The 57,671-nt window shown below is 46.4% G+C and carries 40 protein-coding genes (2 of these 40 cut by a window edge); 14 read left to right on the forward strand and 26 right to left on the reverse strand.

Annotation, left to right across the window (positions count from 1 at the left end; all coding sequences use genetic code 11):
- Positions 1-930, reverse strand: partial view of a cyclic nucleotide-binding domain-containing protein gene (locus IC230_RS03470; RefSeq protein WP_191037560.1) — the start only. Its footprint begins 2,253 nt before the window's first position; the window shows 930 of its 3,183 coding nt (coding positions 1-930); its start codon is at positions 928-930; the stop codon falls past the left edge of the window.
- A 436-nt stretch (positions 931-1,366) separates the two neighbouring features.
- On the opposite strand from IC230_RS03470, the gene IC230_RS03475 reads away from it, so the two are divergent.
- Both IC230_RS03475 and odhB read left to right on the forward strand, forming a co-directional pair.
- On the forward strand, positions 1,367-4,159 hold the full coding sequence (locus tag IC230_RS03475; protein WP_191037561.1) for a 2-oxoglutarate dehydrogenase E1 component: 2,793 nt from the start codon (positions 1,367-1,369) through the stop codon (positions 4,157-4,159).
- A gap of 86 nt (positions 4,160-4,245) precedes the next feature.
- Complete coding sequence (gene odhB / locus IC230_RS03480) at positions 4,246-5,889, forward strand: 2-oxoglutarate dehydrogenase complex dihydrolipoyllysine-residue succinyltransferase (protein ID WP_191037562.1); 1,644 nt, start codon at positions 4,246-4,248, stop codon at positions 5,887-5,889.
- Between the two features lie 90 nt (positions 5,890-5,979).
- Here odhB and IC230_RS03485 read toward each other — a convergent pair whose 3' ends face one another.
- The 6 genes from IC230_RS03485 to IC230_RS03510 all read right to left on the reverse strand — a co-directional run bounded on the left by IC230_RS03485 (position 5,980) and on the right by IC230_RS03510 (position 13,289).
- The gene (locus IC230_RS03485) at positions 5,980-7,236 is read right to left on the reverse strand and encodes an MFS transporter (protein WP_191037856.1); all 1,257 of its coding nucleotides are present in this window, start codon (positions 7,234-7,236) and stop codon (positions 5,980-5,982) included.
- 113 nt (positions 7,237-7,349) lie between these two features.
- The gene (locus IC230_RS03490; protein WP_191037563.1) at positions 7,350-8,654 is read right to left on the reverse strand and encodes a Gfo/Idh/MocA family protein; all 1,305 of its coding nucleotides are present in this window, start codon (positions 8,652-8,654) and stop codon (positions 7,350-7,352) included.
- A 135-nt stretch (positions 8,655-8,789) separates the two neighbouring features.
- Positions 8,790-9,575 (reverse strand): 3-ketoacyl-ACP reductase, encoded by a 786-nt coding sequence (locus IC230_RS03495; RefSeq protein ID WP_191037564.1) that lies wholly within the window; start codon positions 9,573-9,575, stop codon positions 8,790-8,792.
- Complete coding sequence (locus IC230_RS03500; protein WP_191037565.1) at positions 9,572-11,017, reverse strand: oxidoreductase; 1,446 nt, start codon at positions 11,015-11,017, stop codon at positions 9,572-9,574. The genes IC230_RS03495 and IC230_RS03500 overlap by 4 nt, the downstream gene beginning before the upstream one ends.
- Positions 11,014-12,396 carry a glycoside hydrolase family 88 protein gene (locus tag IC230_RS03505; RefSeq protein WP_191037566.1) on the reverse strand — a complete coding sequence of 461 codons (1,383 nt, stop codon included), beginning with the start codon at positions 12,394-12,396 and terminating at the stop codon, positions 11,014-11,016. The genes IC230_RS03500 and IC230_RS03505 overlap by 4 nt, the downstream gene beginning before the upstream one ends.
- Positions 12,397-12,557: 161 nt before the next feature.
- Complete coding sequence (locus IC230_RS03510; protein ID WP_191037567.1) at positions 12,558-13,289, reverse strand: FkbM family methyltransferase; 732 nt, start codon at positions 13,287-13,289, stop codon at positions 12,558-12,560.
- 311 nt (positions 13,290-13,600) lie between these two features.
- Here IC230_RS03510 and IC230_RS03515 point away from each other — a divergent pair, with 311 nt between their 5' ends.
- Complete coding sequence (locus IC230_RS03515) at positions 13,601-15,079, forward strand: M48 family metalloprotease (RefSeq protein ID WP_191037568.1); 1,479 nt, start codon at positions 13,601-13,603, stop codon at positions 15,077-15,079.
- Positions 15,080-15,182: 103 nt separating this feature from the next.
- Here IC230_RS03515 and IC230_RS03520 read toward each other — a convergent pair whose 3' ends face one another.
- The 4 genes from IC230_RS03520 to IC230_RS03535 form a co-directional block, all read right to left on the reverse strand.
- Entirely contained in the window at positions 15,183-16,232 is a 1,050-nt protein-coding gene (locus IC230_RS03520) for a ribonucleotide-diphosphate reductase subunit beta (protein ID WP_191037569.1), read from the reverse strand.
- A gap of 332 nt (positions 16,233-16,564) precedes the next feature.
- Entirely contained in the window at positions 16,565-17,338 is a 774-nt protein-coding gene (locus tag IC230_RS03525; RefSeq protein WP_191037570.1) for an HNH endonuclease, read from the reverse strand.
- Positions 17,322-17,480: a hypothetical protein gene (locus tag IC230_RS03530; RefSeq protein ID WP_191037857.1), complete on the reverse strand. Its 159-nt coding sequence runs from the start codon at positions 17,478-17,480 to the stop codon at positions 17,322-17,324. The genes IC230_RS03525 and IC230_RS03530 overlap by 17 nt, the downstream gene beginning before the upstream one ends.
- A gap of 149 nt (positions 17,481-17,629) precedes the next feature.
- Positions 17,630-18,250, reverse strand: coding sequence for a PDDEXK family nuclease (locus tag IC230_RS03535; protein WP_191037571.1), 621 nt, complete (start codon positions 18,248-18,250; stop codon positions 17,630-17,632).
- Positions 18,251-18,378: 128 nt separating this feature from the next.
- On the opposite strand from IC230_RS03535, the gene uvrA reads away from it, so the two are divergent.
- The 4 genes from uvrA (at position 18,379) to IC230_RS03555 (ending at position 24,631) form a co-directional block, all read left to right on the forward strand.
- A complete protein-coding gene (gene uvrA, locus IC230_RS03540; RefSeq protein WP_191037572.1) occupies positions 18,379-21,285 on the forward strand; it encodes an excinuclease ABC subunit UvrA in 2,907 nt (968 codons plus the stop codon).
- 58 nt (positions 21,286-21,343) lie between these two features.
- Complete coding sequence (locus IC230_RS03545; protein ID WP_191037573.1) at positions 21,344-21,748, forward strand: hypothetical protein; 405 nt, start codon at positions 21,344-21,346, stop codon at positions 21,746-21,748.
- 130 nt (positions 21,749-21,878) lie between these two features.
- Positions 21,879-23,126 (forward strand): metal-dependent hydrolase family protein, encoded by a 1,248-nt coding sequence (locus tag IC230_RS03550; protein ID WP_191037574.1) that lies wholly within the window; start codon positions 21,879-21,881, stop codon positions 23,124-23,126.
- A gap of 221 nt (positions 23,127-23,347) precedes the next feature.
- The gene (locus IC230_RS03555; protein ID WP_191037575.1) at positions 23,348-24,631 is read left to right on the forward strand and encodes a citrate synthase; all 1,284 of its coding nucleotides are present in this window, start codon (positions 23,348-23,350) and stop codon (positions 24,629-24,631) included.
- 88 nt (positions 24,632-24,719) lie between these two features.
- Here IC230_RS03555 and recA read toward each other — a convergent pair whose 3' ends face one another.
- Together recA and IC230_RS03565 are read right to left on the reverse strand one after the other, a co-directional pair.
- Positions 24,720-25,814 (reverse strand): recombinase RecA, encoded by a 1,095-nt coding sequence (gene recA / locus IC230_RS03560; RefSeq protein WP_191037576.1) that lies wholly within the window; start codon positions 25,812-25,814, stop codon positions 24,720-24,722.
- Positions 25,815-25,990: 176 nt separating this feature from the next.
- Positions 25,991-26,497 carry a hypothetical protein gene (locus tag IC230_RS03565; protein ID WP_191037577.1) on the reverse strand — a complete coding sequence of 169 codons (507 nt, stop codon included), beginning with the start codon at positions 26,495-26,497 and terminating at the stop codon, positions 25,991-25,993.
- Positions 26,498-26,768: 271 nt separating this feature from the next.
- On the opposite strand from IC230_RS03565, the gene eno reads away from it, so the two are divergent.
- The 4 genes from eno (at position 26,769) to gpmI (ending at position 30,640) form a co-directional block, all read left to right on the forward strand.
- The gene (eno, locus tag IC230_RS03570; RefSeq protein WP_191037578.1) at positions 26,769-28,049 is read left to right on the forward strand and encodes a phosphopyruvate hydratase; all 1,281 of its coding nucleotides are present in this window, start codon (positions 26,769-26,771) and stop codon (positions 28,047-28,049) included.
- Between the two features lie 75 nt (positions 28,050-28,124).
- Entirely contained in the window at positions 28,125-28,436 is a 312-nt protein-coding gene (locus IC230_RS03575) for a septum formation initiator family protein (protein WP_191037579.1), read from the forward strand.
- A 56-nt stretch (positions 28,437-28,492) separates the two neighbouring features.
- Positions 28,493-29,008 carry a low molecular weight protein-tyrosine-phosphatase gene (locus tag IC230_RS03580; protein WP_191037580.1) on the forward strand — a complete coding sequence of 172 codons (516 nt, stop codon included), beginning with the start codon at positions 28,493-28,495 and terminating at the stop codon, positions 29,006-29,008.
- A gap of 57 nt (positions 29,009-29,065) precedes the next feature.
- Positions 29,066-30,640 (forward strand): 2,3-bisphosphoglycerate-independent phosphoglycerate mutase, encoded by a 1,575-nt coding sequence (gene gpmI / locus IC230_RS03585; protein WP_191037581.1) that lies wholly within the window; start codon positions 29,066-29,068, stop codon positions 30,638-30,640.
- 6 nt (positions 30,641-30,646) lie between these two features.
- Here the strand turns inward: gpmI and IC230_RS03590 are convergent, their stop codons facing one another.
- The 3 genes from IC230_RS03590 to IC230_RS03600 form a co-directional block, all read right to left on the reverse strand.
- Positions 30,647-31,705 (reverse strand): glycosyltransferase family 4 protein, encoded by a 1,059-nt coding sequence (locus IC230_RS03590; protein WP_191037582.1) that lies wholly within the window; start codon positions 31,703-31,705, stop codon positions 30,647-30,649.
- 59 nt (positions 31,706-31,764) lie between these two features.
- Positions 31,765-32,223 carry a regulatory protein RecX gene (locus IC230_RS03595; protein ID WP_191037583.1) on the reverse strand — a complete coding sequence of 153 codons (459 nt, stop codon included), beginning with the start codon at positions 32,221-32,223 and terminating at the stop codon, positions 31,765-31,767.
- Between the two features lie 124 nt (positions 32,224-32,347).
- Entirely contained in the window at positions 32,348-33,349 is a 1,002-nt protein-coding gene (locus IC230_RS03600) for a nucleoside hydrolase (protein WP_191037584.1), read from the reverse strand.
- Positions 33,350-33,540: 191 nt separating this feature from the next.
- Here IC230_RS03600 and IC230_RS03605 point away from each other — a divergent pair, with 191 nt between their 5' ends.
- Together IC230_RS03605 and IC230_RS03610 are read left to right on the forward strand one after the other, a co-directional pair.
- Positions 33,541-34,713 carry a glutathionylspermidine synthase family protein gene (locus IC230_RS03605; RefSeq protein ID WP_191037585.1) on the forward strand — a complete coding sequence of 391 codons (1,173 nt, stop codon included), beginning with the start codon at positions 33,541-33,543 and terminating at the stop codon, positions 34,711-34,713.
- A gap of 271 nt (positions 34,714-34,984) precedes the next feature.
- Positions 34,985-35,332, forward strand: coding sequence for a DoxX family protein (locus tag IC230_RS03610; protein WP_191037586.1), 348 nt, complete (start codon positions 34,985-34,987; stop codon positions 35,330-35,332).
- Positions 35,333-35,422: 90 nt separating this feature from the next.
- Here the strand turns inward: IC230_RS03610 and IC230_RS03615 are convergent, their stop codons facing one another.
- The 3 genes from IC230_RS03615 to IC230_RS03625 form a co-directional block, all read right to left on the reverse strand.
- Entirely contained in the window at positions 35,423-39,319 is a 3,897-nt protein-coding gene (locus tag IC230_RS03615) for an AsmA family protein (protein WP_191037587.1), read from the reverse strand.
- A 236-nt stretch (positions 39,320-39,555) separates the two neighbouring features.
- Positions 39,556-41,004 carry a hypothetical protein gene (locus IC230_RS03620; RefSeq protein ID WP_191037588.1) on the reverse strand — a complete coding sequence of 483 codons (1,449 nt, stop codon included), beginning with the start codon at positions 41,002-41,004 and terminating at the stop codon, positions 39,556-39,558.
- Positions 41,005-41,075: 71 nt separating this feature from the next.
- The gene (locus IC230_RS03625) at positions 41,076-41,519 is read right to left on the reverse strand and encodes a small multi-drug export protein (protein WP_191037589.1); all 444 of its coding nucleotides are present in this window, start codon (positions 41,517-41,519) and stop codon (positions 41,076-41,078) included.
- A gap of 546 nt (positions 41,520-42,065) precedes the next feature.
- Here IC230_RS03625 and IC230_RS03630 point away from each other — a divergent pair.
- Entirely contained in the window at positions 42,066-42,743 is a 678-nt protein-coding gene (locus IC230_RS03630; RefSeq protein WP_223860238.1) for a TetR/AcrR family transcriptional regulator, read from the forward strand.
- 79 nt (positions 42,744-42,822) lie between these two features.
- On the opposite strand, the gene IC230_RS03635 is transcribed toward IC230_RS03630, so the two are convergent.
- The 7 genes from IC230_RS03635 to IC230_RS03665 form a co-directional block, all read right to left on the reverse strand.
- Complete coding sequence (locus IC230_RS03635; RefSeq protein WP_191037591.1) at positions 42,823-44,868, reverse strand: glycoside hydrolase family 65 protein; 2,046 nt, start codon at positions 44,866-44,868, stop codon at positions 42,823-42,825.
- 207 nt (positions 44,869-45,075) lie between these two features.
- On the reverse strand, positions 45,076-45,792 hold the full coding sequence (locus IC230_RS03640; RefSeq protein WP_191037592.1) for a hypothetical protein: 717 nt from the start codon (positions 45,790-45,792) through the stop codon (positions 45,076-45,078).
- Positions 45,793-45,878: 86 nt separating this feature from the next.
- Entirely contained in the window at positions 45,879-46,553 is a 675-nt protein-coding gene (locus IC230_RS03645) for a hypothetical protein (RefSeq protein WP_191037593.1), read from the reverse strand.
- 96 nt (positions 46,554-46,649) lie between these two features.
- Positions 46,650-48,005: a vanadium-dependent haloperoxidase gene (locus IC230_RS03650; protein ID WP_191037594.1), complete on the reverse strand. Its 1,356-nt coding sequence runs from the start codon at positions 48,003-48,005 to the stop codon at positions 46,650-46,652.
- Between the two features lie 101 nt (positions 48,006-48,106).
- Positions 48,107-51,496, reverse strand: a complete 3,390-nt coding sequence (locus IC230_RS03655) for a VCBS repeat-containing protein (protein ID WP_191037595.1) — start codon at positions 51,494-51,496, stop codon at positions 48,107-48,109.
- Positions 51,493-54,876: a VCBS repeat-containing protein gene (locus IC230_RS03660; RefSeq protein ID WP_191037596.1), complete on the reverse strand. Its 3,384-nt coding sequence runs from the start codon at positions 54,874-54,876 to the stop codon at positions 51,493-51,495. Before IC230_RS03660 ends, IC230_RS03655 begins: the two co-directional genes overlap by 4 nt.
- Before the next feature lie 59 nt (positions 54,877-54,935).
- Positions 54,936-57,671, reverse strand: the 3' portion of a protein-coding gene (locus IC230_RS03665; protein ID WP_223860247.1) for a VCBS repeat-containing protein. Its footprint extends 495 nt past the window's final position; only the last 2,736 of its 3,231 coding nucleotides appear in the window; the start codon falls outside the window, past its right edge; the stop codon is at positions 54,936-54,938.

The raw sequence follows: 57,671 nt of genomic DNA on the forward strand, positions 1-57,671 counted from the left end.
TCGCTGAACCCCAAACCGGTCGAGCACCTGACGCGACAGGAGCAATTTGACCAGCATAGCAATGCCATAGGTCAACGCCAGTACGTAGCTGACATACCGGATAACATCGGTCTGATCGTGAAATCGGTGTTTGACATTAATAAAGAAATTAAATTCGATTTCGGTCGCTACGGCCGCTATTAACGCCAAACTCAGACACATATAAAAGATCAACTCGCTACCGCCAAAGCGAGTCCCAATGAGCCGCGATGGCTCCCGGCGCGCAGGTCGATCGGAGCGATGTGGAGCGTGTACATCATGCGAGTCAATAGTCAATCGTAATACGTATAGAGCCGCCAGAAACGCACCAAAAGCAACTAATAGCAAGCGTACTACGTCGGCATGGGCATGAACTAACGCTGCCAGAATGGCGCCTATGGCTTTGGCGGGCATATCTCCCGAGCTAATCACACCGAACAGCCGTTTGCTTTGCCGCGTATCGAATACGACTGCCGAAACGCCCCAGAATTCCAGATTAGTAAGCAAATAAATAAGCCGATAACCAGTCATGATAGCCACGGCAGCCGCCACTGAATGGCCAACAACAACCAGCACGCCAATGACAACCGTCATCGCTACAGCCGACAGCAACACGCGCACAGCGAGGCTGCGCAATGCCAGGTGATGTTCGAAATAGGCGTAAATACGTCCTATTGCGATCATCGCTAGGGCTGAAATGATGTAGGCAATGGGTAAGCTCGTTTCAGGATTATTTTCAAGAAGAATCGCATTGGAAGCTACATAGATGAGGATAGTCCCAATGCCCAGCAAAAAATTATGGATAAAAAACAGACGTACCGTTTTGCCCTCCTCCGGACGGATGCCCAACGCCCGATGCCATCGTTGCGGTTGGGAAGGCGATTGATACGTAGGTTCTGCATCAACGGTCATAAGCAAGTTTCGCGACACGATTTATCGTCAAATATAAGCACCGACAACGCAGAAGACGATAGAGTGAAGAGGAATATACGTCTGAATTCATTTGGTCTACAAGCTGAACTATGCGCTAACAGCCATAATAGAGGCTATTTATGTATGTACCTGAACACTAAAATCCAACACTCAGACAGGGAAACTATTTAAGTGATGTCATTACCTAAATAGTTATTTCTTTTGAAAAATTTGTACTGATACGTTACAGAGTATTTGGTAGTAGTGAGTCAACGTAGTGTGTACAAATTTTATCAACTAAACTCAGGCTTATGCTGTTGTAAAGTTAAGCGCGTCGTTACCAGCCGAAAAAGAAGAGAAAAAACAGAAACATTTGCAGTAAACTATCTGGGCTAAACGCTACCTTTGCGGGTCAAAACAACGACGCGCCCCCGTCATGGACCAGTATTCATATATCGCTAATTCCGACGCGGCTTACGTAGATCAACTTTATCAGTCTTACAAGCAAGACCCACAATCAGTTGACGAAAGCTGGCAGCAATTTTTTAAAGGATTTGAATTTTCACTAACCTATGGCGAAAATGCCAACCGCAACGGCGGACCGGGCAATCCCAATGGCAAAGCGCCAAATGGGGTGGCATCCAACGGAAACGGTCACGCTACAGCGACTAAACCGGTAGATGTAACCCATGCCGAAAAAGAGGTTTCGGTCGCTAGTTTGATTAAAGCGTACCGTTCTCGCGGTCACTTGCTGGCCAAAACCAACCCACTTAGAGCTCGTAAGGATCGTCAACCCCGCGTTGATTTACCTGATTATGCACTTTCAGATGCCGACTTAGATACCGTCTTTGAATCGGGTAAATTGCTGGGCATCGGACCGGCTACGTTACGGGTGATTATGGATTCACTGCGGAAGATTTACTCGGGCGACATTGGCTTCGAGTATATGTATATCCGCGAGCTGGATGTAAAAAACTGGCTACGTAACAAGATTGAAAAAGAAGCGCTGGTTTTTGAGCCGACGCTTGATGAGAAAAAACGTATCCTCGAGAAGCTCAACGAGGCTACCGTTTTCGAAAACTTCTTAGCCACTAAGTACTTAGGTCAGAAACGGTTTTCTCTCGAAGGGGGCGAAGTAACGATTCCTGCGCTTGATACGATTATCAGTCAGGCAGCTGACATGGGCGTTGAAGAAGTGATGATCGGTATGGCGCACCGGGGGCGTTTGAACGTACTGGCCAACATTCTCGGTAAATCCTATGAGTCAATCTTCGATGGATTTGAAGGGAACGTACCCAATCAGGTTCACGGTGATGGTGACGTTAAATACCACCTTGGCTATTCAAGCTTGACCGAAACTAAATCAGGCAAGCAGATCAGTGTAAAACTGGCGCCAAACCCATCGCACCTGGAAGCTGTAAATCCAGTAGTCGAAGGTTTCGTGCGAGCGCAGGCCGATGAGGAATATAATGGTGACTTCAAGAAAATAATGCCGATCCTGATCCACGGCGATGCCGCTGTGGCTGGTCAGGGAATCGTATACGAAGTTACACAGATGGCGAAACTGGCGGGGTATACAACCGGCGGTACTGTTCATTTCGTGATTAATAATCAGATTGGTTTCACGACCGATTTCGATGATGCGCGTTCGTCGATCTACTGTTCGGACGTAGCCAAAATTATTGACGCGCCCATTTTCCACGTCAATGGTGACGACCCCGAAGCGGTTATTTTCTGCGCCAAACTGGCTGTGGAATTCCGAGAGAAATTCAATCGGGACGTGTTCATCGATATGGTTTGTTACCGGCGTTACGGTCACAACGAGGCTGACGAACCGAAGTTTACGCAGCCTACGATGTACAACATCATCGATAAGCACGCTAATCCGCGCGAACTCTATAAAGATCTGCTCATTGAGCGGGGCGATGTCGATGCGGAGCTGGCACAGCGTATGGATACGGAGTTCAAGAAACAACTTCAGGATAGGCTCGATCGCGTGAAGCAGAAGGCTGAAATTCCCTACAAACCATTACGTCTGGATCTTGACTGGGCCGAGTTACGTTTCAGCGAACCCAAAGACCTTGAGAAATCACCGGAGACGGGTGTTTCTGCTGAGGTTCTGGATACCATTGGGAAAGCATTGGTTAAGATTCCGGAAGGATTTAAGCCACTGAAGCAAATTGATAAGTTGCTGAAAGATCGGCAAACCATGCTTACAGATACTAAGATGGTAAACTGGGGTACAGCTGAACTACTGTCTTATGGCTCGCTTTTGTTGGATGGAAAACCGGTTCGCCTGAGTGGTCAGGATGTACAACGCGGTACGTTTTCGCACCGTCATGCTGTGCTGCATGATGCAGAAACGAACCAGACGTATTCTTCGCTTGACTTTATCAAAGAAGGTCAACAAAAGTTTCAGGTGTATAACTCACTTCTGTCGGAATATGGCGTGCTTGGCTTTGAATATGGCTATGCCATGGCAAATCCGCATGCGCTGGTAATCTGGGAAGCACAATTTGGTGATTTCTCGAACGGTGCTCAATTGATCATCGACCAGTTTATTGCTGCTGCCGAATCGAAATGGGGTATTCAGAATGGCGTTACGTTGTTATTGCCACATGGCTACGAAGGTCAGGGGCCAGAGCACTCAAATGCCCGTCCTGAACGGTATCTGCAATTGTATGCTGAGTACAATATGACGGTAGCGAACATAACAACACCCGCCAACCTGTTTCATGTCATGCGTCGACAATTGGCATGGCCTTTCCGTAAGCCGCTGGTCATCATGTCGCCAAAATCACTGCTTCGTCATCCGAAGTGTGTTTCGCCACTGGAAGATCTGACCAAAGGCTCTTTCCAGGAAATTATCGACGATAGTTATGCCCAGGCGAAAAAGGTGAAACGCGTGTTGCTTTGCACCGGCAAAGTATATTACGACTTGCTCGAAAAACAGCAGGCTGATCAGCGTGATGATGTTGCCATCGTTCGGCTCGAGCAATTAGCTCCATTATCCAAAACGCAATTGGATAGCGTTCTGTCTAAGTACAAAAAAGCTGAGATATTCTGGGTACAGGAAGAGCCCGAGAACATGGGATATTGGACCTATCTGCTACGTATCGGACTGAACTATCCGATCATCTCACGCAAAGCTGCGGCTTCACCCGCAACTGGTTACCCAAAAATTCATACTCAGGAACAAGCCGATATCGTTCGGAGAGCGTTTGAATAAAAAAACAGTCGATCGTTGTCGGTCGATAGCATCCGTGTTTTACGCATGACTATCGACCGACGACGATCGACTAACCACTAACTTATATGGCCGTTGACATGAAAATCCCTCCCGTGGGGGAATCGATCACTGAAGTAACCGTTGGCACCTGGTATAAGCGAGAGGGTGATCACGTAAAAATGGACGAGGTTCTTTGCGGACTCGATTCCGACAAGGCTACATTCGAATTGACGGCCGAAGCTGATGGCATCCTGCATATTCTGGCACAGGAGGGTGATGTATTGCCCATCGGCGCCAGTATTTGCACAATTGACGACGGCGGTAGCGCCCCGGCACCTGCTGCGCCAGCCGAACCCGCCAAAGCGGAAGCGCCTAAAGCAGAAGCACCACAGCCAGCTCCTGCCGCTGAATCAGCTCCCGCTCCGCAACCGGCTCCTGCCGCGACATCGGATGCCGCAAAAGTCGTGGAAATGAAAGTACCAACCGTAGGTGAATCCGTAACCGAAGTAACGATTGCCTCTTGGAGTAAAAAAGACGGCGATCAGGTTGCACTTGACGAGGTACTGTGCGAACTCGAATCCGATAAAGCTACGTTTGAATTACCCGCTGAAGCTGCCGGAACACTACGTATCGTCGCTCAGGCTGGCGAGACGTTGCCTATCGGCGCCTTAATCGCTAAGATTGAAGTCGGTGCGGATGCTCCAGCTGCTTCTCAGCCTGCCAGCGCCCCTACCCCCCAACCAGCAGCAGAGGCCCCGGCAACCGAAGCGCCTGCATCGAACGGTCAGAATGGATATGCCGCGCATTATCCATCACCAGCAGCGGCTAAAATTCTGGACGAAAAAGGCGTTAACACTCAACAAGTTCAGGGAACCGGTGTTGGTGGACGTATCACGAAGGAAGATGCGGTAAAAGCATCACCTGCTCCGGCACAACAAGCGGCTCCTTCGGCACCAGCCAGTACGCCTGCTCCGCAACCGGCAGCCCCTAAACCCGCTGCCCCAGCACCTGCACCTGTCGCAACAGGCGAACGAAACCAGCGTCGGGAAAAAATGTCGTCGCTACGTCGGACTATTGCTCGTCGGTTAGTGGCGGTGAAAAATGAAACGGCTATGCTAACTACCTTCAACGAGGTAGATATGAAGCCGATCATGGATTTGCGGAATAAATACAAAGACAAGTTCAAAGAGAAACAAGGCGTGGGACTCGGCTTTATGTCGTTCTTCACCAAAGCGATTTGTATTGCCCTGAAAGATTTTCCGGCGGTAAATGCTCAAATCGACGGGGATCAAATCATTTACAATGACTTCTGCGATATTTCGATTGCCGTTTCGACAGATCGCGGTTTAGTTGTTCCGATCATTCGGAATGCCGAACAATTGAGTTTTGCCGGTATTGAGAAAGAAATCGTTCGACTAGCTGGCCTCGCTCGTGACAATAAGCTGACCATTGATCAGATGACGGGTGGTACGTTTACGATTACCAATGGCGGTATCTTCGGTTCGATGCTCTCGACACCAATCATTAATGCACCGCAGTCAGCTATTCTGGGCATGCATAATATTATTGAGCGACCAGTGGTCCTTAACGGCGAAATCGTAGCCCGGCCAATGATGTACCTGGCGCTGTCGTATGACCACCGGATTATTGACGGTAAAGAATCGGTAAGCTTCCTGGTCCGTGTAAAACAGATCCTGGAAGATCCAGCCCGGATTCTATTTGATATGTAGTCCGTCTTCGAACGTATTGGCAATAAATAACAGAACATCCCGAAAGCTTTACGTTTTCGGGATGTTCTGGTTTAAAGCACTATATATCCTTTATTCTTCAACGTAATCCAGGTCTTTTGTAAACGTTTCATCCAGAAAAGATAGCGCAACCAGAGCAACCACTAAAGTTAGAATACCTACCGTCAGGGCGCTGTAAATTGTACCTAATGAGGGTTTTAGCTGAATGAACAAAGCGCTTAGCGGAATCGTAGCACCCCGTACAAAATTCGGTATCGTTGTAGCAACGGTGGCCCGGAGGTTTGTGCCAAATAACTCAGCCGCAATCGTTACAAACAAGGTCCAGTAACCATTGGCAAAACCAAGAAAAACACATACGACGTAAAAGAGCGTTAAATCGCTTACGGGAGCAAGTAGGTAAACGAGCATACATGTCAGCGAGAAAAGCATAAACAGGCGAATAACGCGCTTGCGGCTTCGAAGTGACTGACTCAAAAAACCGCTGACTATATCCCCGAAAACTTGTCCCGAAAAACTCAGCATTACCGCTTTGCCCGCTACTACAGGGGCGCTAAGACCCAGTGCTTTGCCGAATTCTGGTGAGAACGTAATGAGAATACCCACCACAAACCAGATAGGCAACCCGACCAGTATGCATTGAATGTATTTGGCTAATCGTGTTTTACTGGAAACAAGCATGGCTATGTTGCCACGCGTCAACGCCCGCTGTTTTGTTTTGGTAAAAATTCGTGACTCCAGAACGTTCACGCGCAGAACGAGCAACAGAAGTCCCATGCCTCCGCCAATAAAATAGGAAATGCGCCAGTCGAACAAATCAGCGATGAAGTAAGCCAGAATAGCCCCGAGAACGCCCATTGTTGCCACGAGCGTCGTACCATAACCGCGAATTTCTTTCGGCAGAATCTCCGTCACTAACGTAATACCCGCGCCTAATTCGCCCGCCAAACCGACTCCAGCGATGAAACGTAGCCATGCGTACTGATCCAGGGACGTAACGAAACCATTGGCGATATTTGCCAGCGAATACAGTAAGATCGAGCCAAACAGAACCGAAAGTCTACCTTTTTTATCGCCCAGTATACCCCAGAAAATTCCGCCAATCAACATGCCGGCCATTTGGGAATTCAGCAACAAAATTCCTTCGCTCAGTAACCGGTCCCCCTCAACGCCCAGGGCTTTTAGGCTAGGCACACGCACGACGCTGAACAGGAACAGGTCGTACATATCCACCAGATAGCCTAAAGCAGCAACGAGTACCGGAAGTTGCAGGAGCAGACTGATGACAGAACGATTTGTTGTCGCGGGTTCGGAAGTCAGAATTGGCTTCATCATATATATTAGAATTGAGGCAAGGCAAACCTATAAGATCTCAAAGACCGCTCCGCTTCGGTGCAAGGTGGCCTGTGCCGTTCGACGGCGGTCCGGCTTATAGATTTTTACTTTTATACCTTTTCTGGAACCACAAACGGAGCACGGTACTTGCGCGTGAGCATCTGGTTCGCTTCTTTATCTCCCACGAACACTTCATTTTTCGGGTCGAAATGCAACGTACGACCTAATCGATACGCGATATTGCCAAGATGAGCAATCCCCGACGACAGATGGGCAGTTTCAACAGGACCATTCTGCTTCGATTTATCCCTGGAACGGACGGCTTCAATGAAATTGGCGTAGTGATCTCCCCCCGCTTTACGAGCTGGCCCCGGCGTTCGCTCCTTCCCTAAAAAAGTTTTATAATCGTCGTAGCCATTGATAACCATGTAGCCTTTATCCCCGTAGAAAAGGTTACCAATTTCAACGCCATCTTCTTTGTTGGTCATCCAGGGACGTACCTCGAACTGAATAACCTTTCCTTCTTTTGGGTATTTATAGACCGACGTGAGCGTTTCGGGGGTTTCCTTACAATCTTTCCAGAGAAACTTTCCACCAGCTGACGTGATCTCTTCCGGAAAACCAACGTCCAGGCCCCACATACAGAGGTCCGTTTCGTGAATACCCTGGTTGCCAATGTCGCCATTGCCGTAGTCCCAGAACCAGTGCCAGTTGTAGTGAACGTAGTTTTTGCTAAACTCCTTTTCCTGAGCAGGCCCTTGCCACATGTTCCAGTTTAGCTCAGATGGAACCGGCGATTTACCTTTATCCCCGATATCAGGTCGCCACTTGTAGACTAGGCCCCGTGCCATATATACGTTGCCAATCAGGCCATCGCGCAGATGTTTGATTGCTTCCTGAATAGCCGCTGAGCTACGTAACTGCACCCCATGCTGCACAATGCGGTTGTATCGGGTAGCCGCTTCGACCAGTTTACGGCCTTCGTGTAGGTTATGTGCACCAGGTTTTTCGACGTACACATCTTTACCTGCCTGACAGGCCCATATAGCGGCCAGTGCATGCCAGTGGTTGGGTGTAGCGATACTAACGGCGTCAATATTTTTGTCGTCATAGACCTGGCGCAGGTCGGCCATCGTCTGGACTTTCCGGTTGTATATCTTCTCAAAATCAGCCGCTCCAGCCTGCAATACGTTGCTATCCACATCGCACAACGTAACGACCTCTACATCTTTCTGCTTGGAAAAACCCTGAATGTGGTCTTTGCCACGACCGTTGATGCCAATAACAGCCACCCGAACGCGATCGTTAGCCCCAAAGGCATGAGCCGGAATGATCGTTGGCATGCTGATCGCAGCCAGCGAACCAACTGCAGCAGATTTAATAAACTTTCTTCGAGACTCGGCTGGACTTTCCATGAGTGGCTAATGGCTTTAGGTTTTAGGAATGAGTACTACACTACGTGAATCTATGCAGAGTCAAGTACCGCTTGCTCTGTAAAGGGGATGAGTGGGCAAAAACTAATCGAAAATTATAGACTGATTATCAAAATCTTATAAACGTGGCAGAGTCATACCCCCATCCACCATAATAACCTGCCCGGTTGAGTAAGGAAAGTTACCGCGCGCGAGGGCAGCAACCGCTTTACCAACGTCGTCGGGGTAACCCCAGCGTTTTTGTACGCACAAACCATCCGCGATCAGCTTATCATATTTGGCAGTTACGCCCGCTGTCATGTCGGTCTGAATAATACCCGGCCGAACTTCATAAACCGGAATATCGAACTCACCCAGTCGAGCGGCAAACAGTTGCGTCATCATACTCAGTCCGGCCTTCGCTACGCAGTATTCGCCCCGATTTACCGAGGCCACCGTAGCGGAAACCGACGAAACACTGATAATACATCCGGTGAACGTAACGTCGCTACGTTTCTGCTCGATCATCCAATTGGCAACCGCCTGCGTCAGAAAATACGGCCCCTGCAAGTTGGTTGACAGTACGTATTGAAAACTCTCTTCGGTAGCCTCCAGAATATCACGGCGTTCTTTCGGCGCTACACCCGCGTTGTTCACCAATACGTTCAATCGGCCAAAATGCGTCTGTATTTTTGTCAGAATGGCCCTTCGATCTTCGCGTGAGGCAATGTCACCCGGGCAGTAAATTACCTCGGCACCCAGTGAACGCAGGTCGTCCAGCGCTTCTGTAACCAACGCTTCAGAACGAACGCCATTAATTGCCAGGTCGAATCCTTCCTTAGCCAATTGCTCAGCAACGCCGTAACCAATCCCCCGACTACCGCCCGTAATAAGTGCTACGGGGCGGCCATCCGCGTTTTTCATAGGCTTTCTTTAATTGCTTTCAGTTGCTCGGCTTCTGGACTTTTTTTATAGAGTATGTCCAATGGATAGCAGCCCGAAATCAGGCCATTACGTGGCGCGGTCGTGCAGTCAGAAAATGTGCGACATATGAGATTTCGAACTAAAGCACGACCAGCTGTCATATCAGCGGGCATCGTCGGATACGATAAAACCATACGACCAAAGCCTATACTGTCGGCCATGTTGTTGCGCAATACGTACTGCGCTACGTTGGGAAGCCACTCCTGCAAATACGAATAGCCTGACCCAATAAGTACTAATTCTGGAAACGCCTGCTTCAACTCATGCGTTACGTCGATTTGGCGCTTCACCCCTATCAACGGATCTTCGGGCGGCAAATAACCGTCAGAGGGAGGAAACAAGGCTGGTCGCATGAGGTGTGGATTGTAATAAGGACTTCCGCCCGTTATGCACACCAATTGAATGCCGAGTGATTCGGCCAGCGATAACAACGCTTTCGTCTCGGTAAGATCAACGCTTAATCCGTTATCTTTCCCACCAAAGGCAAACGGGTAGTGGTCGGCAGCTTCGGGAATACCTGTACCGGCAGGTCCTTTCTTGAAAGGTAGCATATCGAACGAACTCAGGCGAATACCAATTTCAAGACCCGGTGCTGCCTGACGAATACCGGCCACGATGTTCCGCAGATAGCGCGTTCGATTTTCGAAAGAACCTCCGTAGCGCCCCTCCCGATCCACGGCACTGAGAAATTCATGCCCCAGATAACCGTGGCAGTGTTTTACATCCACAAACTCAAAACCCGCTTTTTGAGCCAGTACAGCCGCTTCAACGTATTGTTCAATGATTCGATCAATAGCCTCATCCGTAAGCGTAGGATAATCGGCGGGCATACCGAACTTACTGTTCAGAAACGGATGATTATAGAGAATTTTCGATTCAAATTTTTTATGACTGTTTGGTTTGCAGAAACGCCCCGAATGCGTCAGTTGAAGACCAATCAATAAATCATCGGTTTTTCCGAATGCTTTGGTATGCTCATCAAGAAGTAATTGTCGCAACTCAACAAAGTCCGGAAACGTATCATTATTCATCACTAACTGATTCGGGTTGGCCTTTCCTGAATGACAAACGGCTACAGCTTCGCAGCCAAATAATAGTTTAGCCCCACTAATCGCAAATTTCTTCCAGCGATTCCTAGTAAAATCCGTCGGACGCCCATCGGTAGTGCCGTCCCAGCCTTCCATTGGCAAAATGCAAAGGCTGTTGCCAATCGTCCTGCCTGATTTGAGGGGAATAGAACGATTAAAAGGATTTTCTTCAGCCGATAGTAATGCGTCGTCAAACGGCAGATCGATGTCGTTCGTTGCAAGATAATTCCGCAGGTCAGCAGCCGTTTTTAACTGCGCCATACGGGGAAATTGAGGTTTGTATTTCTCACTCATTGAGGCAGGCAATTAAAGAAAGTGTAATACGGCTCATTGCGAATGATACGTTGCAGATACAGCGCGACTTCGCGGATATGATAATCACCCCACATACTCGACTCTCCATTGGCAATCCGGCTTCCGGGTGGTACGTAATCCCAGCCGTTGGGCTGATGATAAATTGAGTGGAGAAGCAGTCCCTGATGCGCTGGGTTTGTGCTCAGGTAAGGTTCATCGAACAACGTATCGAGTACGGTTAAACCTGCCTGATAGTATCGTTTCCCTGCGTCAGAATTACCTTGATCAGTCAAGTACTTACCCAGACGTAGTAAGCCTTGGGCACCAATAGCAGCCGCTGAACTATCAACGGGTTCGAAATCATTGTAGGGCTCGGCAGGACGATTCAGATAATCACCTAAACGGTGTAGGTTTGGCGCACCGGTATCCCAGTAAGGAATGCCATCCGTAGGTGTGTGTTCGATATAAAAATCACAGGTGGCCGTGGCAGCTTTCAGCATGTAAGCTTCAATGGCGCTACGTCCACTAAAAGGTTCGAGTTCGGCATCATCGCGGGTGGCGAGCCATTCCAATTCTTCAGCGAACCCGCACATTGCCCAGGCTAGTCCGCGCGTCCAGGTTGTAAACCCTGAATAGCCCTGCTGCGAATTAGGACAACGGAAATTGCCATCTTTTACGTTAAAGACGCTTTCATGCGCAGTACGTCCCCATATGTCATACGTATCACGACCTTCGCCGTAGAAAACTGAGTAATCGGCGGTGGCTTTGATGTGTTGTAACGCTCGTTCCAGCAGATTGATTTTTGCGTCGCCCTCACCCTGAAAAACATGACCCAACGCATGGCTCAGTACTAAAGCCCGACATGAACGTATCGTATCGACAAATAGCGAATGGGGTCCGTTAAACGAACTGATAAACCCCCCGTTTTTGACGGGCGTCCATCGGCTTGCCTGTACGGCTCCAGAGATTTTCAGGGCCAGCTCATAGAAATTGGTTTCCCATTCATTTTCTGGTATTCGGCCTTCCCGCATTAGCCGGAGCAAGTTACCATACGTACTGACGTTATTGAAACCGTGATCATGCACACCAATATGACTGATATGAGGAGCCATTACGCGCAACGTTTTTTGGCGACCCATTTCCAGAAAATCGGTTTCGTTTGTCGCGTCAAATTGCACAATAGCGGAGCCAAACTGAAAGCCCTGCGTCCATTCCGTCCAGCCACGTGTCGTGTATTTACCAGCAACGGTAAAAACGGGCGATCCTTTTGTTCCGTCGTATTCGTTTTCAATGAGTCGAATTTTCTGGCCGGAGAGTTCCCAGAATCGGTTAAGTTTTGTAGAGAGGTCGTTGGGATGTAAAGAGTTGTTAATCTGCATAAACCAGGAAAAGTTGCGGGTTTGGCGCTACGTTTCCTAAAGAGCAGTTACTACACTCTACTACCTATGAAATCTTTATAAACGTTGGCTGATTAATAAAAACAGCGTCCTGTTAATACAAAACGCTGTTTTTATTAATTAACGGGCAAAGCTGATGGGATCTATTGTTGTGTGGCTTCCAGTGCGTAGCAAAACGAATTAATGGGCGAGTAATTGGTGGTATAACCCAAGGATTGCACGTATTGATTGAAGGCTTTTATATTCTTATCCTCTTTATCAAGATCATGTACTTCAATCATCATCTTCCTGATTCGTTTGATCAATTCGGGAGACGTATGGTACATAATATCATATTCGCTTCCTTCGCAATCCATCTTCAACAGATCAATAGCCTGTAAGCCATTTTCCTGAATAATATCTGTGAGCGTTACACAGGGTACTGTTATTTTCTTACTATTATTTTCATGAAAGTTCGAGAAGGCAGAGGCTACTACCTGATTATTTTCTTCAGCTTCAGCAAATAGCTCTAATTGGGCTAAAGGTTGGCCTGTTACGGCCATCGAAAACAGGTGTACGCTTTGTTCTAATCTTGGATTCTGCCGGAGCGTTTGCTGAAGCGTTTTCACATTAGCGGGCACCGGTTCGTAGGCGTAAATAGTCGCCTTATCGATTTTCGATAAGAGCTGAATATCAAAAAAACCGACGTTGGCCCCAATATCGATCACGACAGGTGCAGTCGGCAAGTCATCGACCAGTTCATCAATTTCATACACGTCTTCCATAAATAACTCCTTGAAGAGCGAGTACACACCTTGAGATACCTGAAAGCGTATAGGCAGGGGTTTCGTCGTGAAAATGAGATCGCGTTTATGACGATCGCCCTTACGGAACATATATTCTCCGGGGTTAGAAATATGCTTCCACAGCCTGAAATACCGGTTTATACCCGCGACAGCCATAAGTTAATAATTACAATAGGCGACAAAAAAGGACGGTTAGCTGATCGTGTTAAGTAATAATCAGCGATTAAAGCTAAGTAAATCTGACCATAATCGAGTGCTTGTCTAAATTGGCGTACGTACAACGTTAAAACTGCATTAAACAAAACAGACCTCAGTAGTAGTTTATATTAATCGTATTGGTTACCCCTCGAATTGGTCTAGAATCATTACGTCTTTACACACTAAACCCTAATCTACCTACCATGCACACATCCACTTTTTGGTATCGATCCGCTACGTTAATTACCCTAATCGTCGTTTCGTCCTGCGCCCGCAATCCAGTTACAGGTAAGCGCGAGATAAGCCTGATGTCAACCGAACAGGAAATTGCTATTGGGAAAGAATCACACCCCTCAGTCGTAGCTACAATGGGTTTATATGAGGACAAAAACCTTCAGGCGTTTATGAACGAAAAAGGGAAAGCAATGGCTAAAATTTCGCATCGTCCTGACCTTCCCTATCAGTTTTACATCGTCGATTCGCCGATTGTTAATGCCTTTGCTGTGCCGGGTGGTTACGTTTATTTCACGCGTGGTATTCTGGCTCATTTTAATAATGAAGCCGAATTTGCCGGTGTACTGGGTCACGAAATCGGCCACATTACGGCCAAACACGCAGCTCGCTCCCAGAAAAGCCAGTTGCTCAGCACAATTGCTCTCATTGGTGGGGCGGTTCTTGCGCCACAAGTCGTTGGGCAAAATATCGAAGCACTTCAGCAGGGATTGGGCCTTTTATCGCTTAAGTACAGCCGCGACCACGAATCGGAGTCTGATAAATTGGGCGTCGAATATTCCAGTAAGATTGGTTACGATGCGCACCAGATGGCCGACTTTTTTGGAACACTCAAACGCCTTTCCGATAACTCAGGCCAAGCCGTACCCCAGTTTATGTCGACCCACCCTGACCCCGGCAATCGCTTCACGCGTGTACATGAGCTGGCAAAAGACTATCAGGCTAAGAACCCTGCTACGTATCAGGTGGATCGCGATCAGTACCTGCGACTGATTGACGGTATTATGTATGGCGAGGACCCTAAACAGGGCTTCGTCGAAAACGGGCAGTTCTATCACCCTGAGTTGCGTTTTCAATTTCCTGTGCCGACTAGCTGGCAGTCGCAAAACTCACCGAGCCAGTTTCAGATGGCTGCCAAGGATGGAAAATCAGCCATGATTCTGATGCTGGCGAAAGGAAACTCGCTGGACGAAGCTGCCCAGAATCTAGTGAAAGAATTAAGCCTGAACGTACTGGAGAACAGCAAAACCACGATCAATGGCAACCCCGCCTACGTATTGATTTCACGCCAACAGCAACAACAGCAGCAAGGTCAACCACAACAGCAACAGGACCCCAAAACGGCGCTTCAGATTGGAACCTGGCTGATTCAGTATAACAACGCCGTTTATGCCCTGCACGGACTGGCCGCTGCTTCCGATTTCAACAACGCGTTCAGTACGTTTAAGCAGGTGGCTGGCAATTTCCGTTCGCTCACCGATCCTGATAAACTCAATCGCAAGCCAGAACGTGTATTGGTAAAAGCGGCCCCCCGTGATGGCTCGTTTCGGGAAGTGGTAACCGCGCTGGGAATGCCCGCCAATCGCGTCGAAGAAGCAGGCGTATTGAACGGTCTCAAGGCCGATGATCGGGTAACAAGAGGTGCTTCAGTTAAAATTATTAGTCGGTAGCATTCTAACCTGTGGCTACCTGACTAAGTAAAGAAGTCCCGCAACAGCTGTTGCGGGACTTCTTTGCTTGCCATACTGGACAGTTGTAATGACAAAAATACAATTAAAAATCAGCGTCGAACGTAATGCCTTTGGGTTCTTCGACTACTACAGCAGGCGTTGGGTTTTCCGCATCCTGTGGGTTTTGCGAAGCCGCTTTGGCTGCTTTGAACTTGGACATTACCTCGCCCCGCTGGTATTCGCCCACGCGCTTCTCGAAGAAGTTCGTTTTGCCCTGCAACGAGATCATATCCATGAAATCGAAAGGATTCGTTACGTTATAGATTTTCCGTAATCCAAGCGTAACGAGCAGGTGGTCGGCTACGAATGCGATGTATTGCTTCATCAGCTCAGCGTTCATCCCAATTAGTGACACGGGTAGCGCATCGGCCACGAATTCCTGCTCAATCTCAACGGCGTTACGGATGATGTCGTAAATTTCCGACTCTGGCAACTTATTGACGATATGGTCGGTATAAAGCATACAGGCGAAATCGCGGTGCAGACCTTCGTCTCGCGAGATCAGCTCGTTCGAGAAGGTCAGTCCTGGCATCATCCCCCGCTTTTTCAGCCAGTAAATCGAGCAGAACGATCCCGAAAAGAAAATGCCCTCAACGACCGCAAACGCAATAAGCCGCTCAGCGAACGTACCGTTATCAATCCAGCGTAACGCCCATTCGGCTTTTTTCTGCACGCACGGAATCGTGTCGATGGCGTTCAGCAGCCGGTCTTTTTCATTTGGATCTTTGATATACGTATCGATCAGCAGCGAATACGTTTCGGAGTGAATATTCTCCATCATGACCTGAAAGCCATAGAAACACTTGGCTTCGGCGTACTGCACCTCCGACAGAAAATTGACGGCCAGGTTCTCGTTTACAATCCCATCGGATGCGGCAAAGAACGCCAGTACGTGCGAGATGAAGTGCCGTTCGCCATCGTTGAGGCTGTTCCAGTCCTTCATATCCTGACCGAGGTCAATTTCTTCAGCCGTCCAGAACGACGCTTCGTGGGTTTTATAATACTCCCAAATATCCCAGTGTTTGATGGGAAACAGCACAAATCGGCTTTTGTCTTCTTCTAAAATCGGTTCAATTACATCATTCTGTACCATACTGACGAGGTGCTTTTATGTGGAAATGCCTGATTCTTGTGACAGATAAGACGGACAAAAATTATGTAAACTCAGGTTAACAAAGTTACGATTTCAGGCCTCTCATACAAGGTGATTGGGTTGGATACCCGGCATTAGACAAATTGAAAAATAGCGTAAACTCAACGTAGTGAGTTGATTAGATAAAATAGGATACTTGAGATTCCTGGAATAGTCCTTTAATAAGGGGGGTACGCCAATAATTTTGCCTGAAACGCCAGATAATAGGATAAACGTTTCTGCTATGAAATAGTACTGGTGAAACAGAGAGGAGTAGATGCTTATTTGCGCTCTTAGAATCGAAACTGTTGCAAGCGATACTCCAGAAATTCTTTCTTGGGTTGGTATACCTTAGGGGCTAGAATGGGTTGATGTTCATAGCGACCGAAGAATTGCTGATAAAACTCTTTCGATGATTCAGCTTTCAGTCGTTTTGAAAGGAGTACTTTGTAATTCACGTCGATACAAATCAGTCCTTTTTCATAGGCTCTGTCATATAGATTTGATAAGCATAAACCATTTTCGGGATTGAGTCGCTCGTGTTCGTTCTCTGCCCACGGTATAATATGACTGGCAACCAGTAGCTCAGGCAGATCAATCCCCGAAATGGCACAGCGATTCTCATACGTTTTCAAAATCATTTGCCGAAAAACGCTTTGGTTCACTCGTGTTTTTACAGCTCTTATTTTTACCTCACCTTTTAAATCCTTGAGATCAAATATAATTTCGGGATAAACCTCTTCAATTGTTTTGTGCTGATATTCAGCCAGAATGTGTTCACTCTCAAAAACAAGTTCCTCCTGATTATTGATGAATTCGTTCCAGATCGGTTCAACCTGTTTACGGCCACCATCCATCCCTTTTACCCCACGTTGCTGATGATATGGATCAACGCTGGTAAAATTGGCAAGCCGCATTGCCACTGAATCAGGTGTACGGCGACCTAAAATAGCCGCCAGTTTTTTCACCTCTTCATTGCCCTTATGCATTTTACCAAAAGGCAGTTTCAAGTAAAGATTAAATGCTAAAATCAACTCTTCGCGAGTCCAGTTAGGAGAGGTGGCCATTCAAGAAAATAACGGTTTTGTATTTGGGTAGCACTACGTCGGGTTTACCGGGAAGGTTCTTGTCATGTAGGCGGTACCGGAAACCGTGTGCGTGCAGGAATTTGCGGACAATTAGTTCGGCCCTGGTGTCTTTGCTACGTATCGTGACATGTTATAGCTGCACGGTCCGGCGTACCGGTTGGGCAGGAGTGTGTAGGTCGGCCATGAAAAAACGTTGCGTTAGTATGTCTCTATAACGACTTCACCTGTTGATCGTACATGAATACCACCAGGCTTTGACTACCCAAAACATCAGGGAATACTAATTCCTTTTTTAGTCAGATACGCTCCGATATTAAATGTATTGCCGTCCATAATTTCCACATCCTTATCCCAATTCACCGTTTCGATACGTTCCGGAGTAGCAATCAGGACAACCTGCGGATCGGTCAGTACCCATATGATTTTCTGAACGCCGAAATCAAAGAGCTTGCGGGTCTTTTTATAAATATATCCGTTTTCGGTTAGTTCATACGTATCAGCTTCAATGTCAACCTCGATGGCGATTCTGGGCGGGACGTCTGCATATTTTTTAGAGATTTTGGCGGGCGTCAGTACAGCCTGATCGAAAATGGCAATATCGTTCGCCAGATTGTTCCGGTGATCGAGGTGGACACCTGATTCGCCCGTAAGCACAAAATAAATATCGTCATCAATAAATTTTCCAATCTGAATAACCAGGTAAGCAACAATAACAGACTGCAAGGTGCTGGCCCCCATAATTTCTTCGATTGTTTTTTTACCTGATACTACGTCCCGGTAGCCTTTTCTGTAAATAGGCTTACCGTCCATGATTTCGTAGACCAGGGAATCTGGGATTTTGCGTCGGGGCTTAGGAAGCGGTCGGCGAGGAGCGTCGTAAGCTGTAGCCATAAAAATTGCAGTACAATACAGCCAAAGATAAGAAATTTGCCAGAACCCACTATTGCAAAAACCAGTCGTCCCCCCGGAAACTCTACCCCATCCGTTTACGTTGTTCTTAAGAATAAGCTCATCCCAACGTGACGGAAGAAAAAGCAACCGAACGTCGGCCCGGACTCACCGATATTGACCTGACAGGGTACGATCAGATTGAAGTCCTGGGCGCTCGTGAACATAACCTGAAAAATATTGACGTAACGATCCCCCGCAATAAGCTGGTGGTTGTGACGGGTATTAGCGGAAGCGGCAAGTCGTCGCTGGCGTTCGATACGATTTATGCCGAAGGCCAACGGCGCTACATGGAGAGCTTTTCGGCTTATGCCCGCTCGTTCATCGGCGATATGGAACGGCCCGATGTCGATAAAATCAACGGCCTGAGTCCGGTGATTTCCATTGAGCAAAAGACGACATCCAAAAACCCTCGCTCAACAGTCGGCACAACGACGGAGATTTACGATTTTCTGCGGTTGCTCTATGCACGTGCCGGAGAAGCGTTTTCCTACGTAACGGGCCGAAAGATGGAACGTCAGTCGCAGGACCAGATTATTGATACGATTCTGGAACAATACGCCGGACAGAAACTAACGCTGCTCGCACCGATTATCAAAGGTCGGAAAGGGCATTACCGCGAACTGTTTGTGCAGATTGCTAAAACGGGCTACACCAAAGTTCGGGTCGATGGCGTGGTACAGGACATCGCGCCAAAAATGCAACTGGACCGGTATAAAATTCACGACATCGAAATCGTCATTGACCGGCTCGTTCCGAAAGTAGAAGATCGTTACCGGCTGAGCCAGTCGATACAAACGGCGCTGAAGCAAGGAAAAGGCGCGATGCAAATGCTCGATGGAGCTGGTACGTTGGTGTATTTCTCGCAGAATCTGATGGACCCGGAGTCGGGGATCAGCTACGACGAACCCTCGCCAAACTCATTCTCGTTTAACTCGCCGTATGGTGCCTGCCCCGTTTGCAATGGTTTAGGGGTGATTGAAGAAATTACACAGGAGTCAGTTATTCCAGATAAATCGCTCAGTATTAGCCGGGGTGCTATTGCTCCGCTGGGTGAATACCGCGAGTTGTGGATTTTCAAGGAGATCGAAGCGATTCTAAAAAAGTACAAACTCAACCTGACAACGCCCGTTGCTAAATTTCCGGAAGATCTGTTGCATGCGCTTATGTACGGAACGGAAGACGAGGCAACGGTTCCGTCGAAGAAGGATACGGGCCGGGCCGACGCTCGGGAAGATTATTATAGTTTTAAGTTTGAAGGGATTGTCAACTTTTTGAAACGGCAGCAGGAAAACAGCACCGACAAAATTCAGGAGTGGTTGAAGGATTTTATGGTTGTAAAAACCTGCCCCGAATGCGACGGTGCCCGATTGAAAAAAGAATCGCTGTATTTCAAGATCGATCAGAAAAACATTTCCGAGCTGGCCCGCATGGACATTTCGGAACTGACTACCTGGTTTGATGGCGTGGAAAGTCGTCTAAGCAACCGGCAGAACGTCATTGCAAAAGAAATTCTGAAAGAAATCCGCAAACGGATCGGTTTCCTGCTCGACATCGGTCTGGATTACCTTACGCTTGACCGGGCGTTACGTACCTTATCCGGTGGGGAAGCGCAACGGATTCGACTGGCTACGCAGATTGGCACCCAATTAGTTGGCGTACTCTACATCATGGACGAGCCGAGTATTGGCTTGCACCAGCGTGATAACGTAAAACTGATTGATTCGCTGAAAAACCTGCGCGATCTGGGCAATACGGTTCTGGTGGTTGAGCACGATAAAGACATGATGCTCGAATCCGACTTTATTCTCGACATCGGTCCCGGTGCGGGTCGGCATGGCGGTCAGGTCGTTAATCAGGGAACACCCGATGAATTCCTGAACAATCAATACGTTGGAGCAGCAGGTAGCAGCACCACCGCTGATTACCTCAGTGGGCGACGAAATATCGACGTACCAACCGAACGACGAAAGGGGAATGGTAAATTTCTGATTATCAAAAATGCGACAGGCCACAATCTCAAGAACGTAACGTTGAAGTTGCCGCTTGGTCGGATGGTGACGATCACGGGCGTATCAGGCAGTGGGAAATCATCGCTGATTCACGAAACCCTGTTTCCGGTTCTGAATCGCCATTTTTATAAATCGAAGCGCGAGCCGCTGCCATTTAAAACAGTAGAGGGACTGGAGTATCTGGATAAAGTGATTGAAGTCGATCAGTCGCCGATTGGTCGGACGCCCCGTTCAAATCCCGCTACGTATACGGGCATGTTCTCGGAAATCAGAACGCTGTTTGCTGAACTACCCGAAGCCAAGATTCGCGGTTATAAGCCGGGTCGATTCTCGTTCAACGTAAAGGGTGGGCGTTGTGAAGATTGCGAAGGCGCGGGCATGAAGAAAATCGAAATGGAGTTTCTGCCTGACGTTCACGTGATGTGCGAAACCTGTAAAGGAAAACGCTTCAACCGCGAAACGCTGGAAGTACGTTTCAAAGGGAAATCCATCGCCGATGTACTGGATATGACCGTTGAACAAGGTCTGGATTTTTTTGCCAGCCAGCCCAAAATTCTTCGTAAAGTATCAACATTAAACGACGTGGGCTTGGGCTACATTACGCTCGGCCAACACGCTACTACGTTGTCGGGTGGCGAAGCGCAGCGTGTGAAACTTGCCGAAGAGCTATCCAAAAAAGACACGGGTAAGACGATGTACATCCTCGATGAACCAACGACCGGTCTGCACTTTCAGGACATTGCTCACCTGCTTGACGTACTAAACAAACTCGCCGACAAGGGTAATACAGTCCTAATTATCGAGCATAATCTGGATGTTATCAAAGTATCCGATCACCTCATTGACCTTGGCCCCGAAGGTGGTAACAAAGGCGGTTACATCATTGCGGAAGGCACGCCTGAAAAAGTAGCCGAGGTCAAGGGAAGCTACACGGGCAAATTTCTGAAGATGGAATTGGGAGGATAGGGAAACGTAATGAGTTATTATCTTCGTTGGAGTAAAAACAACCTGCGATAATAATTTTATGCGTAACCCCTTCTTTTACATTTTACTTCTTGTGCTGGTTATTCTAGACGGCTGGCTTCTTTCACACCCCAATCTGATTGGTCAGGCTGGGGTGTTCTTTTTTGAGTATGAAGCTATTGAAACATTCCCGAAAGCGCTCGGAACCGTTTCATTAGTAGTGGGTGTCTGTCTGCTAATAACCTGGCTTTCCGGGCGACTTAGCCAAGCTGTGGGACTTGTCGTTTTAGTAGCCTTATTGGCTGCATCAATCTATTACCTGTTTCAGAGCTTTACCCAATACAATACGGGCATTTACAAACTGACAGGCTCAGGTTTTCGGGCGGGGGCTATTCTGCTGCCGGGATTAGTCGTTTTAGTGTTTGGCAAAGGCGTATGGGAGGCCATTTCGAACAAACGCAGCTGACTAATAACCTGTTTGGGTAAATACAATCGCCCGTGTTGGCAGTTCAGGTTTATTACTGCTTGCAACATACGCAGAAAAGCGCCATTTGGCGCTTTTCTGCGTATGTTTGAGGTGTTTCAACACTTCACTCATGCACAAACTATACCTTCTATTGATCTGGTTTCCCGTTTCGCTTTTTGCTCAATCAACCTACCTTCTTAAACCCGATCGGGTCTTTGATGGTGAAACAGTTCACGAAGATTGGGTCGTTCGTATAAAGGGAGACAAAATTGATGCCGCTGGGTCTGTCTCTTCAGTATCAGCGAATGGTGCTGAGATTATCGACCTGAAAGGAACAACCTTAATGCCTGGATTAATCGAAGGACATTCCCATTTACTGTTGCACCCTTACAACGAAACCCCCTGGGACGATCAGGTTCTAAAAGAAGCCCGGTCATTACGTGTAGCCAGGGCTACTGTTCATGCGCAAAAAACGCTTATGGCCGGTTTTACCACCGTTCGTGATCTAGGTACCGAAGGTGCTGATTATGATGACGTAGGACTCAAACAAGCGATTGATCAGGGTATTATTCCCGGACCTCGCATGATTATCGTGACACGAGCACTCATTGCGTCAGGCAGTTATGGACCCAAAGGATTCAGCGCCGATATTGATGTGCCGCAGGGAGCCGAAGAAGCCGACGGGCAGGACGCGCTGATCAAAGCTGTTCGGCGGCAGATTGGCAAGGGCGCCGATGCAATAAAAATTTACGCCGATTATCGCTGGGGACTTATGGCTGAAGCGCGCCCAACGTATACGATCGATGAAATTAAGCTGATTGTGGACGTAGCCGCCAGTAGTGGTCGGGCTGTAGTAGCTCACGCCAGTACAGCTGAAGGAATGCGCCGTGCCATTTTGGGTGGTTGTAAAACCGTTGAACATGGAGATGCTGGTACGCCCGAAGTGTTCGCGCTTATGAAACAGCATGGGACAGCTCTTTGCCCAACACTAGCGGCTGGGGATGCTGTAAGTCAGTATCGTGGCTGGAAAAAAGGAACAGATCCCGAACCGGAACGTATTAAACAAAAGCGCATTACGTTCAAACAGGCTCTGGAGGCAGGGGTAACGATCTGCGCCGGTGGTGATGTGGGCGTTTTCAGCCACGGCGACAATGCACGTGAACTCGTTATGATGGTTAATTACGGTATGAAACCGATCGATGTGTTACGGTCAGCCACATCGATCAATGCGGATACGTTCCAGTTAAAAGATCGGGGACGCATCAAGCCTGGTTTACTGGCCGATCTGGTAGCTGTAGAAGGTGATCCAGGCAAAACAATCGCTAATTTGCAGCGGGTTCGTGCCGTTCTAAAAGGCGGAATTTTTTATAAACGGTAATGCGAAAATTTATTGCGCATTCTTTTTGTTACATCTTAATAGAAAGGTAATACGGGATTTTTACGACAATTTCATTCGTCGTTTGGATTTTTGGGCTAATTTCGCCCGGATAGTTCCGTTACGGCTCCCGAATCAGTTTGAAGACTCATTCTATGTAGTTCACCCTGAAACGTAATGAGCCATTAACTCATTACCTCTGATTAACTCTACCCTGTTTTTGTATGGCAAACACCGCTGAATTAACTGTCGATGGCAAGTCCTATTCATTCCCAACCCTGGAGGGAACCGAACACGAAAAAGCCTTCGACATCTCGAATCTCCGTGATCAGACCGGCTACGTTACGTTAGACCGGGGTTACAAAAATACCGGTGCCACAAAAAGCGCCATTACCTTTTTAGATGGTGAAGAGGGTATACTACAGTATCGGGGTTACGCCATTGAAGATTTAGCGGCAAAGGCATCATTCCTGGAAGTCGCTTACCTGCTTATCTATGGTGATTTACCAACGAAGGATCAGTTTACGCAGTTTGAGACCTCCGTTCGTCGCCACACCCTGGTGAATGAAGATATGCGGAAAATCTTTGATGGTTTCCCGGTCAGCGCACACCCTATGGGAGTCCTGTCATCGTTGGTAAGTGCTATGAGTGCCTTTTATCCGGATTTGGAAAGCGGCAAAGAGGACAATACGGATCTGCACATTATCCGATTGCTGGCTAAGCTTCCAACGATTGCAACCTGGTCGTATAAGCGTTCATTGGGCCACCCTACGAATTACCCCAAGAATCAGCTGGATTACATTCCGAACTTCCTGAACATGATGTTCTCACTGCCGGTCGAAGATTATAAAATCGACCCGGTAGTCGTCGAAGCACTGAATGTACTACTGATTCTTCATGCCGATCATGAACAAAACTGTTCAACTTCAACGGTTCGATTAGTAGGCTCGTCGCAGGCTAACATTTATTCATCGATCTCAGCCGGTATTAGTGCTCTTTGGGGGCCGCTGCATGGTGGTGCTAACCAGGAAGTAATCGAAATGCTCGAAGCCATCAAAGCCGATGGTGGCGACGTATCGAAATACGTTGACATGGCTAAAAATGCCAAAACGACGGGTTTCCGACTATTTGGCTTTGGGCACCGTGTTTACAAAAATTTCGATCCCCGCGCTAAAATTATCAAAAAAGCTGCCGACGACGTATTGAGCAAACTCGGCGTCAATGACCCTGTTCTGGAAATTGCAAAAGGTCTGGAGGAAGCTGCGTTAAACGATGAATACTTCATTCAGCGTAAACTGTACCCGAACGTCGATTTTTATTCGGGTATTATTTATCGCGCTCTTGGTATTCCAACCAATATGTTCACCGTCATGTTCGCGATTGGCCGTCTCCCAGGTTGGATTGCGCAATGGAAAGAAATGCGTGAACAGAAAGAACCAATCGGTCGCCCACGCCAGATTTACACTGGCGCTACGTTACGAGAGTTTACGCCCTTGGAGAGCCGATAAACGTTCGTCATACTAATTGCATAAAAAAAGACCGGCTTACTGCCGATCTTTTTTTATGATCTATACTTTACCTTTTTTGATCAAAAAACTAATCTTCGATCAGACCTTCATCGTCAGCCTCAGTACCAGCAAGAACAGGATCGAGAAGAGCTTCATCATCCTCAGCAATTTTCGCCCGAATCTTGCCTTCGATTTCGCCCATCAACTCTGGGTTGTCTAATAGCAACTCTTTAACCGCGTCGCGGCCTTGAGCTAGTCGACTGGTGCCGTAAGAGAACCAGGAGCCTGATTTCTTCACGATCTCCATCTCAACAGACAGGTCAAGTATTTCACCAACTTTTGAGATGCCCTGACCGTACATAATATCGAATTCGACAACTTTGAACGGAGCCGCGAGTTTGTTCTTCACAACTTTCACTTTCGTGCGGTTACCCACTACGTTATCGGCGCCTTCTTTGATCTGCCCAATACGACGGATGTCCAGGCGAACCGATGCATAGAATTTCAATGCATTACCACCGGTTGTGGTTTCTGGGTTACCGAACATCACACCGATCTTCTCACGCAACTGGTTGATAAAAATGCAGCAGCAACCAGTTTTGTTGATTGTACCGGTCAGTTTACGTAACGCCTGCGACATTAAACGGGCTTGGAGACCCATTTTGCTTTCGCCCATTTCGCCTTCGATTTCGGCTTTTGGCACAAGTGCAGCTACGGAGTCAATAACGATAATATCAATGGCGCCAGAACTAATTAGGTGTTCAGCGATTTCGAGCGCTTGTTCACCGTTATCAGGCTGTGAGATTAGCAGGTTTTTGGTGTCGATGCCCAGTTTTTCCGCGTAAACCCGGTCAAATGCGTGTTCAGCGTCAATGAAGGCTGCCAGACCGCCCGCTTTCTGCGCTTCGGCGATGCAGTGCATTGTCAATGTGGTTTTACCGGACGATTCAGGTCCATAGATTTCAACAACACGACCACGGGGCATTCCGCCAATGCCGAGCGCTAAATCTAATCCCAGCGAGCCGGTTGAGATAACCGGAACGTCGACAACTTTGCTTTCGCTCAGGCGCATTACGGTGCCTTTTCCGAACGCTTTGTCAAGCTTCTCAATGGTTGTTTGAAGGGCTTTTAATTTACTGTCATTAGCAGATGCTGTGGCTTGCGCCGTATCTGATTTTGCCATGTTAGGATGGTTGTTTAAACAGATAAAATTACCCAAAAACCGCCAGTTTACCAAACGGTTTCTGAAAATAGTTAAGGCTTTTTAAGCGTATGTTCCCATGAAAAACTCACCTGGACAATTCACCAGAAAAGTGACTGTTTTTCAACAACTTAACAAACAACACCGCGATTAATCAACTAAAGTGTAGAATCGGCAGAAACAGGCTGCTGAGCTGGCGCGGGTTGCTGGATTTGAGGCTGTGTTTGTTGTGACTGAGCAGGTTGGGTTTGATCTTGCTGATTACCCGGATAAGCGGACCCGTCACCATAGGGGCGAGCCGGCGGGCCAACGATTTCTACGCCAGTAATGTAGTATTTCGTTTCACCATTCCAGGGAAATTTCAGTATTTTTTCTTCGTAATGAAGCGTGACTCGCTGACCTGTTTTTACGGCCTGCGTGATCTGCTTAGCTACCGCGTCATTATCTACCGAAAAGTCGAAATATTGGGGTGTTAATGAACCCGTTTCCCCCGAAAATCCGCCAACGTTCAGTACACCTTCGTACGTTTTAAAAACAAAACCCCGGCGGCTAAATTTGGAAACCGTTCCGGCACGCTCACCATCGCTGTAGCTCCAGCCTGTAAGCGCGTACAGTACTCCGAGAATGACTAACAAAAACAACAGAAAATATAATAACCCTCGCATAATCTTATAGTAGTTTGGTGGCAATGTTAGAGCACACAAATAGACAACATTTTCTGACAACTTCTGTTTCAGGTCTTTATTGACATTAAATTGTTAGGTTGGTCACGCACATACATGTTGTCTTTTCCTCCGCTCTTCTAAAAGTTTTGGCTTGTATTTTGTTACTTTGCGCCCGGTTAGTCTATCAGCCTAATCGCTTGGTAGTCAAACATCAAAAACCGGTGCGCCGGACCCATAGAATATTTCGTTATTAATCTTTCTTATTCTTCCTATGAGTACCATTCAAAGCATTCATGCCCGACAGATTCTGGATTCACGTGGTAACCCGACTGTTGAAGTCGATGTCCGTACCGAAACGGGTTTCTTAGGTCGGGCGGCCGTACCTTCCGGCGCATCGACAGGCACCCATGAAGCGGTCGAACTCCGCGACGACGACAAAAAAGTCTATATGGGCAAAGGTGTTCTGAAAGCCGTCTCGAACGTAAATGAACTAATTTTCCCGGAGCTGGTTGGCATTTCAGTCTTTGAGCAGAGCATGATCGATAAAATTATGCTGGAGCTGGACGGTACATCCAACAAAGGCAAACTTGGCGCAAATGCTATTTTAGGTGTGTCGCTGGCAGCGGCCAAAGCAGCCGCTCAGGAAGCAGGCCTGCCTCTTTATCGCTACATTGGCGGTGTTAATGCCAATACATTACCGGTTCCGATGATGAACATCCTGAACGGAGGTTCACACGCCGACAACTCGATTGACTTCCAGGAGTTCATGGTTATGCCTGCTAACGCGTCGAGTTTCTCGGAAGCGCTACGTATGGGTACCGAAATATTCCATACGCTTAAAGGCGTTCTGAAAAAAATGGGTCTTGCTACGAACGTAGGCGACGAAGGCGGTTTTGCCCCAAACATTAAATCGAACGACGAAGCGATTCAAACCATTATTCAGGCAATCGAGAAAGCGGGCTATCGTCCCGGCGAAGACGTCTGGATTGCGATGGATGCTGCGTCGTCGGAGTTCTACGATGCTGAAGCAGGTGTCTATCACTTCAAAAAATCGACGGGTGATAAGCTGACTTCGTCTGAAATGGCAGGTTTCTGGAAAGATTGGGTGAGTAAATACCCGATTCTGTCGATTGAAGATGGCATGGCTGAAGACGATTGGGCTGGCTGGAAAGCACATACCGATGAATTGAAAGGCACCAATACCCAACTGGTTGGCGACGATCTGTTCGTAACGAACGTAACGCGTCTTCAGGAAGGGATCGATAAAGGTATTGCTAATGCTATTCTGGTGAAAGTGAATCAGATTGGTTCGCTAACCGAAACCATTGACACGGTAAATCTAGCCAAACGCAACTCCTACAAAAATATCATGTCGCACCGTTCGGGCGAGACGGAAGATGCAACGATTGCTGATTTAGCTGTTGCCTTGAATACCGGCCAAATTAAAACGGGTTCGGCATCACGTTCTGACCGGATGGCGAAATACAACCAGTTACTACGTATCGAAGAGGAATTGGGCGAAACAGCGTATTTCCCAGGACTTAAATTCTAGCATAGGGCGAAGGGTTAGGGGCATAGGGTTCAGTTACTCTCTGCCCTTACCCCTCTGCCCCATGCTCCATGCCCTATGCTACAAAAATTTCTTCATTACGGACGAAACTTCTACGTGGCTACGGGCCTGGGCCTGTTAGCCTGGATGACGTTTTTTGATGCCAATGACCTGCCCACTCAAATTCGAAACTGGTGGAAAGTACATGAGCTGGATCGGGACGCCAGGTTTTATCAAGAACGTATCAAGACTATTCAAACGGAACGCCAGGAAATTCTTGGTAATGATCAGCTTCGTGAAAAATTTGCCCGCGAAAAATATCTGATGAAACGGCCGGAAGAAGACGTTTTTGTCATTGTGGATGAAAAGAATGAACCGCTAGAAAAATAGCAGAGGGCAGAGGTTATCATTTTACCCTTACCCCTCTGCCCTCTGCCCCTACCCCCATGCTAAACGTCCTCTTCGTTTGTCTAGGTAATATATGCCGGTCACCGGTGGCGGAAGGGATTTTTAGGAGTTTAGTAACTGAAGCAGGTCTGGAAAAGCAGATCAATTGTGATTCCGCCGGAACATCATCTTACCATATTGGTAGCCTACCTGATCGACGAACCCGCGAAAACGCGCTCGAACACGGGTTAACGCTCACTCACCGTGCCCGGCGCCTGATCGGTGAAGATCTGGCCCAGTTTGACTACTTCGTGGCCATGGACGAAAAAAACCTTGAAGCCATCGAAAAACTGAATTACCGTAGCACGGGCATTTATTCCACTGACACAATTTTTCTGCTTCGGGAGTTCGACCCCGACGTCAATAATGAACCCGACGTACCGGACCCTTATTACGAAGGACCTGACGTTTTTGAAGAAGTTTATCAGATTACACTACGTTGCTGTCGACAGTTATTAACGTATCTTGTTCAACAGCATAACTTTCAAATTGTGAATGAGCGAATGATTGACTGACAGATCTTTTTTAGTCAGTCACTCATCCGCTCATTCACTTATTCACAAGTTGAATCTATGAACAAAAAAGTTATTCTCATTATCCTCGATGGCTGGGGTATTCCGCTCAAGCCTGATGTATCGGCTATCGAAGCCGCCCATACACCGTTCATAAACTCATTGTATCCTAACTATCCACATAGTACGTTGGATGCGTCGGGATTGGCCGTTGGATTGCCAGTTGGACAGATGGGCAATTCGGAAGTAGGTCACATGAATCTCGGTGCAGGCCGGGTCGTATATCAGGATTTAGTAAAAGTCAATAAAGCTGTTGAAGACCATACGCTTGATAATGAGCCTGTTTTGGTTGATGCGCTAAACTACGCCAAAGCCAATAACAGGAAAGTCCATTTTATCGGTCTGGTTTCCGATGGTGGTGTTCATGCACACATCGATCACATCAAAGGCCTATTGTCCATTGCACACGCTCATAACCTGACCGATGTATTTGTTCACGCCTTTACTGACGGTCGCGATACAGATCCTAAGGGAGGAATTGGCTACATCACGGATGTCCAGGCGCATATGGCGGCTACAACTGGGCAAATTGCCAGTGTTATTGGCCGCTATTATGCAATGGACCGCGATAATCGCTGGGAGCGGGTTAAAATAGCTTACGATGCCATGGTGAATGGCGTAGGGCAGAAAATAGCGCCTACTGACGTAATAAAGGCTTTGCAGGAATCGTACGATGCTGACGTTACGGATGAATTTATCAAGCCGATTATCGCAACTCAGCCGGATGGCTCACCCGTAGCCGTTATTGAGGACGGCGACGTAGTGCTCTGTTTCAACTTCCGTACTGATCGCGGCCGCGAAATTACGCAGGCACTGACGCAAAAGGATTTCCCGGAACAGGGCATGAAAAAATTGAATCTGGATTACATTACCATGACGAACTACGACAGTGAGTTTGTCAACGTGAACGTAATTTTCGACAAAGATAATTTACACAATACGTTAGGTGAAGTTGTTGCGAATGCAGGACGAAAACAGATTCGGATCGCCGAAACAGAGAAGTATCCACACGTAACGTTCTTCTTCTCGGGTGGTCGGGAAGAGCCCTTTTCAGGAGAAAAACGTCTGCTTTGCCCTTCACCGAAAGAAATGACGGTTATCGATGAAAAGGGCGTTGAGATAACCATACCGGTTAAAACCTACGATCAGATTCCCGAAATGGCAGCTTATGATATTCGGAATGCGATTGTTCCTGAGTTGGAAAAAGAAGAAGCCGATTTCATTTGTCTGAATTTTGCCAACACCGATATGGTGGGCCATACAGGTGTGTTCGAAGCCGTAATAAAAGCCGCAGAAACGGCAGATGCCTGCGCAAAGGCCGTTACTGAAGCAGCTTTGGAACATGGTTATACCACCATCATCATCGCCGATCACGGGAATGCTGAATACATGCTCAACGACGATGGTTCGCCGAACACGGCCCACACGACCAATTTAGTCCCCTGTATTTTGGTAGATAAAGAGTACCATCCAGAACTCAATGACGGGAAGCTCGCTGACATCGCTCCAACAATTCTGCAACTGATGGGTATTCCTCAGCCACCAGAAATGGGCGGAGTGAGTTTAATTAAATAATTCGTTTCACGAGCTACGCATCAGCGTTTGATAAAGCTGCCAGTATTCTGATGCGGCAATTTCCCAGCGGAACTTCTGACTTTGCAGGCGTAATCGATCAGCCATCATTGGGTCATTTCGATACGCCTGCATTCCTTTTTTAAAGGTTTCATTGACCGTTTCCGCATCAAATGAGGGAAAATAAAAAGCCTCACTGCCCCCTACTTCGGGTAGACTGGTTAGAGGAGAGCTAAATACAGGTTTCCCAAATGACATGGCCTCAATTACCGGAATGCCAAACCCTTCCATCAACGACGGAAACAGGAAGGCTTCGCAATGGGTATAAAACCACCACTTTGTCGATTCATCGATGGGTCCGGGCATTAAAAGCCGATCTGCTACACCTAACTGTCGAGCCTGTTCCCAAATTAGCTGGCTGTATTCAGGTTTATCTGGCCCGGCCAGCACCAGCCAATAGCTGGGATTAGAAACCAGCAAAGGAAGCATTGTATGGACGTTCTTATAGGACTGTAACATCCCAATAAAAAACAAAAACGGGCCCTTCGGTTTAACGATAGGCGGAGATATTGATACGTTGTCAGGAATATCGACACCACAATAAATAACATCAATGGGGGTTTGAGCCGGTACGCTCAATTGCTGCTGAACATCCTTTGCTACGTATTGCGAAATAGTGGTAATCGTCCTGGCCTGATTGATTCTAGCCTGATATTGTTCTTTACGCTTCTCCCTTCGCTGAACGGAATATTGTTTGAGCGCCAGGTAATTGAGATCCAGGATCGTGTAAATAAATCGAGTGGATAAGGTCGGATAAAATCGCGTGTCCTGATATAAACAGTGCCAGATATCATAGTTCCAGAATCGCCAGACTCGCCCTAATCGGGTAGCAATTCGATACTTAACCGACGGCCCAAAAATTCCGACCTGATCGCGGGTTACCAGAAAAGTAATCTCCCAGTCGGGTGGTTTCTGGCGCACCAGTTCACGCCCCAGATGTAAACAAAGCTGGCCCAGGCCGCTGGTAAGGTTGGCCATACGTTCAGTTTCCAGCAATAATCGGGGCATATGGTCAGAAGTCGGTAAATTAAAAAATAGGGTAAAAAAAGCCTTTGCGGAAATACGTTTTACTCCTCCTGGCCCAACACTGAAAAAATTAACTCAGACTCGTAGCCTTTGCTGAGGGCATAACGTACCAGTTTTTGTTTCACAACCAGGGGGTTATCGTCTCGGATGGTTTGCCGCTTTTTAGTCAATAATTCGGTGAGCGTCTCGCGGTAGTCGTCCGGTGCGATTTCTTTCATCGCCTGATCGAGATTATAGCCTGAAATGCCTCGTTGCTGTAGATGTTGTTTGATTTTCCGTTTACCCCACCCCTTCACCCGGAACTTGCCGCCCGCGAAGCTTTTGGCAAACCGCTCTTCGTTCAGGTAATTCTGCTGAATAAGCTCAGCAATAACTTCTTCGGCATCATCGCCAAAAACGCCCCATTCCTTTAGCCGGTCACGCACTTCCTGTTGGGTACGTTCCTGATAAGCGCAAAACATAGCTGCTTTGCTGAGCGCGTCTTTTACTAAATCAGTCATAAATAATCGTATACTCTGAATTGATTAGGTATCATGGACTTTAGTCCGTATAGCCGAAGGCTAAGGTATAATCGAAAATAATTAGCCTTCGGCTACACGGACTAAAGTCCGTGATACCCATAACTTAACGCTTCATGGGTTGATGTTGCATTAGCGTATTAATGAGTGATTCCACATCGGGAACGGGCATTTTCTCAACTAAGTACTGGTGACCTTTGCCTTTATCATCCCACCCATTGGAACCATCGGCGTTCATCGTCAATCGACCGGATTTGACAGTATAGTACGGTTCATATCCTTTGACACCAACCAGCACAGCCGTTTGATCCCAACTCATTCGACCATTGGCATCTTCTTTTGATTTAGGCAACGAAATCGTAAATACGTCTTTTACAGGGCTATTCTGAATACTGGTATTCTTAGTCAATGGTAACCCCGAATGAATTTTCTCACCAATTTCAAACCCACTACATAGAATTGGCGTTGGCCAGTTCTCAAACACGACTTGCGAAGAAAGCGTATCCCGGAATACGTTGTACTCGCGTCCACTCGGAAACTTGCCCGCCATACTAACTACCTGCTTCACTTTTTGAGCTGCTAACGCTTTCCCGGCCAGTTTCGAATGTTGATCAGGTTTGGAGTTAAGCAGATTAGCGAGGTTGGTCAGGAAGCCAACCGTAATGATCGTTACGCTATGATCAGGTTGTTTAGCCAGAATCTGCCGGTAAAGCGTAACAGCATCGGGTACTTCATTGTTGGATTGAATTTTGTGTGGATAGCGGGCTGTAATTGTATCAGACCAGTGCTGCGTGTCTTTATCACTAACGGCTTTCGCTTTTGGAACGGCAATGGGTATGTTCGGGCGATTAAAATAGGTGTTTAAAACACTTAGCACCTGCGCTACTTTCGGATAATTTGTGCTGGCAATCGTCGCCAAAATACGTGCCTGGCCTTCATCGGCAAATGCGTGCAGGAGCGTAATGGCGCCGACATCATCGTAGTCAGGTCCCATGTCGGTATCAAAGACAACAGGAACGGCAATTTCTTTTTTTGCCGACTGTCCATTAACCAGACCGGTCGTCAGGGCCAGCAGCACACCAGCTAAAAGTAAATAGGTTTGGAACATGTGAATAGGCGAGATTTATAAAACGGTAAGGCTCCGGCCCGGTTGAAACTACTATGTCGTTCTGATCGTATTAGCACCATTACAGTACGAATTACGAATTGTTTCAGCAAGAATCGAAATTTATCCCTGTAATGGCATTCGTAAGCCTGATTTGACGTAGCGATAACAGCCGATTTGTATAACTCGAAACTATGATTTCTCTCAAAACACTCAATACACCACCTGACGAACAACTCCAAAATCTCGGCTGGGATTGGATGCTGGGTCAGGATACACTACCCTACCTGACGAATGAAGTTGTCGTACTACGCGCCGATGAAGCCGATGCTTACTACGAAGCGGCTAATGAATTATTTGAGATGTTTGTAGCCGCCGGACAGCACATTATCGACGAAAATCGATTTGCGGAACTAGGGATCCCGGCCAATCTTGTTGAGCTTATCAAATTATCGTGGGACGACGACCGGAATATTCATCTGTACGGACGCTTTGATCTGGCTGGTGGTATTGATGGCAAACCGATTAAGCTTATCGAGTTTAATGCTGATACGGCCACCTGCCTGCCTGAAACAGCTGTAGTCCAATATGCACACCTCAAAGCCAACGGCTTTGATGAGAGTCATCAGTTCAACGCCGTGTTTGAAACGTTGACAGGACAATTTGAAGAACTTCTCGCGATGAATCCCGACTTACAGCCAACATTGTTGCTGTCGGCTATGCGCGATTTTCCGGAAGATGATGCCAACGTAATGCTACTCGGCGAAGCCGCTCGGGAAGCAGACTTTGAAATCGAATTTGATTTCGTAGACAATGTTGAATTCTCGGCAGACGAAGGCATTTTCTGGCAGAATCCTAAAGACGGACAGTTCGAAAAATTAGACTTCTGGTTTAAGCTGGTGCCTTGGGAATCCATTGCCGAAGATGAGCCGGAACTCCTGAAAATTCTGACGGAGATTGTACGTAAACGCCTGGCTGTCATTCTAAATCCAGCCTATACGCTACTGTTCCAGTCAAAATACATTCTCAAAATTCTGTGGGAGCTTTACCCAAATCACCCCTTGTTGCTCGAAGCTGACACCCAGCCATTAAGTGGCAAAGCCTGCGTAGAAAAAGTGTTATTCGGGCGAGAAGGGGCGAACGTTCGTATTTTAAACGCCGATGGTAGCGAACGCCAGGCTGTAGACGGTGACTATAACGCGTATCCGAAAATTTATCAGGAATATGTTGAGTTTCCTAAGGATTCAACTGGGCATTCGTATCAGGCCGGAGTATTCTACGCTGGCGAAGCCTGTGGATTAGGGTTCCGGCGAGGTGGCCTGATTCTGGACAATACGGCGGGCTTTGTCGGGCATGTTATTGACTAAGGCTTCAGTAAACCGTTTCTCACTGACTGATTTATAAGTTAATGCCACGTCAATCCAGGTTTTAATTTAGATTAACGTAGCATCATTTTCTTTCCTGACGCTGCCGATGGCGTTCCATAACGCGCGTTTGCTGGGCGTCATGGCGTTGCTTTTTCTTGCCTGGAGAATGCCTATTTATGAAGGCTTAATCAATACGTAACACTTTACGGTTTACTATATTGTAGCCTCTCAAAAGGTCGACAATCCTAACTCACTTCAGCAACGGAAATGCATGAATAATGTCAGCCTTTACCTTCAAGCCTTCATTTACATTGCAGCGGGCCTGAATCACTTTATCAGCCCAAAAACATACCTAGCCATTATGCCGCCTTACATTCCGGCGCATAATCTAATGGTAATCCTGAGCGGAGTGGCCGAAGTTGTACTTGGCATTGGGTTATTATTTCCAGCTACGCGGTCCCTGTCGGCATGGGGACTTATTTTGTTACTTGTTGCTGTGTTTCCGGCGAACGTATACATGGCGACGTCGAGTCGTTTCCGAAAACTTCCAGCCTGGCTTCGGTGGGCACGATTACCCTTACAAGGATTTCTGATTTGGTGGGCGTATCAGTTCACGTAATGAGAATTTTATGCGGTGGGGCTGAATTACAAAAAGGGGTACTGAATCGATTCAGTACCCCTTTTTATGCAGTTGTTACGTATCGAATACTTATTCTTCGGCGGGCAACGTGTGTTGCTGGCTCAGTTTCAAATAATTCGCGTGGTATTTTTTATTGGCTTTTACACCCACGCTAACCAATACACCACTCACAACGGATTTGATCCAGTAACCGAAAATAAATTTCCTTTGGTCGCGGTCGTAGAAGATGCGTGCATCTTTATCATTCTTTTTGTGCAGGATCTTATTAGCGGCAAAATTTTCGAATTTTATCAGCCACGAGCGTCGGGTGGTGTCCTTATGCCCAAGTAATTTGAGTTTCAGATCTTTGTAATGAAAGCGCATATTACCGACTGATGCATATCTATTACCTGCAATCTGGGCGGTTATAGGTTCAAGGTAGCCATCTTCAAGGTCTGCGGATGCCATCGGATTTGTGATCTGGGTAAGTTCAGGCATATGCAGATCAGACGTTTTCAAGAGCATATGAAAACCAGAAAGCGAATCTCCATAAGACTCCCGGTAGTGTAATCGCTTAATGTTAAGCCCCAGCAATTTTGTGCTGGCCAGCAGCTTCAAACTATCGGTTGACTTGGTGGGCCGATTAGTAACCGTTTTTAACGTGCCATTTATTTCATGCAACGGAATGGTAGCCACTCGTCCCGTCATTTTTGAGGTTTCATGGTAATTGACCTGACTATTCACTACGCTAACCGAATCAATACGGAACGGCACTTTGATTTTGCTGATCAGTTGGGTTGGCATCGGCTTAGTCGGCAAAACCGCTGGATCGGGCAGTCGTTTGTCGCGTGATACGTCGGTATTAATATTTTTAACTACAATATGGTTGAGGATCAAGGTCGTGTCCTTATACCAGCGATCTACTTTAATACCATTCAGCTGAGCCATTTCGCCCTGCACAGTGATATAATCGGATTGCAGATGCGGAGGAGTCATAAATTCCTCTTTCGTGATGGTAGGGCTGATTTGAAACTTATCCAGTTGCAGCCGTTCATCTTTATGCTCCCAACTCACTTTCTCAGCCTTCACAGCCGTCGTAGCACTCTTGAAAAATAAATCCGTAATGGCCAGATTTGTATGCTCAACAAACGTTGGCCACGCTAATTTCTGACCGGCTGTCCAATGGAAATTTGGCATGTCGATTGTGCCAGCAATCGCCTTAACCCGAAGTTCTGGAGGTGCTCCATTTTTCTTTGACTTAAGAGCAGGGTGCAAATCCTGAAGCGTTACGTTAGCGAGCAGGTTCGTTGTTATCGACGGCTTTCCATCCTTAGTAGCTATGAGTTTACCATTCGTTAACTGAACGTTGATCGAAGGCGCTGTCGTCTTCAGTTTTGGCATGGTCAGCTTCACATCCGCCGGGCTAACACGTAGTGATGCAAACGTAGCGTCTTCGTGCTTTTTAGCATGTAAGGATTTAGCCTCCACATTAACTACAGTTTGTATCTGCGTCGAATCCTGACCTTTTTTGGTAATGAAGTTCACCCGAGCCTGCTTCACGTTCAGATCATGAAGAGCAAGATTAAGCGGAATGGCAAACGCCTTTGTTGGTTTAGTCGGTCTGGTAGATTCAGTTGAGTTTTGCTTAGCCTCTGTAACCATAGTTAGCTCCGGCCGATCAATCTGCACTGAGGTGAGGTTGATGTTTGAAAAATCGGTGGAGGGAAATGGCCCTTTAATCTGCATTTTCGGCAACGTAACGTCCATCAATTTACCGGCGGTGTTATCAGCGTAGCGCACGTTCGTTAACGTAGTGTGCTCATGGCTGTGTAGAGACACGTTCGCTACTTCCACCTGCTTGCCACCGGGTTGCCTGAAATACAGATTGTTGAGATTTCCCAGAAACTGCGCCCAGTGAAAAAATTTGGGATCGGTAGAGAGCTTATTCACTTGGATACCCTGCCCCTGAAATCCAGCTAGTACGTCTTTAGGCAAAGTAGCTTTTAAGTCAAGACGCTCAGCCAACAATTTCCCAATTCGTAACTTAGGTAGCGCTCTGGGTTGCGGCTTGACAGCTGGTTCGGTAGTTGGTTCAGCGTTGGCTGATTTAGGCTTTATTTTGGCATCGACCAACAGTTCATGAACACGTACTAAATCAATCTGAATGACTTTAGTCTGCTGCAGAATGTCCCAGCTGAAGGCTTCCCAGTAAATTTTATTAGCCGTTAAAGACGTGCCGGTAGCCAGGTTTATCGTCAACTTATCCACCCAGTTACGTCGATGCTGTCCGTCCATTCTGTAATTGGAAAGCAGCACGTTCAGGCCGCTGGATGCTACGTCCATTTCACGAATTCGTAAATCAGAAATGGCGTGCTTAATCTTAATCAGTGAGTCACTTGCCAAAAGGTCTTTGACTAAAATCGTGGCATTCAACGACTTTAAACTCGCACTGACGGGCTTAGTACTACCCACTAATCTGTATTCACCACTTCCATTAATGATATGAAACCGATCAACCTGAAGTAGTTCGCCAAAGCTGTGTAAGGTCTGGTAGATATCCGTCTTTTTGTGCGTTACGGTATCATGATTGGCCATTACCTGTGGTTTTGATGGTGCTTTTCGGGTAGCTATCAACCTAATTTTAGGTTCAACCAGCTCGGCATCCGTAGCTACTAATCGTTTCCGAATTAACTCATCAAGGCTTATATTCTTTAGTCGTAAGGCAGGCGCGGAGAATGTCATACCTTTTCCGGCCGTTTTGCGTGAAGCAGGCCCATAAAGGACATTCTTAAAAAGTACATCCTTGTTCATCAGCGTAAATTGTTCGACGTTGATTTTGAAAAGGCTATCTTTTGAATAAAAAGCAATGTTATTCAGATTTAACCTGATGCTGTCCGTTGTCAGCAATTGCTCTTTATGCGGATCAATGTTGAGATTATAAATAGTTAAGTTAGCTTTCTGAGTACCTGCCTTCAAGGTATTCTTCGCCTGACCCGCCAGTAAAATTTCTCCATCTTTTATTTTCGTATAGCGAATTTTGACGTCTTTAAACAACGTTTTAATGTTTGAGTGAATCGTCGTGTCTTTTACCTGCGTTTTTTTTGCAGCCAGCGGCAATGTGAGCACTGGCCTAACGCAAATGAGCGTATCGAGCGATAGTTCGCCTTTTTGATAAATAGCCGGTAAATGTTTTGAATTGAAGAAAAACTTATCAGCTCGCAGACTCATTTCGCCCTGGGTTTCCGTAGCTGGCTTATGAAAATGAACCGAGTCTATTTCAAATAATTGCCGGTTGCTGGCGAAGCGTAAGCCTCTAAAACTGAGTATATTTTTTCCGTCCGATAATACCCATCGTTGCCTGCCTAAAGCCAGTTCCAGATCATCTGATCCCAGTAGATGACTATCGTTATTATCGATTTTAAGAAAATTGCGTATCGTCAGGCTAAGGTCTTTAATTACTAATGGCTCAGGGCTATTTCGTTTGAATAGCGTAAACGATGCTTCGTGAATAGCAAACGATTTAGCGTGTAAATGATCCAGCGTTTTTTGCAGATTTTCCAGAATCATGGATGTATGAAAACTGGTGTGGTTCTGACTTTTTGGATGCACTTTATAGTCGTGAATAACTATTTCGGGTTTTACGACCGAAAAACTATCAACCGATAAGCGTTTGTGGAGCAGAAGGTCGCTCCAGTTCTCAACAGACAGATAGGCTTTGGGGATTTTTATGTCGTAGTAGACGGGTGTATTAGCGGTGTCTTTTCGGGTCAATACCGAATTATCGATAACAATCTCTTTATCAGCGAACGAAAGTTTTATGTCTTTGCTATGAAACGCGTAACCACCGTCCGTTTGCTTTTCAATGGCGTATTCCAGTACATCCTTTAAATTATTTACTAAAATATAATAAAGGCCACCCGCTAACAGTAGTGGTATAGCGGCCGCGATGAGCACTATTTTAACCCAGCTTTTTAACGTTACTTTCATGTTTCAAGAGATTCGATCCAGTGAGTTACTTACGAAAGCATTATTATCATATGTGTAACTAACCTGCAAGTTAGCTAATTAAGCCATTTTATACGTGGTTTTCAGTCGATATCAGATCTCAGTAAGATGAGGAAATTACTAAGCTTCCAATACGCTTATCTATATACGTAACAAACACATGTATGTGCCATACTGAGTTCTTTACAAAAATTAGTACTCCGGTTTATTACACTAGTTCAGAGGTTATGAATATAGGAAAGCAAAAGCCCGATAACCAGATGATTTGCCTTTGCTTCGACAGGATTACCTAACAGTAAATTCGATTCGTTTGGCGTATCAAAGTTAATCTCTGGCTTGTATTGTCGGTTCGTGCCATAAGACAACAAAAGACCAGGTCGGAAACTGAATTTTGGTCGCCGAATATTAGCTCCTAGCTGTGCGTGATAGGTGTTCCAGTTTGTTGTGTAGGAGATATAGCCATCTTCATCAGCGAATGATTTTTCGTCGGCATATGAGAAGTCAGTACGTGCCGAAATATAGCCCATAACCGATGGCTTTACCGGAAAGCTAATGCCAACAGCAACGTTCATGACGGATTTCCGGGCTTCTTTAAATTTCAATAAAGCTTGTGTGGATGCATTGGCTGACCCTGTATCAGGACGGATAAAATAGTCGTTACGAGGCAGTAGAACGTTATAATCGTCTATTTTGGCGAAGTACTCAGCCGCTACGTAAAGCTGACTCCGTCCGAAGTCATAACTGTAACCCGCAGCTATACTAAGGGGAGTTTTATAGTTCGTTTTAAGTTTTTCCTGCCGTGTATTCGCCAGGAAATTGACAGGATCTGACGTTGGTGTTAACCGCAGATTAGTCACTACGTTATCGCTCATTAGCGTACCCTGACTAAAAATACGCGTTAGAGGAAACGTAACCAGCAGACCGAAATGGTGACGGGACTGGTTATACGCTACGCCCAGTTTAGGCTTCAGGCTTGCCTGCGTATAGTCTACGCGATAAACGGACTCGGTGTTTGTTAAAGGAGGAAAAATAACGTCTGAGCCACTAGGCAGGTTCTGTAGAGCCCGGCCGCTATACTCGATATCAAAGCTTTGCTTCCGAATGGGCACTTCCAGAGAGGCTCCGATAAATAGTTTCTCTGACAATTTATACCCAGCACTAAAGGCACCTGCGATTTCGCTAACCTGATTTATTTCGCTGAATTGACCAATGTAATACTCTGAACCAGGACTATATCCATCGTTCAATACGTTCATTTGCTTGTCCTGGCGTTGGTTTGCCCGATCGTTCAGAATATGCGTATGAATCAAAGCGTAGGCCAGCACAAGGCGTTCATTATTCTTCAATTCAAAACTCCCCGAATGCATTTGGGGCGAAACGCCAGCTGATACCGACTTTAAGTCTTTCCCTTTGCCTAAGGCATCAATGATTCGATTAGACTCATACTGGTATAAACTTCCGGAAAATTCTAGAGCCGTTTTAGGTCGAACAGCCAGCAAAGCTGGATTGTAAAAAAAGACGCCACTGTCCTTCGTATCAGCAATCGTGGCGCCAGGTGTCATCAGACCACCTGGCCCATAATTAGATGACCAATAATGCGAATCCTGTGCAATAGCGTATTGAATACTTAAGCCAAATAGTATAAATAAGGTAGTGATACGTACCATTTAAGACGATTTTAGGTGGGGGATTTTCAACTAACTATGGCTCGTTTTTATCGAAACGAGAGCTCACGTCTTCAAAGAATTTTTTGAAGGCCGGGTATATTGTATAAGGCGAGTGTAAGAATAAGCCCCCAGAATACGGCGAATACGATCATCCAGAAGATTATTTTAACAGGGGGAATTTTAAACGATGTCGCAATTAGCGTTCCGCCGATAGGCGTAAAAAGAAGGGGAGTCAGGCAGGCAATACCAATTACACCAAAATTACGATACACTTTCACTGCACGACGGCTGCCTTTAGAAAAACGTTTAGGTTCTTTTTTTCTTATCTTTTGCCATCCATCCTGTATTACTTTACCCAGAAATGTAAAGAGAACAACACTAATCATCATACCGATGATGGTGCATATCATAGTTTCCCACCAAGTCAACTTTAGAGCAATTCCCGCCAGCGGACCAAGCAGAAATTTCAGCATAGAAGGCAGGATTACGGAAATGTATTTACCATATTCATTCATAGGGAGGGGAGTGTTTTAAATCAAGACGGGAAATTAACATATTTAACTAAGTATTTCCAAATTGCCGATTTAGAACCAGGAAAAGCAGGTTCTCTCGGAATTGACTTTACTATATTTCCAAAAATAACGCCCGTATTTGAGAAGTAATCCAGATCATAGGCTAAACATTGTTAGAGGTTTTATCAAAAGGCTACACTAGTAACTTTTTATGCTTTTCCGTAAGGTATTGTTTTCTAAAAAACACACTTGACGATTACAATACCCTAAGCAGCCAAAAACAAAAGCGTTTCTTCAAAGATTTACTTAATGTTGGTTACCTAAGTTATATAATTCTGCCTTCCTTGTCGTTAAATGTATATCAAGCAATGATAGGATTATCCTGAAAGTCTGGTCAAGGAGTTAATTAAGATTCTATAGTACTCAATTAAGCCTATGGATTGCTTAACTTATTGACGTCAATCAATAAAAGTTCATTAAAGTGACTTTCACGAATAATTATAGTCAAAGGAGGTGACATCTATTTGAATTATAATGTGTGCAGTAATTATGGAAAAAGACGATAAGATACGCCGGAACCGTGCAAAGACTACTCAGCGAATTGTTGAAGCCTTAGAGGATGTAATTGCAGAACGTGGTTTGGAAGGTGTCGGCGTAAACCGCGTGGCAGAAAAGGCTAACGTCAGCAAAGTTTTGATCTACCGGTATTTTGGTGGCATGGAGGGGTTGCTGGAATATTACGTGAAAATGGGGAAGCTATTTCCAGTTTTCACACCTGCTCTCCTTGATCAAATCCGGCCGCTACACGAATCAGATGTCGCCAGAATTTGGTATCGCCAGGTCATTCAAACGTATCGGTATTTCCGCACGTTCAAAACAGCCCGGGAGGTGTTAAAAGCCAGTGTTATCGAAAATGATTCCATCGCAGAAACGACAGCCAAAGCGCAGGATGAAGAGATGACGCGACTTGTCAGTCAGCTTTCTTTCACGAAAGGTGCAGACACACAAGCCATTTCAGCCGTAATACTTGGTGCAATGACATATTTGACCATTATGGCACAAAATGACCGCACCATGATCAGCATTGATCTGCGCAGTGAAGAAGGCTGGGAACGCATTGAGAATGCCGTTAAAACAATTTATATTGCCTTAAATAAAATGGCAATCACGTCAAAAGACGTTCAACTAGAGCTTCAGGCTACGCATTTACCAGCAGCACAATGGTAAAAATAGATATAAGTCATTTACACGAAGGGGCAGATAAGAATCTTATCTGCCCCTTCGTGTAAATGACTTATATCTATTTTTATTGTACCTGAACAGTCTTTGCCTGTGGGCCAAATCCTTTAATAGTTAAGGACTTCCATTTCTTCGGCAATTTCGATTTAAGCTGAACGATACCGTTGTCAGTAATTTCCAATCCGCCGAAACCGTTTAATACAGCCTGCAGCATTCCTCCGGCGCCTGTCGCAAAATAAGGGTTCGTTCCTCCAGCTGTTTCAGCCATTACGCCAAAAGGCGGTACTTCGTTGGGCTTATAACTCTTTACGAACCAATCATAGGCTTTATCTGGCTCGCCCATCCGCGCGTGAAGCGTTGACAGCACAGACCATCCCATGGCTGGCCCTTCAGGCGAATAGCGTGGTTCATAATAAGCCAGATCTTTTTTAATTGCAGCTTCGTCTGAGACTATGTGGAGTGGGTATGCCAGGAGATTTACATCGGCCTGCTTAATCATAACGCCATCGTACGTACGATTTTCTTTTGTAATCCCATCCGGAAATTTCAGAATTGGAATGTTATCGGCTACGAGCTTCCAGTCAGGATTTGCGGTCATGCCCAATTCTTGCGCAGCCTGAATAGCATACTGGAGCGTAGTTTTAGCCATACCGTTCGTGAAGGCATTATCATCAATATTTTCCTGCCACTCATTGGCCCCAATTACGTTGTTGATATGGTATTTGCCAGGACCTTCGCGCTCAACACGGCTGGCCCAGAAATCCGCAACTTCTTTTAGCATAGGGTAGCCACGGGTACGAAGCCATTCTTTATCTTTCGTAACCTGATAATATTTCCAGAATGCCCAGCCTACGCAACCCGTAATATGATGTTGAAACGGCCCAGTTAAAGCCCAAACGGGCGTAGCTTCCTGACCATCGGCATCTGACTCCCACGGAAACATCACCCCTTTATAGCCATGACTAAACGCATTCTGCCGGGCCATCTGCATTCGTTCGAAGCGATACTCAAGCATCGACTTAGCGATTTCTGGTTTAAGTTCCAGAATTGGCGGGTACATCCAGAGTTCGGTATCCCAGAAAACGTGTCCGTTATAACCAAGCCCTGACAAACCCATTGGCGACAAACTATAACCCGTCCCTTCCCGAACAAATGAGTATAGATGATACAAGGCCGACCGAACAGCCCGCTGAGCGTCGGGATCACCATCAATTACAATGTCGCTTTGCCAGAGTTTAACCCATTCGGCATTATGACGCATCAAAAGCCGCTCAGTACGTTCGAGTGCAGCGAAAAGGGTTAGCCGTTCCGCTTCGTTCTGAGGATCGGCAGTATGTGCTGTTGAGGATACTGATCCAACGACGCTGAACCGATACGTTTCACCAGCTTTAAGCTTCTTTTTGAACTTGGCCAGGTGCATGTTGTAGTCCCAGTCTTCATGGATAACATCGGGTTCCTGACCATGCGGTTCTTCAAAAATAAAGCTGGTCGAAGCCGCCACGGTGTGCCGTCCGGTAGGACTCTTTGCCACAGAGGTTAATAGGCGGATGGTAACATGTGAGCGGTCAATTTCAGAATAGAAATTCTTTACTTCTTTGAGGTTTTCGGGCGTTTCGATAACGCTCATCGGACTAATTTCGCAATCTTTTTTGGCCGTAATTTCAACCATTGTCAACTCCGAAAATGGCAGGTGACGTAGCGCCATCATCGTTTGTCGAACACTCACTTTATCTTTATAATCGAACGTAGTGGTCAGGGCCGCTTTCTGCATATCCAGCGTCTGGCGGTAATTAGCGATCTCTTTCGGACCAATACGCTGCCCGTCTACGTCAAGGTTCATATTGGCGAAATTGAAAACTTTCAGGATGTTCGAGACACGGCCCCGTCCATACGTATCGAACGCACCATTCAGCACGACATCTTTCACTTTCATTGGCTCGGATGAAGAGACTAAGCCAATCATACCGTTAGCAACGGTAATTCCATAATAATTAGCTGGGTTAATATCCTGAGCAACGATTTGCCAGGCAGTCTTATCAGTTGGTGCCTGTGCTTTGGATAAAAGTTGACAAAACGACAGAAGTAAGCCAAGTAATACGTACTTTCTTTTCATAAATAAACCATAGGTGAAGTAAAGCCTAAAAATAATACCATTCAACGATTGATACTATTGTCTAAATCGCTTTCAGAATAGTTTATGATTACTGCCTTCTTATGGAGTATACACTTCGCAATGAACAGAAACGATTAAGATCTATGATCGAAAATTTGCAGAGGATATAGTAACAAAATGCCATACGACAGGCCAAGCTCAATGTATTTATTCAGGGTTATACGTCAGTTGGAGAACCACAGCCTGCGATCCGGTTTTATTCGTCCGTTGCCAGCCAATAGCTAGTGGTAAGTGCTTCCCGAGGTATACTTCAACACCCAATACTAATTGTCCAAAATCGTGCGGACCTGATATCCAATCACCTAATAAATGGAGTTTCTGATAAAAAATACCGGCATCGAAACCAGTCTGAAAACCCACTTTCGGTCCATCGCCCAAATAGCGTGCGTTGGCCATATAGCCTCCTGCGGAGAAATTATAGTGCTCATCATTAGAAGCAGCGGCTACGTGCCCATATACGTAACCAACGAGTTGAGGACGCCGGTCTGTCAGTACATTCATACCGCCCTGCGCACCGATGGCCAGTTCAAGATTTTTGGTAATATCAAACGCCTTTTGCGCATTCAGCATCAATAAGGGGCTAAATGATTTTTCGGTAGTTGAGTCATTGGCAACAATACGGCGATCGCTGGGTAAGTAATCGAGATTATACAGATTAAACCCTATTTCCCACTCGCGGCCTAAACCATAGTTAAACGTAGTGGATGAACGTATCGACTCTGAGATATTGACCTGCTGCTGAACAGCAATTTCGTGCTTATCAACTATGTCGGATGAAGGCACATTGAAATAGGTTTGCTGCCCAAAACTTAAGCGACCAATGAGACATAGCCCACTAAATAACAGCCAATAAATAGATTTCATTCTGTAGTTATATGAACATAGAGTAGTACAACCCTGAAACAGAGTTTAAGTTATTCACCTATGCACCTCATCTTCTTAAAAGTTAGCTAACGCCCGTGTCGATGCGGTCGTCCTACGCGGATAGGACGTCCACGCCCACGGGCAACTCCTCCCAATAGACCTCCAGAATCGGTTCGCATCAGACCAAAGCGTAGATAAATTCCGTAGAATGTTTTAGACGCGTCGGTCGTTTCGCTGCTGAAATCGTAATAACCTGTCGTTAACCCAATACCGACACGAGGAGCAATCTGGGCCAGGATACTGTACGTTAATTCCAGCATCAGACTTCCCTGTTTATCAAATACTCTTCCGGCTCCGATAGTCATTTCGTTCGAAAAAATACCATAGTTCGCTACGTCCATTGTTACTCTTCCTTCCAAAAATAAGCTGGTATCAGGACGTAGCGAATTCCGGCCAAAGGCAATACCTAAGTCGATCACATTGAATGACTTACCAATCTCAATACTCTGGGCAATACGATCTCTGGGATTTCCGGCACCGGTGTATACTGAAAAAGGGGTTGTCCGAACATAAATAGGGGCCGCCTTAAAGTTAAAAATAGATCGGGTCGAATCTTCTGAGGAGCGACTGATCAAATAATACGACTGCTGGGCTTTATCGGGCTGCTTATTTGTGGTGTCAGTTTTTGCCGATTGAGCCCGAAGAGTTAGGCTGGAAACAATGAGTAGAGCCAGCAATGGCAATTTTAAACAATTTATCATGGTTGGAAAAGATCAGGAGTAGCGTTAACGACTGCCAGTTAGTCAAAAAAAATCCTCACTTTTCAGAAGTGAGGATTTTTAATTAGCTTTTAACCCTTATCGATTAGCTACAATAGCTTTACGGGTATGGATTTTCTCAATAACCCACTTACCCACTTTTTCACCTTCTATCTGGCCATTAACCAACGCTGAGCGGTAGTGAATTCCACCGTACATCCGACTAATCGAGGCTTCGTCAGCGGCCTGGCGAATTGACGTAAACGACCGGACACCGTGACCATATTTAAACTCAGTCGAATCAGTAAAGGCGACATTTTCGCCAAGTAGTTCGGTTAGTACTGTGGCAGCGGCCGTTGAAATAACGCTATGCCCGCTGGGGTATTCGGGGAAGGGAGGTGTTTGCAGAAACGGTGTCCACTTGGGATCAATGTATTTATTAATAACCGTTTCGGGCCGAATTGTTTTACTACGGTATTTTTCATCCCAGCATGAAATGAATCCATCACTTAATGCAAACGAAGCGAGAGCGTAGGCTTCAACCGTGTGCATCATGTCCAGCTTTTTCTTCTTTGTGATGGTTTGTATGATAGCCAGCCAATGTCCGGCGGGGGTCATTTTTTTGCTGGCATACATAACGTGTCCTGCTACGTTCATAACAAACGAATTATCGTCCCAGAAATAAGCTATATCCTGTTTTTGCTTATCAAGATTTTTACCCGTCTGATAAACTTCGTCAAGCTCCTTTTCGTAGGGGCTTCCTTTCGTCAGATTATACGGTAGTGGGCGAGGAGGCCTAAACTGATTGCACGTATCCATTGCCCAGCAGCGTATTTTATTCCATTGGGGTTCTGCAGCATCCATGTAGGCGGGTGGGGTGGGGACCCAGGTCCCTTCTTCGTTCGTGACTGTATGCTTGAATCCCCGCGTTTGTTTATAATTGTCCTTGGCGCCATAATCTAATACGTGTTTAGCAATAGACTCCCCGTAGGCCATCGATCGCTCGTAAACCTCATCGGGAACGCCGTCTTTCTTATACTGTTCGTAAAATGGCTTTTCAAACTGATCATAGAAATCGACCGAGAAAGTCAATGCCCGGGCAACTGTCAGAAAAGCACGCGTGCTGGCTAGTGGAAAGCAGTATTCTTTACCGGGTTCAGGCTTAGGACTAGCCTGAAAGCGCTTTAGCTTACCCCCCAGCGATTCATACTGTGCATCGAAGGGAGCAAGCGCTTCATAACCCGCCAGATTTGCGTACGAGTAAATGCGGCTAGCTACGGGCGGAGAGAAAATATCGTGAATGATAACCTCCGTTAGTTTATTTAAGGCTGCATTGTAATATTCAGGATTAGCAGCTTTAGCATTATACTCGGCAGGCGAAGCGGGCTTCCGACAACCGGCTATTCCAACCAGCAACAAAGCCAGTAAATAGCCAAAGCGAAGCGAAGATTTCATAGAATAAATGGACAAGTTAGACGGGTAAAACCATACTTTGGTGATTTACCACTTACAAAATTAACGGAAAATTTGGGACGAAATTAGGTATCCATGTATGCTCACTTCAGACGTAATGGTTTGAAGATTTGTACACTGGCTCCATTTCGAGCCACCAGAATCAGTGGTCCCTGCGACGTTTTTATTGAACGAATGTCCCGAATTTCCCCATTCAACAAAAATCCGGCATCCAGAGCCGATAAGGCAGTAAACTTACTTTTCCCGTCGTTACGTAGTACTAAACCAAAGCTGGCATCATAACGTCCCTGGTACGTACTGACGCCATAGAAATTGCCCCCGCCCAGTACGTCCAGATCGCCGTCGTGGTCAATGTCGATGGCCTGTAACGCAAAAAGTTTGGAGACTTGGGCCATCATTGGCAGTTCATGTACCACAAAGCGGCCCCCTTGGTTTTCCAGATAAACCGACGCAAACTGATTAACGGTAAGTTCGTCCGCTCCTTTTAGCTCATCGTCTTTTACTACGTCGGGCAGCATTTTTCCAGCAAACGACCCATAATTGGTAAATCGTTTATTGATCACACCGGGCATCTGCTTACCCAACTCATCTTTCATGGCCAGCGGATACCACTCCTTACTTCGGTTGTAGGCGATGATCTGCTCCGTTGTTTGATTATTGTCAATGTCTTTTACCCACATACGCAATTGCGAATCGGGCGTTTTTCGAAGTTTGGTGTTTGTACCCAGATTACCGGCCATCAGGTCAATATCGCCGTCCCGATCGAAATCGGCAGCAATGATACGTTGGTAAAAACCGTTTAATGGTGTTTCGTCTGTAGTAATGGTCTTCACTTCGTCAAATTTACCGTTGTCGTTAGCAAAGACACGTATTGGCATCCAGTCGCCCGCCAGAATTAAGTCAGCGTCTTTATCGCCATCGTAGTCGGCCCAAACGGCGTCGGTGATCATTCCGGCGTTACGTAGACCAGCGGATCGTTGCTCCGTCTGATCAGAGAAATGCCCTTTCCCATCGTTAATCAATAAATACGAATTCGGTGATTTTCCGTAAGCCATGCCAACGACTCGTCCACCAACGAATAAATCAAGATCGCCATCGTGGTCTATGTCATAGGGACGAACGCAGCTTTTGTTATCATACATTGGGGGCAAGTCGTTGGCCGAACGGCTGAAATTTCCTTTTCCGTCGTTCAGATATAGCCGGTCAAACTGCTCTGGCATTTTATTATAGAACTCATTTCCCCCCGACACTACGTATAAGTCTAAATCGTTGTCGCCATCCGCATCGAAAAAAGCGGCATCCACATCTTCATACGTAGAATCGTTAGCAAAAGCAGATTGGGGCGTATTTTTGAACGTCCCGTTACGTTGTTGAATCAATAAGCTACCTGCCTGCCATTTGGCTCCTCCGGCATACAAATCTTCGAGGCCATCGTCATTTACATCGCCAACAGCCAGATGAGGACCTTCGGTTGAGATCTTAAAGGGCATCAGTGACTCGCGGACAAAGTCGAAGTAGTCTATATTCTCGCGGTGCTGATAGGGTATTGAATCAAGCTTCGCTACGTCTGCCAAGAGAGGTTTCTCAATCGAAGCCGTATACTGATAGTTCGTAGCATCAAGGTGGGCATCGGCTTGCTGAAGCGTTATGGTTTGATTCGCTTTTACGTTTCGACGCACTTCCATACGTTGGTTTGGCCAAATCACGACCAGCGAATCGATAACAGAATGCTGGCCTAGTCCGAATACTAACTCTGGCGCACTGGCCGATTCAAATCCCCGCGTCGGCATCAATTGCTGCATCTGGAGTGAATCACTATGTCTTGGTTGGTTAGCCACCAATCCAGTATATTTCAAAATCACTTTTGCTCCTATCCCGAATGTATTGGCGTCGTTACCTTTGAGCTTAATCGTTAGGTGCTGCCGATTGGGAAATAACGTAGTGGCCTCGTTTCGATACAGCCCTGCCGGGTCGTTAACATTGTTCGTGATCAGATCCAGATCGCCGTCGTTATCTAGATCAGCGTATGAGGCTCCACAGGACAGCGTTGGGGTTGTAAAGCCCCAGGTTTCTGACTTATCCTCGAACTGAAGGCTTGTTGTTCCCCGGTACAAATAATTATGAACTTTGCCTTCGGGCATTAGCTGAATCGCCTTTTCATCGAGCTTTGAGGAAGCGCCTAATGCACTCTGTAGCGAACCATCCGAGATGTATTTAACATAATCTAAATCATTGGGTCGACGGGCGATTCCATTCGCTACGAACAGATCTTTTATCCCATCGTTATCGTAATCAGCCAGCAGGGGCGACCAACTCCAGTCGGTTGCCGCTACGCCCGCCATCACGCCAATGTCTATAAATTTCTTACCTGACAAACTAAGTTGCAGACAGTTACGGCTATATTGATTCATGTAGCCGTAGGAAAGTTTATACCGATAAATATCCAGCGGATCTTCTCCTTGCGATGCCTTCTCAACAGCTTCATCAGCCGGATACATATCGAGCGTCATCACGTCCGGATAGCCGTCGTTGTTCACATCGGCGATATCGTTCCCCATGGAAAAGCGGCTGGTATGCGCAAAAGCCTGCCTAACACTTTCTGTAAAACCACCTTTGTGATTATTGACGTAGTAGTAATCATCTTCGTGGAAATCATTCGAGACGTACAGGTCTTCCCAGCCATCGTTATTGAGGTCAGCAACAGCAATGCCCAGTCCATAACCCATGGCGGCTCCGAAGATTCCTGCCTGCTCACTAACGTCCGTAAAATGCAAATTACCGCCCCGTTTCCCGTCATTGCGAAATAAGTAATCACCTGATTCTCTGTTTCGCGTATTACGGGTCGACACATTGTCGAAACTTCGAGACGTATGAACGGCATGATTTAGTAAAAAGCAGTCCAAATCGCCGTCATGGTCATAGTCAAAAAAAGCTGCCTGAGTCGAAAAACCGGCAAAGGCTAATCCAAACTCAGCCGCTCGTTCGGTAAAGCTTGGCGTACCATCTGGGCCCGGCCCGTTGTTTATGTATAACTCATTCGCGCCTTTCAGACCTTTGAATTGACTAACAGCACATACGTAAATATCCAGCAAGCCATCGCCATTGACGTCGGCCATCGTTACGCCGGTTTGCCAGTCGGAACGGCCTACTGTTCCCGATTTACCCGTTACGTCGGTAAATGTGAATTTGCCTTTATTGAGATATAACTTATTGGGTCCCTGATTCGAGACAAAATACAAGTCTGTTAGGCCATCGTTGTTCAGGTCACCCGTCGCTACGCCCCCGCCATTGTAAAAATACAGGTAGTCCAGAATCGACAGACTATCCGTGTTCTGCAATCGATTTGTAAACCCTACGCCCGTTTGAGTAGAATCCAATAGCTGAAACAACGGTTTCTCCGAAGCAGTCGGACCAGATGAGCAACTCGTTAACAACGTAGCCAAACTGACCAACATCAACATAAATCGCATCATGGTTTACTGCCTTTCGAGACCGCAAAAATCTGTGCATGGTCGTTGTTTTTGGCCAGCACGATAAATTGGCTTCCATTAGCGCCCTGCACGGGTAGCATCCGTCGAACCTGCCCTCGCACAAAAAAGCCTGTTTGCTCCGGCTTTGTCCCTGTAAATCGCATTTTACCATCCCCCAGCAGCAATAATCCGTAGTTGGCATCATAGCGTCCTAACTCTGTCAATACGTCGAAGAAATTGCCCGTCAGAAGAATATCCGTTTTACCATCCCCATTATAATCTCCCGTAAGAATGGCGTGAATGGGTGACGTTTGGGCTTGAACAGGCAAGGCTGCCATGGTGAAATTGCCTTTGCCGTCATTGATCGCTATTGACGTTTCGGCGGTCTGCACTGTTTTTACCGTCATTCCCTCACGCTGCTGGGCAGAGAAAATGTCTTCAAAACTTGCTTTCGCGTAGTCAGTGTGCTTGATGTATTTCGTTTTGATAGAGGGGATACGTTTTTGTAAATCCGGCTTCTGAACCATCACGCATTCACGGGGTTGACCGTCTGTACCAGCTCTGTAACAGGTAATAATCTGTTCGTATGAGCCATTCCGGTCAAAATCATTGCCATAGAGATGAGCTGGTCCGTTGGCTGAAGCAATCATACGGCTGTTCAAGCCAAGATTACCAAGAACAAAGTCCAGATCGCCATCCTTGTCCAGATCGGCAGCGTGAATTGTATTCCACCAACCACCCGTATTGGCGAGAGCTTCAGTCTCCACTCGTTCAAAGCCTTTACCCTGCTTGTTTTTCAGAATCGTAACTGGCATCCAATCGCCTACGAGTACCAGATCGAGATAACTATCTTTATCAACATCGGCCCATACCGCATCGGTCACCATGCCAATTTCCTTCGAAAATGGCATTAGTTCTTTGGTCGCTTTCTTGAAATTACCTTTCCCATCATTGACCAGTAACAATTGGTCAGGATTTTGGCCATATTGCCCTGACACCATACGCCCCCCCACGAATAGATCCTGATCACCATCCCGGTCGAAATCAGTGGCTATCACACAGGAATTATTCACCAGACTCCGAGGTAAGGTTTTATCCCACGTAAAAACTCCTTTTCCATCATTGCGATAGAACCGGTCGGCCAGATACGTCGAATCCTCAAATTCATTACCCCCAGTAGCCACGTACAAATCCAGATCTTTATCACCGTCGGCATCGAAGAACGTGGCTGCTACGTCTTCTGTGTACATAGCATCGAGCAGAAACGGTTGTTTGTTGAGCGTGAACGTACCACTAGTCTGCTGAATATAAAGCGAGCGAGGCATGTTAGCGGCTCCCCCCAGAAACACGTCTTCCAGGCCATCACCGTTCACATCGCCAACAGCCAGTGCTGGACCTTCGCGCGAAAGCATTTGTTTAAGCAGGCCATCGCGATTGTAGTCGACAAAGTCATTTTCCTTATGTCTGTAATCTAGCTTGGCTGTTTCTGTTACGTCGGTAAACAGACGTGGGTTAGGGTTAGCCTTAGGAACAAACGTAACGGCTTTGTCGGCGTTCTTATGGTCTAACTGGAGCGTCGTGTTCGTTTTCGGCTGGCGAATTACTTGCTTTTTATCATCAGGCCAAATAACTACCAGTGAATCAGCCAATGGCTTTTTATCAGCTATATTTCCACCCAGCCCAAAGACCATCGTCAGATCCACCGATGATTGGAACCCCCGGTTTGGCATCTGCTGTAAATACTGCGTTTCCTTGCCTTGGTACACATATACTTTAGCACCGATAGCATTCGGATTCTGGCTATACCCACGGAGTTGTACACGTAGAAAGTTTGCCTGCTTTTTCTCAACTGACAGGTTTTTGAAGATCGATACAGGCGAGTCATTATTATTCACTACGAGGTCTAAATCACCGTCGTTGTCAAGATCACCATACGCTGACCCATTTGAGAAATTGGGTTCGCCTAAGCCCCACTCAGCGGCTTTGTTTTCGTATTTCATCCCATTCCCAACATTCCGAAAAGCATAATTTGGCAGTGGGCTAGACCCCATTTTATTCACATACTCTTTGTAATCAAACTTTTTAGTCCCTTCAATCATGGACTGCAAATCAGGATTATCCGCCAAATAAGCAACATAGTCCTGATCGGTCAGGTCTTTCAGAATTCCATTGGCCACAAACACGTCTTTCTTACCATCCATGTCCATATCGAACAATAGAGCGCCCCAACTCCAGTCGGTAGCACTGGTACCGGACATCCGGCCAATTTCCGAAAACGTGCCATTGCCATTGTTGAGGTGCAGCATATTCCGGGAATCCTGGTAATGAAAATCGCGTGATTCTTTGAGTTGTCCAAGCTCATAACTCTCGAAAGACGTAGTGGTCTTGAGCCGGTAATCATCATCCGGCATCATGTCGGTCACGAAAATATCGAGATTACCATCGTTGTTGACATCAGCAATATCGGCCCCCATCGACGCCAGACTGATATGCCCCATCTGGTTCTCAATGTCTTCTTTAAACGTACCGTTCTTCTGATTGATGTAGAGGTAATCGCGCTCGTAGAAATCGTTGGAAATGTAGATATCAAGCCAGTTATCGTTATTAACATCGCCAATAGTAATACCCAGACCAAATCCAATCAGGCTGCCATAAATACCTGCCTTAGCACTGACATCTGTAAATTTCTTTCCAGGGCCTTCGTTACGAAAGAGTTTATCTCCTCCCAGTTTGTCACGGGTTTCGCGCACGTTGGCGTAGGCTAAGCGATCCATCGGCGTAAAGCTGTTATTCAGCAAATACATATCCAGATCGCCATCCCGATCATAATCAAAAAAAGCTGCGTGCGTCGAAAAGCCGCCGTCGTCTAAACCGTATTCCTTCGCTTTTTCTATGAACGTTGGCACGCCGGGGCCGCTGCCTTGTTTTTGTACACCCTGGTTGATATAGAGTTGATTTCCCCGCGCATCGCGACTTCCTGAATTACAGACATAAATATCCATCAACCCATCGCCGTTGACATCGGCAAAGGTTACGCCCGTTGACCAGAATTTTTTGCTAAGGATACCCGCCTTCTGCGTTACGTCGTCAAACTTCATTCCGCCCTTATTCAGGTACAGCTTGTTGTTTTCGAAGTTGGATGTTAGAAATAAGTCGGGCAGGCCATCATTGTTAATATCACCGATTGCTACGCCCCCGCCGTTATAAAAATTTCGATAATTGAAAATATTAAAATCCTTCCGATCGAGACTTCGGTTTACGAAATCCACACCTGTTTCAGACGCGGGTAAATTGTCAAACAGTGTATCGGTATTAGTATGATCATTCTTACACGACCATAATCCCCACAAGCCAAGGGCTAACAGGCCAAGTTTTTTATACATTTTACTAAATCAAGCTACGTTATATTGTCACGTTTGTGACGAATTATTGAATCATTTGGCTACCGTTTTGCCCCCTGCTGCTTAAACGTTAATGCATTCTGTCCACTAATACCAATTGCTACGTAAGCACCAACCTTTTTGACATCACGGACATCACCCCGCACGTATAGGCCTGTTTTTGACGATGAGATTTCGTCAAATTGCCATTTTCCTTTATTGCTCAAAACAAGGCCATGATTTGCATCGACTTTACCGATGCGAAGACGCATTCGGGAATTATTTCCCATCAGAAGCAAATCGGTTGTGCCATTGTGGTCAAAATCGTCCGCCAGGATACCAAATACAGGCGCGTATTGAGCAGCCAGCGGTAAACTGCGCGGCACAAAGTCACCGTCTTTATTTTCTAAAACAAGTGTTTGCAGTTCAGTAATCTGTTTGGTTTTAGCCTGGCGAAGTTGCTGTTCATCGAAGCAGTTTTCAATGGTTGCATTGGCGTATGCCTTATACGTTGTAAAGCGCTTTCGCAATGAAGGTACCTGCTCACAGATTTCGTCACGGGAATAGGCTGGATAAGTCTTACCCTGAACGACGTAACTCATGAAAAAATCAAGCGTTCCATTCTGATCGAAATCATCATAGGTGAGCGTAGCAGGTTGCTCTTCATTGGCTCTGATCTGGGTATTTAACCCTAAATTCCCTACGACTAAATCTTCGTCTCCATCACCATCCAGATCGGCTTTTTCAACTCGGTTCCACCAGCCAGCCAGGTTTTCATAAGCCTTTATATTCGTAGATGACAGTTTTCCTTCGTGGTTCAACAACACCGTAACTGGCATCCATTCACCTACGATGACGACATCCTGCCAACCGTCCTTATCAATATCCAGCACGGCTGCGTCTGAGACCATACCCAGCTGCCCCAAAGGCTGTTTTGTAAAATTAGCCTTACCATCATTGATTAATACAAAGCTTTCATCAGCTGCCGGGAATCTGAGCGAGCGAATCGACCCGCCCACAAACAAGTCCAGATCACCGTCGCGGTCGATATCTATCGTTTTTACGCAGCTTCCGTTTTCTGTTTCATTGGGCAATGACTTGGGCGCAAATATTCCTTTGTTATTGAGCCAGAGTTGATCCTGCCGTTTCTCATCTTCCCGAATGCTGTAGCCGCCGTTTACTACGTATAAATCAGGTTGCTTGTCTCCGTTAAAATCGGCTAAAACAGCATCCATACTTACTTTTCCAGCTAAATCGGATATAGTCTTTGCCTCAAAAGGTCCAGTAGGCATCTGATAAAAAAGCTGACCCGGTTGTCGTGTGTTTCCACAGATAAACAGATCAGAAAGACCATCACCATTTATGTCGCCGACAGCCATCCGAGGCCCGGCAACCGAGTACTGCATTGGCAGCAGAATCTGGCCGTCGAAGTTACTCGTTGAATCCACTTTATGGGTATAATCAATTTCGCTGACTGGCTCAAAAAGCAGTTTATCAACGGTTACAGCTTTGGGTGCGTTGCCCACACGAGCTTGACGATAATCGAGCAGAAGACGCTGGTTGGGTTGAACATTATTCAACATCTGCGTTTTACCATCTGGCCAGCGTACGGTGACCCGAATCGCTTTTGACTCATTCCCTAGGCCAAACAGCAAATCTCCATGACTACATGATTCAAACCCACGGGTTGGGAAGTATTCCTGTACCTGCTTCAGACTATCGGTCTCTACCGTCACTTTCGCTCCAACACCGAACATATTGGCTGTCGGTCCTTTTAGCTGAATAGCTAGATAGTCTGTTGACGTAGTCTCTTGCTGTTTATTTCGATAGATTCGTGCAGGTTCGTTTAAGTTATTTGTAATGATTTCCAAATCACCATCGTTGTCTAAGTCAGCATAAGCGCAGCCATTCGATATGGTTGGTTCATCAAAGCCCCAGGCGGCTTGCTTATTGGTGAACGTTAGATTATGGTTATTACGAAAAATATAATTTTTCGTTGGTGTTGATGGCATTTGCCGTATTTGATCTAATACCGGCAAACTGGTGGCTTCATCAGAAAATTTAATGAAATCATTGTCCGTAAAATCATGCGGAATACCGTTACTGACAAAAATATCTTTGTAGCCGTCCAGGTCAAAATCAGCTAACACTACCCCCCAGCTCCAATCTGTTCCAGACACACCCGATAATTGGCCAATTTCCGTAAACTGGCCATTCGGTTGCTGAATCTGAAGCATATTACGCATGTTCTGGTGCCAAAAGCCGTTTTTTAGCTGTGCCTGATATACATTCCAGTTGTCGGGCCAGGGCAATAATTTCTGCCGGGCGTTGCTTTCTGGCAACATATCAAGCGTCATAATATCGGGTCGGTCGTCATTATTTAAATCAGCGACATCGGCTCCCATTGCGGAATACGACGTATGCTCGACACGGTTACGTAGTTCATCCCGAAACGTCCCATTCCGCTGATTCATGTAGCAATAATCATCTTCGACAAAATCATTCGTTACGTACACATCCGGGTAACCATCATTGTTCAGGTCTGACACCGAAACACCCAAGCCAAACCCCATTGGATTCCCTTTAATACCTGCCTGTTCGGAGACGTCAGTAAATCGAATTGTTGAGCTGGAGTCAGGAGTTCGATTGTTTCGAAACAGTTTGTCACCCGCGTTATAGTCGCGTTCGTTTCGCACAATTGCGGCTTCTTTGCGCTGGTAATTTTTAAGGTTATGGTTGATTAGAAAACAATCAAGGTCACCATCTAAATCATAATCGAAGAAATTTGCCTGTACCGA

This window comes from Spirosoma validum (genome assembly GCF_014699035.1).
Taxonomy (GTDB): domain Bacteria; phylum Bacteroidota; class Bacteroidia; order Cytophagales; family Spirosomataceae; genus Spirosoma; species Spirosoma validum.

Excerpts from the sequence above, each read along its gene's own strand:
- IC230_RS03475 (WP_191037561.1), top strand. The coding sequence starts at position 1,367 with ATGGACCAGTATTCATATATCGCTAATTCCGACGCGGCTTACGTAGAT.
- odhB (WP_191037562.1), top strand. The coding sequence starts at position 4,246 with ATGGCCGTTGACATGAAAATCCCTCCCGTGGGGGAATCGATCACTGAA.
- IC230_RS03485 (WP_191037856.1), bottom strand. The coding sequence starts at position 7,236 with ATGAAGCCAATTCTGACTTCCGAACCCGCGACAACAAATCGTTCTGTC.
- IC230_RS03490 (WP_191037563.1), bottom strand. The coding sequence starts at position 8,654 with ATGGAAAGTCCAGCCGAGTCTCGAAGAAAGTTTATTAAATCTGCTGCA.
- IC230_RS03495 (WP_191037564.1), bottom strand. The coding sequence starts at position 9,575 with ATGAAAAACGCGGATGGCCGCCCCGTAGCACTTATTACGGGCGGTAGT.
- IC230_RS03500 (WP_191037565.1), bottom strand. The coding sequence starts at position 11,017 with ATGAGTGAGAAATACAAACCTCAATTTCCCCGTATGGCGCAGTTAAAA.
- IC230_RS03505 (WP_191037566.1), bottom strand. The coding sequence starts at position 12,396 with ATGCAGATTAACAACTCTTTACATCCCAACGACCTCTCTACAAAACTT.
- IC230_RS03510 (WP_191037567.1), bottom strand. The coding sequence starts at position 13,289 with ATGTTCCGTAAGGGCGATCGTCATAAACGCGATCTCATTTTCACGACG.
- IC230_RS03515 (WP_191037568.1), top strand. The coding sequence starts at position 13,601 with ATGCACACATCCACTTTTTGGTATCGATCCGCTACGTTAATTACCCTA.
- IC230_RS03520 (WP_191037569.1), bottom strand. The coding sequence starts at position 16,232 with ATGGTACAGAATGATGTAATTGAACCGATTTTAGAAGAAGACAAAAGC.
- IC230_RS03525 (WP_191037570.1), bottom strand. The coding sequence starts at position 17,338 with ATGGCCACCTCTCCTAACTGGACTCGCGAAGAGTTGATTTTAGCATTT.
- IC230_RS03535 (WP_191037571.1), bottom strand. The coding sequence starts at position 18,250 with ATGGCTACAGCTTACGACGCTCCTCGCCGACCGCTTCCTAAGCCCCGA.
- IC230_RS03545 (WP_191037573.1), top strand. The coding sequence starts at position 21,344 with ATGCGTAACCCCTTCTTTTACATTTTACTTCTTGTGCTGGTTATTCTA.
- IC230_RS03550 (WP_191037574.1), top strand. The coding sequence starts at position 21,879 with ATGCACAAACTATACCTTCTATTGATCTGGTTTCCCGTTTCGCTTTTT.
- IC230_RS03555 (WP_191037575.1), top strand. The coding sequence starts at position 23,348 with ATGGCAAACACCGCTGAATTAACTGTCGATGGCAAGTCCTATTCATTC.
- recA (WP_191037576.1), bottom strand. The coding sequence starts at position 25,814 with ATGGCAAAATCAGATACGGCGCAAGCCACAGCATCTGCTAATGACAGT.
- IC230_RS03565 (WP_191037577.1), bottom strand. The coding sequence starts at position 26,497 with ATGCGAGGGTTATTATATTTTCTGTTGTTTTTGTTAGTCATTCTCGGA.
- eno (WP_191037578.1), top strand. The coding sequence starts at position 26,769 with ATGAGTACCATTCAAAGCATTCATGCCCGACAGATTCTGGATTCACGT.
- IC230_RS03575 (WP_191037579.1), top strand. The coding sequence starts at position 28,125 with ATGCTACAAAAATTTCTTCATTACGGACGAAACTTCTACGTGGCTACG.
- IC230_RS03580 (WP_191037580.1), top strand. The coding sequence starts at position 28,493 with ATGCTAAACGTCCTCTTCGTTTGTCTAGGTAATATATGCCGGTCACCG.
- gpmI (WP_191037581.1), top strand. The coding sequence starts at position 29,066 with ATGAACAAAAAAGTTATTCTCATTATCCTCGATGGCTGGGGTATTCCG.
- IC230_RS03590 (WP_191037582.1), bottom strand. The coding sequence starts at position 31,705 with ATGCCCCGATTATTGCTGGAAACTGAACGTATGGCCAACCTTACCAGC.
- IC230_RS03595 (WP_191037583.1), bottom strand. The coding sequence starts at position 32,223 with ATGACTGATTTAGTAAAAGACGCGCTCAGCAAAGCAGCTATGTTTTGC.
- IC230_RS03600 (WP_191037584.1), bottom strand. The coding sequence starts at position 33,349 with ATGTTCCAAACCTATTTACTTTTAGCTGGTGTGCTGCTGGCCCTGACG.
- IC230_RS03605 (WP_191037585.1), top strand. The coding sequence starts at position 33,541 with ATGATTTCTCTCAAAACACTCAATACACCACCTGACGAACAACTCCAA.
- IC230_RS03610 (WP_191037586.1), top strand. The coding sequence starts at position 34,985 with ATGAATAATGTCAGCCTTTACCTTCAAGCCTTCATTTACATTGCAGCG.
- IC230_RS03615 (WP_191037587.1), bottom strand. The coding sequence starts at position 39,319 with ATGAAAGTAACGTTAAAAAGCTGGGTTAAAATAGTGCTCATCGCGGCC.
- IC230_RS03620 (WP_191037588.1), bottom strand. The coding sequence starts at position 41,004 with ATGGTACGTATCACTACCTTATTTATACTATTTGGCTTAAGTATTCAA.
- IC230_RS03625 (WP_191037589.1), bottom strand. The coding sequence starts at position 41,519 with ATGAATGAATATGGTAAATACATTTCCGTAATCCTGCCTTCTATGCTG.
- IC230_RS03630 (WP_223860238.1), top strand. The coding sequence starts at position 42,066 with ATGGAAAAAGACGATAAGATACGCCGGAACCGTGCAAAGACTACTCAG.
- IC230_RS03635 (WP_191037591.1), bottom strand. The coding sequence starts at position 44,868 with ATGAAAAGAAAGTACGTATTACTTGGCTTACTTCTGTCGTTTTGTCAA.
- IC230_RS03640 (WP_191037592.1), bottom strand. The coding sequence starts at position 45,792 with ATGAAATCTATTTATTGGCTGTTATTTAGTGGGCTATGTCTCATTGGT.
- IC230_RS03645 (WP_191037593.1), bottom strand. The coding sequence starts at position 46,553 with ATGATAAATTGTTTAAAATTGCCATTGCTGGCTCTACTCATTGTTTCC.
- IC230_RS03650 (WP_191037594.1), bottom strand. The coding sequence starts at position 48,005 with ATGAAATCTTCGCTTCGCTTTGGCTATTTACTGGCTTTGTTGCTGGTT.
- IC230_RS03655 (WP_191037595.1), bottom strand. The coding sequence starts at position 51,496 with ATGATGCGATTTATGTTGATGTTGGTCAGTTTGGCTACGTTGTTAACG.
- IC230_RS03660 (WP_191037596.1), bottom strand. The coding sequence starts at position 54,876 with ATGTATAAAAAACTTGGCCTGTTAGCCCTTGGCTTGTGGGGATTATGG.